General features: G+C 40.4%; 57 protein-coding genes (1 of these 57 running past the window's edge). 19 read left to right on the top strand and 38 right to left on the bottom strand.

Features of this window, described 5'->3' with window-relative positions:
* From JWP71_RS11170 to JWP71_RS11155, 4 genes are all read left to right on the top strand, one after another.
* A protein-coding gene (locus tag JWP71_RS11170; protein WP_299499797.1) for a DUF6588 family protein crosses the window boundary here: on the top strand, window positions 1-205 show its 3' portion. 857 nt of this gene lie to the left of the window's left edge; the window shows 205 of its 1062 coding nt (coding positions 858-1062); its start codon lies beyond the left edge, outside the window; its stop codon occupies window positions 203-205.
* 9 nt (window positions 206-214) lie between these two features.
* Window positions 215-1105, top strand: coding sequence for a pyridoxal-phosphate dependent enzyme (locus JWP71_RS11165; RefSeq protein ID WP_299499795.1), 891 nt, complete (start codon window positions 215-217; stop codon window positions 1103-1105).
* 199 nt (window positions 1106-1304) lie between these two features.
* Window positions 1305-2636, top strand: a complete 1332-nt coding sequence (lat, locus tag JWP71_RS11160) for an L-lysine 6-transaminase (protein ID WP_299499793.1) — start codon at window positions 1305-1307, stop codon at window positions 2634-2636.
* 213 nt (window positions 2637-2849) lie between these two features.
* On the top strand, window positions 2850-3293 hold the full coding sequence (locus tag JWP71_RS11155; protein WP_299499791.1) for a hypothetical protein: 444 nt from the start codon (window positions 2850-2852) through the stop codon (window positions 3291-3293).
* A gap of 36 nt (window positions 3294-3329) precedes the next feature.
* Here the strand turns inward: JWP71_RS11155 and bshB1 are convergent, their stop codons facing one another.
* Genes bshB1 through JWP71_RS11140 form a run of 3 tightly spaced genes read right to left on the bottom strand, consistent with a single transcriptional unit; the run spans window position 3330 to window position 5181 of the window.
* A complete protein-coding gene (gene bshB1 / locus JWP71_RS11150; RefSeq protein WP_299499789.1) occupies window positions 3330-4052 on the bottom strand; it encodes a bacillithiol biosynthesis deacetylase BshB1 in 723 nt (240 codons plus the stop codon).
* 11 nt (window positions 4053-4063) lie between these two features.
* On the bottom strand, window positions 4064-4564 hold the full coding sequence (locus tag JWP71_RS11145; protein WP_299499787.1) for a glutathione peroxidase: 501 nt from the start codon (window positions 4562-4564) through the stop codon (window positions 4064-4066).
* 2 nt (window positions 4565-4566) lie between these two features.
* The gene (locus JWP71_RS11140; protein ID WP_299499785.1) at window positions 4567-5181 is read right to left on the bottom strand and encodes a DUF4294 domain-containing protein; all 615 of its coding nucleotides are present in this window, start codon (window positions 5179-5181) and stop codon (window positions 4567-4569) included.
* 104 nt (window positions 5182-5285) lie between these two features.
* On the opposite strand from JWP71_RS11140, the gene JWP71_RS11135 reads away from it, so the two are divergent.
* The 4 genes from JWP71_RS11135 (at window position 5286) to JWP71_RS11120 (ending at window position 11020) form a co-directional block, all read left to right on the top strand.
* Window positions 5286-7508 (top strand): bifunctional (p)ppGpp synthetase/guanosine-3',5'-bis(diphosphate) 3'-pyrophosphohydrolase, encoded by a 2223-nt coding sequence (locus JWP71_RS11135; RefSeq protein WP_299499783.1) that lies wholly within the window; start codon window positions 5286-5288, stop codon window positions 7506-7508.
* Window positions 7509-7664: 156 nt separating this feature from the next.
* Entirely contained in the window at window positions 7665-8132 is a 468-nt protein-coding gene (locus JWP71_RS11130) for a transcriptional repressor (protein WP_299499781.1), read from the top strand.
* A 273-nt stretch (window positions 8133-8405) separates the two neighbouring features.
* Entirely contained in the window at window positions 8406-9683 is a 1278-nt protein-coding gene (locus JWP71_RS11125; RefSeq protein ID WP_299499779.1) for an adenylosuccinate synthase, read from the top strand.
* Window positions 9684-9751: 68 nt separating this feature from the next.
* Window positions 9752-11020, top strand: a complete 1269-nt coding sequence (locus JWP71_RS11120; RefSeq protein ID WP_299499777.1) for an anthranilate synthase component I family protein — start codon at window positions 9752-9754, stop codon at window positions 11018-11020.
* Between the two features lie 398 nt (window positions 11021-11418).
* Here JWP71_RS11120 and plsY read toward each other — a convergent pair whose 3' ends face one another.
* The 4 genes from plsY to JWP71_RS11100 all read right to left on the bottom strand — a co-directional run bounded on the left by plsY (window position 11419) and on the right by JWP71_RS11100 (window position 15384).
* Entirely contained in the window at window positions 11419-12066 is a 648-nt protein-coding gene (plsY, locus tag JWP71_RS11115) for a glycerol-3-phosphate 1-O-acyltransferase PlsY (RefSeq protein ID WP_299499774.1), read from the bottom strand.
* Between the two features lie 91 nt (window positions 12067-12157).
* The gene (gene nadC, locus JWP71_RS11110) at window positions 12158-13003 is read right to left on the bottom strand and encodes a carboxylating nicotinate-nucleotide diphosphorylase (RefSeq protein WP_299499773.1); all 846 of its coding nucleotides are present in this window, start codon (window positions 13001-13003) and stop codon (window positions 12158-12160) included.
* 332 nt (window positions 13004-13335) lie between these two features.
* Complete coding sequence (locus tag JWP71_RS11105; RefSeq protein WP_299499771.1) at window positions 13336-13980, bottom strand: SGNH/GDSL hydrolase family protein; 645 nt, start codon at window positions 13978-13980, stop codon at window positions 13336-13338.
* 369 nt (window positions 13981-14349) lie between these two features.
* Window positions 14350-15384: an alpha/beta fold hydrolase gene (locus JWP71_RS11100; protein ID WP_299499769.1), complete on the bottom strand. Its 1035-nt coding sequence runs from the start codon at window positions 15382-15384 to the stop codon at window positions 14350-14352.
* A 195-nt stretch (window positions 15385-15579) separates the two neighbouring features.
* On the opposite strand from JWP71_RS11100, the gene gpmI reads away from it, so the two are divergent.
* The gene (gpmI, locus tag JWP71_RS11095; RefSeq protein WP_299499767.1) at window positions 15580-17103 is read left to right on the top strand and encodes a 2,3-bisphosphoglycerate-independent phosphoglycerate mutase; all 1524 of its coding nucleotides are present in this window, start codon (window positions 15580-15582) and stop codon (window positions 17101-17103) included.
* A gap of 307 nt (window positions 17104-17410) precedes the next feature.
* A complete protein-coding gene (locus tag JWP71_RS11090) occupies window positions 17411-17815 on the top strand; it encodes a hypothetical protein (protein WP_299499765.1) in 405 nt (134 codons plus the stop codon).
* Here the strand turns inward: JWP71_RS11090 and JWP71_RS11085 are convergent.
* Window positions 17812-18450, bottom strand: a complete 639-nt coding sequence (locus JWP71_RS11085; RefSeq protein WP_299499763.1) for a hypothetical protein — start codon at window positions 18448-18450, stop codon at window positions 17812-17814. The genes JWP71_RS11090 and JWP71_RS11085 overlap by 4 nt on opposite strands.
* 362 nt (window positions 18451-18812) lie before the next feature.
* Here JWP71_RS11085 and lon point away from each other — a divergent pair, with 362 nt between their 5' ends.
* Together lon and JWP71_RS11075 are read left to right on the top strand one after the other, a co-directional pair.
* Window positions 18813-21290: an endopeptidase La gene (gene lon, locus JWP71_RS11080; protein ID WP_299499761.1), complete on the top strand. Its 2478-nt coding sequence runs from the start codon at window positions 18813-18815 to the stop codon at window positions 21288-21290.
* A gap of 47 nt (window positions 21291-21337) precedes the next feature.
* Window positions 21338-22297, top strand: a complete 960-nt coding sequence (locus JWP71_RS11075; protein ID WP_299499759.1) for a lipid A deacylase LpxR family protein — start codon at window positions 21338-21340, stop codon at window positions 22295-22297.
* On the opposite strand, the gene arfB is transcribed toward JWP71_RS11075, so the two are convergent.
* On the bottom strand, window positions 22298-22708 hold the full coding sequence (gene arfB / locus JWP71_RS11070; protein WP_299499757.1) for an alternative ribosome rescue aminoacyl-tRNA hydrolase ArfB: 411 nt from the start codon (window positions 22706-22708) through the stop codon (window positions 22298-22300).
* Window positions 22709-22930: 222 nt separating this feature from the next.
* On the opposite strand from arfB, the gene cmk reads away from it, so the two are divergent.
* Window positions 22931-23605: a (d)CMP kinase gene (gene cmk / locus JWP71_RS11065; RefSeq protein ID WP_299499755.1), complete on the top strand. Its 675-nt coding sequence runs from the start codon at window positions 22931-22933 to the stop codon at window positions 23603-23605.
* A gap of 93 nt (window positions 23606-23698) precedes the next feature.
* Here the strand turns inward: cmk and JWP71_RS11060 are convergent, their stop codons facing one another.
* Window positions 23699-24166: a dCMP deaminase family protein gene (locus tag JWP71_RS11060; protein ID WP_299499753.1), complete on the bottom strand. Its 468-nt coding sequence runs from the start codon at window positions 24164-24166 to the stop codon at window positions 23699-23701.
* A 92-nt stretch (window positions 24167-24258) separates the two neighbouring features.
* A complete protein-coding gene (locus JWP71_RS11055) occupies window positions 24259-25875 on the bottom strand; it encodes an MFS transporter (RefSeq protein WP_299499752.1) in 1617 nt (538 codons plus the stop codon).
* A 165-nt stretch (window positions 25876-26040) separates the two neighbouring features.
* On the opposite strand from JWP71_RS11055, the gene JWP71_RS11050 reads away from it, so the two are divergent.
* The gene (locus tag JWP71_RS11050; protein WP_299499750.1) at window positions 26041-26694 is read left to right on the top strand and encodes a LysE family transporter; all 654 of its coding nucleotides are present in this window, start codon (window positions 26041-26043) and stop codon (window positions 26692-26694) included.
* A 133-nt stretch (window positions 26695-26827) separates the two neighbouring features.
* On the opposite strand, the gene JWP71_RS11045 is transcribed toward JWP71_RS11050, so the two are convergent.
* The 26 genes from JWP71_RS11045 to JWP71_RS10920 form a co-directional block, all read right to left on the bottom strand.
* Window positions 26828-28735, bottom strand: a complete 1908-nt coding sequence (locus JWP71_RS11045; protein WP_299499748.1) for a class II glutamine amidotransferase — start codon at window positions 28733-28735, stop codon at window positions 26828-26830.
* Window positions 28736-28954: 219 nt separating this feature from the next.
* Complete coding sequence (locus JWP71_RS11040) at window positions 28955-30262, bottom strand: ammonium transporter (RefSeq protein WP_299499745.1); 1308 nt, start codon at window positions 30260-30262, stop codon at window positions 28955-28957.
* Between the two features lie 106 nt (window positions 30263-30368).
* Window positions 30369-31868, bottom strand: a complete 1500-nt coding sequence (locus JWP71_RS11035; protein WP_299499742.1) for an NADH-quinone oxidoreductase subunit N — start codon at window positions 31866-31868, stop codon at window positions 30369-30371.
* 1 nt (window position 31869) lies between these two features.
* Window positions 31870-33477 (bottom strand): NADH-quinone oxidoreductase subunit M, encoded by a 1608-nt coding sequence (locus tag JWP71_RS11030; RefSeq protein WP_299499740.1) that lies wholly within the window; start codon window positions 33475-33477, stop codon window positions 31870-31872.
* A gap of 153 nt (window positions 33478-33630) precedes the next feature.
* Window positions 33631-35688 (bottom strand): NADH-quinone oxidoreductase subunit L, encoded by a 2058-nt coding sequence (locus JWP71_RS11025; protein WP_299499737.1) that lies wholly within the window; start codon window positions 35686-35688, stop codon window positions 33631-33633.
* 10 nt (window positions 35689-35698) lie between these two features.
* Window positions 35699-36004 carry an NADH-quinone oxidoreductase subunit NuoK gene (gene nuoK / locus JWP71_RS11020; protein ID WP_299499734.1) on the bottom strand — a complete coding sequence of 102 codons (306 nt, stop codon included), beginning with the start codon at window positions 36002-36004 and terminating at the stop codon, window positions 35699-35701.
* Entirely contained in the window at window positions 36001-36552 is a 552-nt protein-coding gene (locus JWP71_RS11015) for an NADH-quinone oxidoreductase subunit J (protein WP_299499731.1), read from the bottom strand. Before JWP71_RS11015 ends, nuoK begins: the two co-directional genes overlap by 4 nt.
* Window positions 36549-37136: an NADH-quinone oxidoreductase subunit I gene (locus JWP71_RS11010; protein ID WP_299499730.1), complete on the bottom strand. Its 588-nt coding sequence runs from the start codon at window positions 37134-37136 to the stop codon at window positions 36549-36551. Before JWP71_RS11010 ends, JWP71_RS11015 begins: the two co-directional genes overlap by 4 nt.
* 126 nt (window positions 37137-37262) lie before the next feature.
* On the bottom strand, window positions 37263-38333 hold the full coding sequence (gene nuoH, locus JWP71_RS11005) for an NADH-quinone oxidoreductase subunit NuoH (protein WP_299499728.1): 1071 nt from the start codon (window positions 38331-38333) through the stop codon (window positions 37263-37265).
* Window positions 38334-38463: 130 nt separating this feature from the next.
* Complete coding sequence (gene murI / locus JWP71_RS11000; protein ID WP_299499726.1) at window positions 38464-39303, bottom strand: glutamate racemase; 840 nt, start codon at window positions 39301-39303, stop codon at window positions 38464-38466.
* A gap of 166 nt (window positions 39304-39469) precedes the next feature.
* Window positions 39470-39985, bottom strand: a complete 516-nt coding sequence (locus JWP71_RS10995; protein WP_299499724.1) for an OmpH family outer membrane protein — start codon at window positions 39983-39985, stop codon at window positions 39470-39472.
* 49 nt (window positions 39986-40034) lie between these two features.
* Window positions 40035-40565 (bottom strand): OmpH family outer membrane protein, encoded by a 531-nt coding sequence (locus JWP71_RS10990; RefSeq protein ID WP_299499721.1) that lies wholly within the window; start codon window positions 40563-40565, stop codon window positions 40035-40037.
* Window positions 40566-40578: 13 nt separating this feature from the next.
* Complete coding sequence (bamA, locus tag JWP71_RS10985) at window positions 40579-43131, bottom strand: outer membrane protein assembly factor BamA (RefSeq protein WP_299499720.1); 2553 nt, start codon at window positions 43129-43131, stop codon at window positions 40579-40581.
* A 63-nt stretch (window positions 43132-43194) separates the two neighbouring features.
* On the bottom strand, window positions 43195-43935 hold the full coding sequence (locus JWP71_RS10980) for an isoprenyl transferase (RefSeq protein ID WP_299499718.1): 741 nt from the start codon (window positions 43933-43935) through the stop codon (window positions 43195-43197).
* 281 nt (window positions 43936-44216) lie between these two features.
* Complete coding sequence (locus tag JWP71_RS10975) at window positions 44217-44999, bottom strand: DUF6089 family protein (RefSeq protein ID WP_299499716.1); 783 nt, start codon at window positions 44997-44999, stop codon at window positions 44217-44219.
* A gap of 10 nt (window positions 45000-45009) precedes the next feature.
* Window positions 45010-45891: an NAD kinase gene (locus JWP71_RS10970; protein ID WP_299499714.1), complete on the bottom strand. Its 882-nt coding sequence runs from the start codon at window positions 45889-45891 to the stop codon at window positions 45010-45012.
* Window positions 45892-46034: 143 nt separating this feature from the next.
* Window positions 46035-46697, bottom strand: a complete 663-nt coding sequence (locus tag JWP71_RS10965) for a CBS domain-containing protein (RefSeq protein ID WP_299499712.1) — start codon at window positions 46695-46697, stop codon at window positions 46035-46037.
* A 1-nt stretch (window position 46698) separates the two neighbouring features.
* Window positions 46699-47460 (bottom strand): alpha/beta hydrolase, encoded by a 762-nt coding sequence (locus JWP71_RS10960; RefSeq protein ID WP_299499710.1) that lies wholly within the window; start codon window positions 47458-47460, stop codon window positions 46699-46701.
* Window positions 47461-47532: 72 nt separating this feature from the next.
* A complete protein-coding gene (locus tag JWP71_RS10955) occupies window positions 47533-47982 on the bottom strand; it encodes a GatB/YqeY domain-containing protein (RefSeq protein WP_299499708.1) in 450 nt (149 codons plus the stop codon).
* 153 nt (window positions 47983-48135) lie between these two features.
* Window positions 48136-48894: an SDR family oxidoreductase gene (locus tag JWP71_RS10950; RefSeq protein WP_299499704.1), complete on the bottom strand. Its 759-nt coding sequence runs from the start codon at window positions 48892-48894 to the stop codon at window positions 48136-48138.
* 115 nt (window positions 48895-49009) lie between these two features.
* On the bottom strand, window positions 49010-49420 hold the full coding sequence (locus JWP71_RS10945; protein WP_299499702.1) for a putative toxin-antitoxin system toxin component, PIN family: 411 nt from the start codon (window positions 49418-49420) through the stop codon (window positions 49010-49012).
* Between the two features lie 3 nt (window positions 49421-49423).
* Window positions 49424-49636 (bottom strand): hypothetical protein, encoded by a 213-nt coding sequence (locus tag JWP71_RS10940; protein WP_299499699.1) that lies wholly within the window; start codon window positions 49634-49636, stop codon window positions 49424-49426.
* A gap of 94 nt (window positions 49637-49730) precedes the next feature.
* Window positions 49731-50465, bottom strand: coding sequence for an outer membrane beta-barrel protein (locus tag JWP71_RS10935; RefSeq protein ID WP_299499697.1), 735 nt, complete (start codon window positions 50463-50465; stop codon window positions 49731-49733).
* A 23-nt stretch (window positions 50466-50488) separates the two neighbouring features.
* Entirely contained in the window at window positions 50489-51220 is a 732-nt protein-coding gene (ubiE, locus tag JWP71_RS10930; protein WP_299499694.1) for a bifunctional demethylmenaquinone methyltransferase/2-methoxy-6-polyprenyl-1,4-benzoquinol methylase UbiE, read from the bottom strand.
* 273 nt (window positions 51221-51493) lie between these two features.
* The gene (locus JWP71_RS10925; protein ID WP_299499691.1) at window positions 51494-51979 is read right to left on the bottom strand and encodes a GNAT family N-acetyltransferase; all 486 of its coding nucleotides are present in this window, start codon (window positions 51977-51979) and stop codon (window positions 51494-51496) included.
* Between the two features lie 16 nt (window positions 51980-51995).
* Window positions 51996-52484, bottom strand: a complete 489-nt coding sequence (locus JWP71_RS10920; protein WP_299499688.1) for a VOC family protein — start codon at window positions 52482-52484, stop codon at window positions 51996-51998.
* Window positions 52485-52641: 157 nt separating this feature from the next.
* Between JWP71_RS10920 and yihA the strand changes: the two genes are divergently transcribed.
* Window positions 52642-53265, top strand: coding sequence for a ribosome biogenesis GTP-binding protein YihA/YsxC (gene yihA / locus JWP71_RS10915; protein ID WP_299499685.1), 624 nt, complete (start codon window positions 52642-52644; stop codon window positions 53263-53265).
* A 24-nt stretch (window positions 53266-53289) separates the two neighbouring features.
* Here yihA and JWP71_RS10910 read toward each other — a convergent pair whose 3' ends face one another.
* The gene (locus JWP71_RS10910; protein ID WP_299499683.1) at window positions 53290-53697 is read right to left on the bottom strand and encodes an RNA-binding S4 domain-containing protein; all 408 of its coding nucleotides are present in this window, start codon (window positions 53695-53697) and stop codon (window positions 53290-53292) included.
* A gap of 122 nt (window positions 53698-53819) precedes the next feature.
* On the opposite strand from JWP71_RS10910, the gene JWP71_RS10905 reads away from it, so the two are divergent.
* From JWP71_RS10905 to JWP71_RS10890, 4 genes are all read left to right on the top strand, one after another.
* Window positions 53820-54635: a 2,3,4,5-tetrahydropyridine-2,6-dicarboxylate N-succinyltransferase gene (locus JWP71_RS10905; RefSeq protein WP_299499680.1), complete on the top strand. Its 816-nt coding sequence runs from the start codon at window positions 53820-53822 to the stop codon at window positions 54633-54635.
* Between the two features lie 109 nt (window positions 54636-54744).
* On the top strand, window positions 54745-55728 hold the full coding sequence (locus JWP71_RS10900) for a glycosyltransferase family 9 protein (protein ID WP_299499678.1): 984 nt from the start codon (window positions 54745-54747) through the stop codon (window positions 55726-55728).
* Window positions 55721-56287, top strand: coding sequence for an L-threonylcarbamoyladenylate synthase (locus JWP71_RS10895; protein WP_299499676.1), 567 nt, complete (start codon window positions 55721-55723; stop codon window positions 56285-56287). Before JWP71_RS10900 ends, JWP71_RS10895 begins: the two co-directional genes overlap by 8 nt.
* A 269-nt stretch (window positions 56288-56556) precedes the next feature.
* Window positions 56557-57671, top strand: a 1115-nt coding sequence (locus JWP71_RS10890) for an HD domain-containing protein (protein WP_299499674.1), incomplete at its 3' end; no start/stop codon positions are given.

Below are 57671 nucleotides of genomic sequence, written 5' to 3'. Positions count from 1 at the left end.
TAGCGTGTTGGGCAATTATCCCGTTAGTTCATCTTCTGGCTATTATGCGACAATCACCGATCCGGTTCATATCAACGAATCCAGTGTAAATGGTTTACGCGCTGATATCGGGTTCCAGTTAAATTTAGCCATTTTCCGTATTTATGCTTCCTATAGCCCGGGCCAATATCAATCTGCTAACGCCGGTATCGGATTTGGTTTCTAAATTTGCTTAATGAATATCGATTTCGAGATCTTTAGCCCTGTTCATCAAATCCAAGATAAACTATTTGATGAACAGGGTTTAAAAGTCTTCATTAAGCGCGACGACCTGATCCACCCTGTCATATCGGGCAATAAGTGGCGCAAGTTAAAGTACCTGTTAAAACAGGCCCAAACCGAAAACAAAACACACCTGATAACATTCGGTGGCGCCTATTCCAATCATTTACTGGCGGTGGCAGCCGCAGCCGCACGGTTTGGTTTCAAGTCGACAGGCTTTGTACGCGGTGAACAGGTGAGTAATGACACCTTGTTTTTATGCCGGCTGCATGGCATGAATTTAATATTTACTGATCGTGAAAGTTATCGCGATAAATCCTCATTATTCGATAAACACTTCGCAGATGACCGTAAAGCTTTTTTTATCGACGAGGGTGGAGCATCTGTATTAGCAGCCAAAGGATGCAGCGAGTTGGTTGATGAATTAACTGATCCCTATAATCATATTTTTTGCGCTTGTGGTACCGGGACCACAGCGGCGGGTATTATCAATGGATTATCAGCAAACCATCTCCCGACCCGGTTTCACGGGATACCGGTGTTAAAAAATGGCGGTTTTTTAAGACAGGACGTCAATGCCTTTTTAACTGAACCGGCGGATTATCAACTGCACACTGAATATCATTTTGGCGGCTATGGAAAAGTGGATGAGCAGCTTATTGAATTTGTCAGGCAATTTGTGGCTTCAACAGGAATATTGATAGAACCGGTTTATACCGGCAAGATGCTCTACGCCCTGTATGATCTGGCTGGTAAAAAATATTTTGAATCCGGAAGCCGGATACTGGCTATCCACACCGGTGGAATATGGGGCTTGCTGGGGATGAAAGACAAGTTTATTTAATTGATTTGCTCCCTTTTCCAGTCGACAAACGTCTTTCCGGAAGAAAATTTGCGATCAAGTTCTTCAAAACTATTTTGAGCTTTGGTACAAAAAGTAACTTTAAACAATTTAAAGTTACTTTTTGTCCAATCGGTTCAAAAACTGCCTAAATTGTTGTTTTTGAGCACTTTTTCGTAAATTTGAGGAAACCGATTTACATATGTATAATCTATTAGTTTCCCCCGAAGATGTCCAGGCTTCATTAAAGAAGCACATCCTTGCCGATGGTTTCGACCTTACTTTTGATATGGAAAAAAGCAAGGGCGTTTATATTTATGATGCGAAATATAAACGCACCTATCTCGACTTTTTTACCTGCTTCGCTTCGGTTCCTTTAGGTTATAATCATCCCAAAATGATTAATGACGAAGCGTTCAAAAAGAATCTGATGCTGGCAGCATTAACCAACCCTTCCAACTCTGACATATATACCGCTCAGTACGCCCAGTTTGTTGAAACATTTGACAGGGTTGGCATTCCTGAATATCTGCCCCATGCCTTTTTTATTGCCGGAGGCTCTCTTGCTATTGAAAATGCGCTTAAAGTATCTATGGACTGGAAAGTACAGAAAAACTTTGCAAAAGGATATACCAAAGAAAAAGGATTTAAAATACTGCATTTTGAACATGCTTTTCACGGCCGGAGCGGTTATACGTTAAGCTTAACTAATACCCTGCCTGCTAAAACCAAGTGGTTCGCCAAGTTCGACTGGCCAAGGGTATCGCTCCCTCAGATCAATTTCCCTTATTCTGACAGCAATCATGAAGATTTGTTAAACAGGGAGGCTTTATCTATTGAACAAATCAAAAAAGCATTTGAAATCAACAAAGATGACATTTGTGCCATCATTATTGAACCGATACAATCCGAAGGCGGCGATAATCACGTCAGACAGGAATTTTTGGAACAATTAAGGCAGTTGGCTGACGAGAATGAAGCTATGCTTATCTATGACGAAGTGCAAACCGGCGTTGGGCTTTCGGGTAAATTCTGGTGCCATGAGCACTTTGGCCCGAACGCGCGTCCTGATATACTGGCTTTTGGAAAAAAGATGCAGGTATGCGGTATTTTAGCAGGCAAAAAGGTGGATGAAGTAGAAGATAATGTATTTAAAGTATCCTCGCGGATCAATTCGACATGGGGGGGCAGCCTGGTTGATATGGTGCGTTCATCCAAAATAATGGAAATTATTGATGAAGATAATCTGTGCGGGAATGCAGCCGTTGTAGGCGAATACCTGCAAAGTGAATTATCAAAAATTGCCGAACGGCAGTCTATTATAAGTAACGTCAGGGGCAAAGGTTTGCTTACCGCATTTGATTTTCCTGATAAAAACAGGCGCGATAATTTTATTAAGGAAGGAATGAACAGCAATGTCATGTTCCTTGGATGCGGAAATCAAACCATACGTTTCAGACCTGCGCTCATCATGGATAAAGACCATATTGATGAAGGCCTTGCTGTGCTCGAAAAAATATTAGGCATATTATAATACTTTTGTAATATTTTTGCTACAAAGCGTCTGTTTCTCAAAACAATAGGCGCTTTTTTCGTCTTATTGATACTATATTAGCCGATTTACGTTTATTAACTGTCCATATATTAATATATACTATTTTTTAACCAGAATAGGCAATATTTCTAATTATTATGGCGGTTAATTTTACATTTCATATATCCCCTAATCGGGTAGTTTATAACGATCATGAGCAAGCACATTGAAAAACTAAAAAAGCAGCTGTTAGAGATAGCCGAAGTTGTTAATTCATTCCGCTCTGAAGCTGTACAGGTAAAAATTATTGATCGTCTTTTAGATGCAATAATGGAATCAGAGAAAGGGGATACAGAGGGAACGGATGCGTTCAGTAAAAGAGGACGCAAACAAAAATCCGGGGAGGATGATGAAAACTTTTCGCCGGCTGGCCGCAAGAAGCCAGGAGCTACTAAAGTTCTGAATCAATTATTATCAACTGATTTCTTTAATGCAAGGCATTCCATCTCTGAAATAGCCGAGTATTGTAAAGAACATTACGATTCTGATTTTAAAACATCTGAATTATCAGGGATACTTTTAAAGCTTGCAAAGGAAAATAAGCTAAGAAGAGAAAGAAGTAACGATAATAACCGCTTTGAATATGTAAAGGCATAATTGCAGAGCGGTAAGGCATTACCGCTCTAGCGTCTTTTATTTAAGGTCGAACAGGTTATCCACCCCTAATATCTTTCTTGAAGTAAAGCCTTCAGCATACTTCACACGGATACTTTTGCCGAACTCCCTTGCCCTTGCTTCAATTATTTCGATAAAGTCGGGCGATGATATATAGGTTTCAGGCTCGTTTTGCCAGCTGGGATTAAAAAACTGGGAGCCAAAGGCACGGATGCTTTCTACCTTTTTATCCCAATAGTTGGTTACATCAACAAGAATATCGGGTTTAATATAATTATCCTGTATAAAGTGTAACACCAAATTAGGCCGCCATGCTTCCTGCACCTGGTTATTATAACGAGTTTCTATTTTCCGGAGCCCGGCCAAAAATGCCGAAGCCTCAACCAGGTCGCTCGCCCGGCCATGGTCCGGATGACGGTCATGGTAACCATTTGTAATAACGATTTCGGGCTTGAATCTGCGTATAGCCTCTATTACCTTTAACTGGTATTGTTTTGTATTTTCAAAAAAACCATCCGGCAGCGAAAGGTTATCTCTTACAGTGAGCCCCAGTAGCCCGGCTGATTCAGCAGCCTCCCGGCCACGAATTTCTGCGGACCCGCGTGTGCCCAGTTCACCCCTGGTCAGGTCAACAATACCCACCTTTTTACCTAAGGATATTTCTTTCAAAATAGTACCCGAACAGCCCAGTTCAGCATCGTCGGGATGAACCGGTAAAACCAATATATCTAATTTAAGCATATACAAACACACTATTTTTTTGGGGATAGCAAACGGGCGATCTTTTTCCGGATCTTTGAGGAAGTTGGCTTGGTGAACGGATAAAAGAAATCAGTAACCAAACCATTTTTACCGATTAAAAACTTATGGAAGTTCCACCTGGGGACAGATTTCAATATTCCGTTTTGTTTCTTATCGGCGAAAAACTGGTATAAGGCATGCGCGTAAGGCCCCCTTACCCTTATTTTTTCAAAAACCGGGTAATTGGTGCCATTATTCTCACAAAATTCTGCTATTTCCTTGCCTTCCAAAGGTTCCTGTCCGCCAAAATCATTTGATGGGAAAGCCAGTATTTCGAAATCTTTATCCTTAAATTCGTTCTTTAAGGTTGCCAATTCTTTAAGCTGTGGAGTAAAACTACATTGCGAGGCGGTATTTACTATCAAAAGGACCTTATCTTTATATTCAGATAAGCTTATTACTTCACCGTCTAATTGTTGTACATTAAACTGGTAGATGCTGTGATTGTCCATTATCAATTTTTGTAGGAATAGTATCCCGCCTGTTGAAGAATAGCCTCAATATCCCGTTCCTCATTAGGGTCATACGTTTCCTTTAAATTATGGCCAAAAAACCGGGCTACCGATTGAAACATAAAAGCTTTCAATCCGCCCTTTAATTCTTTCACCATTTCAAAGCTGGTAGTACCTGTTTGTCTGTCAATGAGTTTGATTAAAACCTCGCCCTGACTAATTGTCAGGTTTTCGATTTCCCGTTTAAACAGATCCTTTATTTGGGTTTCGCAGGTATCCACCATCAGTTTTTGTCTCTTTTTATCGGCTGTTGTAGCCAGGTTGCGCTGTAACTTTTCATACCTTTCGGCTGCAAACTTAGCATAGGGTAATACTTTATAAACATTGTACCTTAAACGGTTATAGGCATCGCGATCTGCTCTGCTTTTGAATATCCTTACATCCACTATCCTGATCTCGGAGGTGACGATCATTGGGACCAATTCACCGTCAATATTTGTAAGATACGTTTTGATGGTATCATTTTTGCCCATAACCAATGGACTGGCCTGTCGTTCCTGGGCTTTTACCACCCCAAGGCTACAGGAAAACAACAAGAGAAAACCAATAAATTTCATAATTTTACGTACTACAAAATTAACGTAATTTTTTTTGGATTTGAATAATAACCTGCAATTAACTTTTTTATTGCAAGTTAGTGATTTTATACGTGGATGTGAACATGAAAGATTTAGTGATCGATATAGAAGCTGAAAAGAATGAGATACTGAAAAGATATCGTGCTTTGCTGCGCGCCAGTAAATCCACCTTGCAAAAAGGTGATAAACGGATGATACGTAAAGCGTTTGACATGGCCCTTGAAAGCCATAAAGACATGCGCCGCAAATCTGGCGAACCTTATATCTACCATCCTATTGCTGTAGCACAAATTGCCGCCGAAGAGATCGGCCTGGGAACGACCTCAATTGTCTGCGCTTTATTGCACGATGTGGTGGAGGACACGGCTGTAACACTGGATGATATTGAAAGGGAATTTGGCAAGAAGGTTGCCAAAATTATTGACGGATTAACCAAAATTTCGGGTGTATTTGATACCAATAGCTCATTACAGGCCGAAAATTTCCGAAAAATGCTGCTTACCCTTGCCGATGATGTGAGGGTAATATTGATAAAACTTGCCGACCGCCTGCATAATATGCGAACGATGGAGTATATGCCGCGCGATAAGCAGCTTAAACTTTCATCCGAAACGGTTTATTTGTACGCCCCGCTGGCGCATCGCCTGGGCTTGTACGCTATAAAATCAGAACTGGAAGACCTGTCCATGAAGTACATGGAACGCGAAACCTACCAGTTCATCAAAAATAAGCTGAACGAGAAAAAAGCTGAACGGGAAAAATTTATCAGGGATTTTAGTGAACCGGTAAAAAAAGTACTGGAAGGACAGGGATTGCATTCCGATGTATTCGGCCGGCCAAAATCTATCCATTCGATCTGGAACAAGATGAAGAAAAAGGCCATCCCGTTTGAGGAGGTATACGACCTGTTTGCGATCAGGATCATTCTGGACAGCACGCCTGAAAATGAAAAAGCAGATTGCTGGAAGGCATATTCAATAGTTACCGACCTGTATCGCCCTAATCCGGATCGTCTGCGCGACTGGATATCCTCACCAAAGGCAAATGGATACGAATCATTGCATACGACAGTAATGGGGCCCCGCGGGCAGTGGGTTGAAGTGCAGATACGCACCAAAAGGATGAACGAGATCGCTGAAAAAGGCTTTGCTGCACACTGGAAATATAAAGAATCGTCAACCGACAGCGGGCTTGATCAATGGGTACAAAAAGTGCGTGACATGTTAAAGAACCCGGAATCAAACGCACTCGATTTCCTTGATGATTTTAAAATGAACTTGTTTTCGGACGAGATATTCATTTTCACACCAAAAGGCGCCCTTATTCAGTTACCGCTAAATGCGACAGCACTTGACTTTGCTTTTGAGATACATACCGATGTGGGTGCCAGTTGTATTGGCGCCAAAGTGAACCATAAGCTGGTGCCGCTAAGCTACAAACTGCAAAACGGCGACCAGGTAGAAATCATCACTTCCAGCAAGCAAACACCAAAGGAAGACTGGCTCAATATTGTGGTGACGGCCAAAGCTAAAGCCAAAATAAAATCGGCCCTGAAGGAAGAAAAACGGAAAATAGCTGATGATGGCAAGGAGATACTGGAACGTAAGATGAAATCCCTGAAGATCACTTACAATTCCGAAAACATACACAAGATCAGTTATTATTTTAAGCTGGCTTCCACGCAGGACCTCTTTTTTAATGTAGCACAGGGCACGATCGATATGAAGGACCTGAAGGAATACCTGGCTTCAGAGAAAGTAATTGAAAATAAACCGCAGGATAAAATAGAGACTGAACAGGTACAAAGCCTGTTGCGCAATATCAAAACCAAAGACAGCGACATGCTGCTGATCGGTGAGGACATGCAGAAAATTGACTATAAACTGGCCAATTGCTGCAACCCTATTCCCGGCGATGATGTTTTTGGTTTTATTACCGTTAGCGATGGTATAAAAATACACCGTACGAATTGTCCCAATGCAGCCAAACTGATGGCAAATTATGGCTACCGCATTGTCAAAGCAAGATGGACCAACCAGCAGGAACTGGCATTTTTAACCGGACTAAGAATCACAGGGATAGATGATGTAGGCCTGATCAATAAATTAACCACAGTTATTTCGAATGATTTTAAGGTGAATATGCGCTCGATCACAGTGGATAGCGACAATGGCATTTTTGAGGGTTCTATAATGGTATACGTAAACGATACGGAACATCTGGATAACCTGATCAAAAGATTAAAGATGGTGAAAGGGGTAACCTCCGTGAACCGTTTCGATTCGGCCATTGAGAAAGCGTCCTGAACAACCAGGGCAGTCAGGATGCAGGAATCAAGATACATGAGTGCCTTTTTGATTTCCTGTATGGCTTATCTTAGCTCCGGATTCTTGCATCCTGAGGCTTGATTGTTATCTGTTGATTCTATTTTATTATTAATAACTTTGACCCTTTAACAAAATATGATGCCACAGGAAACCATAGCCATGGTTAAAAAAATCTTCGAGGCTTATCTCGAAAATAAAAATCTCAGGAAAACCCCTGAACGTTTTGCTATACTGGAAGAAATTTATTCACGCAGTGACCATTTTGATGTGGAGTCACTGTACATCCATATGAAAAATAAAAAATACCGGGTAAGTCGTGCAACGGTATATAATACACTGGAACTATTGGTATCGTGCGACCTGGTGACTAAACACCAGTTTGGCAAGAACATGGCCCAGTTTGAAAAATCATATGGCTACAAACAGCACGACCATATTATCTGCATTGATTGCGGCAAAGTAGTTGAATTTTGTGATCCGCGCATACAGCAGATACAAAGTATGATGGGTGGCTTATTAAAATTCGAGATCAAACATCACTCCTTAAACCTCTATGGGAATTGTGAAAAACTTAAGGCAGGATTCTGTGAGAGAAAAGTATAAGGAAAATGGATAAACCGGTTGTAAGCACGCAGGCATTCGGGGACCTGGATATGAAAAGACCTGCTGGAAATTTATTCTTTTGAGAATCTTTTTCAATTTTTATCATGATAGATATACTTATGATGATACCTTTGCGGTGATAAGATCAGTAATTTATTTTACAGAGGCTGAAAATATGATTGCTCCCGAGTCCTTGGATGGTATGACTTGGGAAAAAGTAAAAAAAATCATCACAAAGGCATTTGACGATTATTATAGAAATATTAGAAATTAATGGCTGTTGACGTATTATTAGGCCTCCAATGGGGCGATGAAGGTAAAGGTAAAATTGTTGATGTTTTAAGCGCAGGTTATGACCTGATTGCCCGTTTCCAGGGAGGCCCGAATGCCGGCCACACATTGGAGTTTGATGGTAAAAAGTTTGTTTTAAACACTATCCCCTCAGGTATATTTTTTGATAACACACTAAATCTTATTGGCAATGGTGTGGTTATTGACCCTATCACCTTAAAAAGAGAAATTGATAAATTAAAAGATGCCGGGCATGATCTTTTAACTAAAAAGAATTTACTCATCGCCAAAAAGGCGCATCTTATATTACCTACTCACCAGTTATTAGACGCCGCTTCCGAAAAAGGAATGGGAGAAGGTAAGATCGGTTCAACCTTAAAAGGTATAGGGCCAACTTATATGGATAAAACCGGGCGCAACGGTTTGCGTATAGGCGATATTACCCTGCCTGATTTTAAAGAACGCTATAAAAAGCTGGTTGCCAAGCATGCCTCTATGCTACAGGCGCTATATGGCGAAGTTGCTGATTTCTCTGAACGCGAACAGGCATTTTTTGAAGCAATTGAATTAATAAAGAAATTCCCGTTGGTTGACTCTGAACATTTTGTTAACGATTACTTAAAAAGGGGCAAAAAGATATTAGCAGAGGGCGCGCAGGGCGCTATGTTGGATATTGATTTTGGTTCATATCCTTTTGTTACTTCATCAAACACTACTGCAGCAGGTGCTTGTACAGGCTTAGGCATCGCCCCTAATACTATTGGCGATGTGATAGGCATATTTAAAGCTTATTGCACCCGCGTTGGCGGCGGCCCCTTCCCTACTGAATTAGATAATGAAGTTGGTGAAGAGTTACGTAAAATAGGCCACGAATTTGGCGCTACCACCGGAAGGGCACGCCGTACCGGCTGGATAGACCTGCCGGCTTTAAAATATGCCATTATGCTTAACGGCGTTACCCAAATGGTAATGACCAAAGCTGATGTATTAAGCGGATTTGATAAAATTTACGCTTGTACCCATTACAATTATCTTGGCGAAAAAATAGATTATATGCCTTATGATATTTGCTCTGTTGATGCCATACCTGTTTTAAAAGAAATTGATGGCTGGAACGAGGACCTGACAGGCATTACCGAATTATCAGAAATACCTGCAAAATTGCAATCGTATATAGATTATTTGGAGAAAGAATTAGGCGTGCCTATCAAATATTTATCAGTAGGGCCCGATAGAAAGCAAACCTTAGTGTTGCATTAACAGGCAATGGCTAATAAATAACATAAAGGCTCCACTAATCCGGAGCCTTTTGCTTTAACTTTGTATTTGTGATTAAACAGGTAACCGATCTGCGTTTATTTAAACAAAAGGCCCTGCAATGGGCCGCTGCTTTTGATGCGGCTTGCTATCTCGATTCTAATAACTTTAATGACCCCTATTCAAAATTTGACACGTTAATTGCCGCCGGTGTTAAAGACTACATAGTTGCAAATATCGGGTCGGCTTTTAAACAGTTAGAAAACTTTCGCGCAAAGAACCCGGGCTGGTTAACAGGCTTTTTTAGTTATGATTTGAAGAACGAGGTGGAGAATTTATCATCTTCAAACCCGGATCATCTTACTTTTCCTGATCTGTGTTTTTTCGCTCCGCAGTATTTGATATTGATTAACGGCGAACAGGTGGAAATAACTGCCGATAATCCGCAGGCCATTTTTGAATCCATTGAACAACAAATACCCATCACTTCACCAGCGAATAACATTGACCTTCAATCGAGGTTTAGTAAAGAGGATTATATAGCCACTGTTAACAAAATTAAGGGCCACATCAGCCGGGGCGATATCTACGTAACCAACTTTTGCCAGGAGTTTTTTGCTGCCGGTGCACAAATAGATCCTCTAGCTACTTTTTTACAGCTTAACCTCGTCTCGCCGACACCGTTTGGTACTTTTTTTAAATGGCATGACAAGTATATTCTTTGCGCCTCGCCCGAGCGCTTTTTAGCTAAACGGGGCAGCAAACTTATATCGCAACCCATTAAGGGCACCGCCAAACGAGGTAATACAAAGCAGGAAGACGAGGCCATCAAACAACAACTGCGCAATCACGCCAAAGAGCTACAGGAAAATGTGATGATAGTTGACTTGGTGCGTAATGACCTTACCCATTCGGCCAAACCCGGTACGGTAAAAACCGAAGAGCTATTTGGCATCTATACCTTTAACCAGGTGCACCAAATGATATCAACGGTTGTATGTGAATTACAGGACGGAATTACCGCCGTAGAAGCCATACGCAATACCTTCCCTATGGGAAGCATGACCGGCGCGCCCAAGATCAATTCGATGCGGCTGATGGAACAGTATGAGCGCAGCAAGCGTGGGGTATACTCAGGTGCTATAGGTTACTTTAGCCCCGATAATGATTTTGATTTTAATGTAGTGATTAGGACGTTATTATATAATTCGGCAGAGAAATACCTGTCCTTCCATGTGGGCAGCGCCATAACCTACCATGCCGATGCCGAAAATGAGTATGAGGAATGCCTGCTTAAAGCCAAGGCTATTTTAGAGGTTTTAGGGCAGCTGCCTGCTTAGTTTTGTTACACCAAAATGTGTAACAAAATGTAACAAGTGTAACAAGATTTCGACTTAACCTATTGAAAATAAACAAAATACGAAAAAGTGATGTAACAAAATGTAACAACTTATTCGTCAGTATTTTTATGCGTAATTTTTAATTATATTTCTGATTATCAATAAATTACAAAAAAGAATATTTAGCAGTGGTGTAACAAAATGAAACAACATTTCTGTTTCTTTTTAGCTTAAATAGTATAAATCAATAAAATTGTCATTTCGATGGAGCCGGGGCGGTTGTGTGTTGGGGGTGAAAGAGAAATCTTATACGCTTTGTACGGCAATATCGTATGGTGTATAAGATTTCTCACTCGTACCTTGTATCGAAATGACATAGAGCTTATCCCAAACTCACGTTAGCTTGCTTTTTTCTTGAAGAAATTAACCTTTGATTCTTTCCCTTTTAAAAGGCGCTCAATATTTTTTTGATGGGTTACTAATATCAACAGGCACATACACATGCCGTATATAATAACCGATTTAATATAAGTGGGGAAAATAAAAGTTACACCAATGGGGTAAGTAAAGCCTGCTATGATAGAGCCTAACGATACATACCGGGTAATTAGTAATACCACAATAAATACCGATACACACAATAAAGCCGCGGGTAAATTAACAGCCAGTATCATACCAAATAAGGTTGCAATACCCTTACCCCCCCTAAACCCGGCAAATACCGGGAACAAGTGGCCCATTACGGCGGCTATGCCCAGGGCAAGCTGATAATTATAGAAAGGTACTGAATGATAAGGACCGGTAACACCAACTCCTATAACAAAGGCAAGGTTTGTGGCTGTCCATCCTTTTAAAATATCCAGCAGCATAACAGGTATGCCGGCCTTTTTGCCAAGCACCCTAAAGGTATTGGTGGCCCCGGCGTTACCGCTGCCGTACTCGCGTACGTCAATATTAAAAAATGCCTGCCCTATCCATACCGCGGTGGGGATAGAGCCAAACATGTAGGCCAATATGAGCGCAGCAATAGAATAAGGGGTGATCATATCAACGCAATATTAAAAATTGGTAATTGTACTAACAAGTTTAATTATATTTAAAAGCAAAACATTTATACTAACAGAATAATTAGCAGGATTATTTAATAGCTTTTAAGCTCAGGTCCATACAGGTAACAGAGTGTGTTATAGCACCTACGGATACATAATCAACCCCACAGTTGGCAAATTCGCGCACGTTATCAATATTTATGCCGCCTGATGCTTCGGTAATGTACCGGCCCTCGATAATATTTACCGCTTGTTTAAGATCGCTGTAATTAAAATTATCCAGCAATATACGGTCTACACCACCGGTTCGCAAAACCTCTTCCAGCTCTTCAAGGTTACGTACCTCAATTTCTATAATCAGTTTTTTGTTGTGCACGTTGATGTATTGATGCGCGTTCTCAATAGCCCTGGCAATCCCGCCCGAATAATCCACATGATTATCTTTAATCAGCATCATATCATACAAGCCAAAGCGATGGTTAGTACCTCCGCCAATGCGTACGGCCCATTTTTCTAAATAACGCATACCGGGTGTGGTTTTGCGGGTATCTAAAACCTGGGTATTGGTGCCTTTTAACAGGTCTACAATATGGTCGGTAGCGGTAGCAATGCCAGACATGCGCTGCATGCAATTCAGCACCAATCGCTCGGCGGTTAAAATACTTATGGCGCTGCCCTCAACTTCAAATACAATATCTTTTGGTTTAACTTCGGTGCCATCTGTAATAAATACGTTTAGCTTAAGGTCCTCATCAACGCAGTGAAAAATATATTTGGCCAGCTCAACGCCGGCAATTATACCAGGGTCTTTAACCAACAGTTTGGCTTTGCCAATGGTGCCAACTGGTATGGTGGCTAATGATGTATGGTCGCCATCGCCAACATCTTCTTTTAGGGCATTATCTATAAATGGGCGTACAAGTTCTTTGTCCAAATCAAGTATATTTTAGAAGATCAAAAGTAATAACATTTTTTGGATGTGATAGTTTGCGGATGTCTGAATAACAGATTAAGGGTGTTAGAAAGATTATTTATCATTCTGAACGTAGAATGACTGCTTTTATACTTATCGATTTAATAAGATCCTTCACTATGTTCAGGATGACAAAAAGGTGTTTTTAGAATCTTTCGAATACTCCTAATGTTAAAGGTAAATATCGATATAAACTGGTCAACGCACAATTTGTTGGTGATAACAGGAGACTATATACCCGTTAGACCATGATAAGATATTATCGGTTTTATTTTATTTTTATAACCATTTCTTTAATTCTTCACCGCTATTACATTTAAAACCTCTTTGGCAATTTTAATTGATCCCGCAGCATTTGGATGGATGCCATCAGTTTGCCATAGCGTTAGGTCTGTAGGATCAGGGAGAAGGGTGTCCGTCCTTATTAAATAATCAAATTGGGATAAATCTGCTATTATAAGTTTGTTTACCTTGACATTGGTAGTATCTCTTATAAGCATAGTTGAACGGGGCAAACAAAATGCAACTACTTTAAAGCCATCTCCCCGTGCCTGTTTCCATTCGGTTTTTAAGTCACTATATATTTGTGCCGGCGAATGACCGAAATAAGCATCATTTGTACCCGCCAATAAGAAAAAGAAATAGTTTTGATTTGGGTTAGGGGCATGGGGGTGTACTTGGGTTGCATACTCACCATCCATCATTTGAACGGTCTCTGCTGTGGTAGCCACATTTACCTGTGGCGTAAGAAATGCGGATTTACTAAGTTTAACTATTTGCGCAGGCCAATTAAATCTGTACCCCTGTACCGTATCTGTCATGCTATCACCCTCATATAGATATTGACCAATTGGTTTTTGGCCTAAATCAATAAGTGGGGGTTTTTTACATGAATATATTGCTGCTATAAACAATCCAAATAGTACTAATTTCTTCACGTGATTTAGGTCAATAAAAAAAGCCACTTGTTAGGCGGCTTAAATGTATAAATAAATACAGTTACTTTTTAGGCTTTGGTTTCGTCTTTTCTTTTTCTACCTTATCACCCTTTTTCATGTTAGTCCGGGTTTGCAATCCTCGGTTAACTTAATGCCTTAAGCGGATTACAAATCCGCAACTATTCAAGTCCGGGATTATAAATTCGGACTAACACAAATCTTTCGAATACTCCTACCGTTAAGGGTAAATATCGATATAACCCTGTTAGTCCGGATTTATAATCCCGGACTAACTTTTCAGGGGATTTGCAATCCCCGTATTCAAACCCTTAATCAATGTTATTTCCAGTAAAGCAATAATTACTCCCCTTATTGCAGTATTTCAATCACGCTATTTCTAATAGTAGCATTACCAAAATTTCCGGCCAGGTGCCCTGCATCGCTGTCTATCAGTACCAGTTTGGCATCGGGCAGCAGCTTTGAAAATTCAATGGCCGGGGTAGGGTTAACCATGTGATCTTGCTTAGATGAAATGATGATCATTTTGGCCTTAATGTGCGCTGCGGCTTCTTTCATTGAGCCATTATAGGGTTTACTAATATCGTGCGTTATTATAGCTGTAATTTGGTACCAGGTATCGTTCCAGTCGGGGTGCCCGCTGCCTTTCACACCATTAAACCATTTGGTAAAATCATCGTGCGATTTGGTTCTTACCCTTTCGGACGGTGATGTTAAAAATAGCTCCCACAGTAAATTGGCATTGCTTATTTTAGGGTTAACCTTGTAATCACCATGATTATATTCGGTATCTGTTTCAACAATATTCTTAAATGTGCTGTAAAGCATCAGGTCGAAACTGGTAGGTTGCGGACTGCCAACTATAGGCACCAAAGCATCCATAAAATCAGGATAACTCACCGCCCACTGGAAGGTTTGTATACCACCCATAGAAATGCCCGTAATGGCTTTAACATGGCTGACACCAAATTTTTGTGTAAGTAGCTGATGCTGGCTCTCTACCATGTCGGCAATATTAAAAACCGGGAACTGCATTCCATGCTGTTTTATGCTGTTTGATGGTGATGAGGATATGCCATTACCCAAAGCATCAACAATTATTAAACAATAGCGTGTAGTGTCAATTGCTTTCCAGGTATCCCCTCCGGCGTTATTGCTTGATGTGCCGCCAAACCAGGTTAGCAACAGTACAACATTACTTTTGGTACTGTTTAACTGGCCATACATGCGGTAACCAACCTTACAATCGGTAATAACACTGCCCGATTGTAGTTTCAGGTCGCCAATTGAAGCTATTTGCTGCCTGTCGGGGCGGCGTGTGTTTTGAGCCTGTGATATTGTAACGCCTGTAAATAAAAGCGCGATAGCAAAAAGGAAATTTTTCATGAAAAATAAATACTGTATGGTACGGATAATTGATTGGATAAATCTATATAAAAGAATAAGTTCATGCAAGCGTGGGTTTATTAAATTCAAATCGGCGATTACTCACCCCGACCAGCGAAGCGTAGTCGGGGTGAGTAACCGCGCGTTCTAACAAATTAATTATAATCTATCCCCCATCACCTTTATATTTGCACTGTGGAAAACAACAAGAAACTTGCATTAATAATTTTAGATGGCTGGGGTTACGGCCGTAACGATCAGTCGAACGCTATATTGGCGGCTCATACGCCATTTTTTGATTCGCTGATAGCAAACTATCCAAACTCAAAGCTGGAAGCATCAGGCATGGCCGTTGGTTTGCCGGATGGGCAAATGGGCAACTCGGAAGTAGGGCACATGAATTTGGGTGCCGGCCGTACCGTTTACCAGGAGCTTGGCCGCATTAACAAAGCGGTTGATGATAATGAGCTGATAACCAACCCGGTTTTAAAAGACGCGTTTGATTATGCTAAACAAAATAATAAAGATGTACATTTCATTGGTTTAGTATCTGATGGCGGCGTACACTCGCATATAAAACACTTAAAAGGATTATGTGACGCGGCAGTTACCTCCGGACTAAGTAATGTTTTTGTTCATGCTTTTTTAGATGGACGGGATACCGACCCAAAATCGGGTTTAGGTTTTATTACTGATTTGGAGGACCATATTGCCAACACTCCTGTTAAGCTGGCATCGGCTATCGGTCGGTATTATGCTATGGATCGCGACAACCGTTGGGAGCGTGTTAAACAAGCCTATGACGTAATGGTACACGGTACCGGCCAACCAACTAACAATATACAACAGGTTATTAAAGAGGCATACTTAAAGGATGTTACCGACGAGTTTATGCAGCCTATTGTTAAAACCAATAGCGCGGGGCAACCGCTTGCGGTTATAAAAGAGGGCGACGTAGTGATATGCTTTAATTTCCGTACTGATCGTGGTCGCGAAATTACCGTAGCGCTTACACAAAAGGCTTTCCCGGAATATAACCTGCAGCCGCTTAATCTGTATTATGTTACCATGACCACTTACGACGAAACATTTAAAAATGTTAAAGTTGTATTTACTAAAGAGGATCTTACAAAAACTTTGGGCGAGATTTTGCAGGATGCCGGCAAGAACCAGATCCGTATTGCCGAAACAGAAAAATACCCTCACGTTACCTTCTTCTTTTCGGGCGGACGCGAGAAAGAATTTATAAACGAAAAACGCCTGATGGTGCCATCGCCAAAAGTTGCAACCTATGATCTGCAGCCTGAAATGAGCGCCGAAGGTATACGCGATGCCATCATCCCCGAACTAAAAAGCGGCTGGCCCGATTTTATTGTACTAAACTTTGCCAACACCGATATGGTGGGGCATACAGGAGTTTTCAGCGCGGTTGTTAAAGCTGCCGAAACGGCCGACAGATGCTGTAAAGATGTGGTAGAAGCAGGCTTAGCCAATGGCTACTCCTTCATTATTTTAGCCGATCATGGCAACGCCGATTACATGATAAATAACGACGGAACGCCAAACACCGCGCATACCACCAACCTGGTACCTTGCATTGTTATTGATAAAGATGTTAAAGCGGTTAAAGATGGCAAGTTGGGTGATATTGCACCAACAGTACTTCATATTTTAGGTATTACAATTCCTGAAGAAATGGGTGGGAATGTATTGGTGTAGGAATCTTATAAAGCAAATTAAAGAAACCCTCTTTACGGTTTGCCGAAGAGAGGGTGGTCGGGCGAAGCAAAGACCGGGTGAGTGGATTAATAATGCACCAATAGCGTTATTGCATTGGCGAACGTTTACTCACCCAGACATCGCTATGCTTGTCGACCCTCTCTTCCGCAAGCGGGAAAGAGGGTTAAAAATTCTCTTTTATTTATTTGCAATATCTTTTACATATCTTCTCCCATCATGCAAACCAGATACGGAAAAAAGCGATGTTAAATTTTTCAATATAAAGGGTTACTTTCATGCTGATAGTTTGCGCCTTACTAAGCTAAATCATCTTACCAACAAAACCGTTACTCACAACGGTATTACCGAAACAAAGAAGGTACACATCAGCAACTGGGGACTTGAGTTAAGCTCATTCAGCGAATCAGACATTAACAAACCTGCGTGGCGGGATAGTTACAATATTCAAACCAACGGCGCCTCCATCATTTACCGTGCAAAGACTATCGATCTTAAAACGCAGTTGATAGTTATTAATAAACAGGCCGATAAAGTTAAATGGATATTGATCTATAACCGTACTGAAAACATACTGTATCAAACCAACGAAAAACTAAGCTATTTCCCTGATTCACTTTATATCATACAAAAATATCAGAAAGTACGTTTGCTGGGGGCCAATACGTATACGATAAAAGGCACCTTAAATTAATGGTGACCAACAGCCGTGGCCAATTTTTCTTTTGACAAGTCTATCAGCGAAGAAATATTAGATATATCACTGCGGTTTCCATCACTATCCAAAACCTTTTGCAGATCGGCAATAGATGCTTTCAAGGCGTCGATGCCTCTTCTTCTATCGTAAAATCGAGAGTTTGTTTGTAGTTTAAACGCGGCGTAGTCTTTATAAACAAGACCGCGATTTTGATAAAAAACCGTCAGTTTTGTATCGGCAGGATTAATGGATATGGCTTTGGTAAAATCTATAATCGCGCCCAATAAATATTTTTCCTTTTCGGCCGGCACCTGGCTATCCGTGCCTAAGTGATATTGCGCCCTCGCCCTGTAGTAATAAGCGTGAGCATCGGCAGGGGTAATAGCTATTTCTTTGGTAAAGGCGGTTATAGATTTAAGATAATTGTCGCTATGATAATAAGAATAACCTAACATCCATAAGGCGTTAGCATTGGTAGAGTCTATCATACATCCTTTTTCCAGCTGCGTTACCGCCGCTTTAAAATTTCCGTCAATATAAGCCTGTTTTCCTAATCTAACATAGGCATTTTGTGATGCTGCATGTTCAACAGAAGAGATAATCAGGAAAGATACTAAGACCGGTAACCTCATTAAAAACTTATTTTGTTAACAAATAGTACTTAGTTAACTCCTTTAATTATAAATTATTATGCATACCCGCCTATATATTAAAAAAAAGTCCCTCAATAAATTATGCAGGGCAAGGGTATGACTTTTTTTCATCTTTATCAATTTATTTAAAAAGATTTAATAAAAAGCAGGTAAATTTGTAAATAGCATGTAATCAAACTGATACAATGCTAAAGTAACTGTTGTGTCTGAATTACCTTATCTTGGCATAGCTCTTGAAATAGAGTATGCATTTAATAGTAACCGCTATTTTACCCGTGTTAATGCCCGCTTAATTTTTATAAGCTGACAACATGACGTTTTTTTATTGATATATAAAGTATTTGATGAGTTTTGACCCCTTTGATTTTAAAAATGTTTTGCCAGTGATAAATGAAGATTCTGAATTTTTCCCTCTGATGTCCTCAGAGGATGAGGAAGAAATGAATAACGAGCAGGTACCTGAGTTTTTACCTATACTGCCGTTGCGTAATACTGTGCTTTTTCCGGGCGTGGTTATTCCCATTACGGTTGGCAGAGACAAGTCCATCAAATTAATACGTGATGCCAATAAAGGTAGCCGCATGATAGGTGTAGTATCACAAAAAGATGTAGCTATTGAAGACCCAAGCTTTAGTCAGTTAAATACAATAGGCACTGTAGCTTTAATTATAAAAATGCTGCAAATGCCTGATGGTAATACAACCGTTATACTACAGGGTAAAAAACGCTTTTACTTAAAAGAAGAAGTACAAAGCGAGCCTTATATAAAAGCTACTATTGAGCCTTTTAAGGAGGTAAAAAGATCAAAAGAAGATAAAGAGTTTAAGGCCATGATATCCTCTATTAAGGATATGGCTATGAATATCATACAGCTTTCGCCAAATATCCCAAGCGAGGCCGGTATAGCTATCCGTAATATTGAAAGCACTTCGTTTTTGATGAATTTCATATCATCAAACATGAATGCCGATATGATGGCCAAACAAAAGCTGCTGGAAGTAACCAATCGCCGCGATATGGCTAACCTGGTTTTGGAGCATTTAACCATGGAGCTGCAATTACTTGAATTAAAGAACCAGATACAAACCCGGGTGCGTGTTGACCTTGATAAACAGCAGCGGGATTACTTTTTAAATCAGCAAATTAAAACTATACAGGAAGAATTGGGCGGAACATCGCCCGACCTGGAAATTGACAACCTGCGCCAGCGCGGCGCCAAAAAGAAATGGAACGTTGAGGTTAAAACGCATTTTGATAAAGAGGTTGAAAAGCTGGTACGCACCAACCCTGCCGCTGCTGATTATTCTGTACAAATAAACTACCTCGAGCTATTGCTTGACCTGCCCTGGAACGAATTTACTAAAGATAACTTCGACCTTAAACGCGCCCAAAAGGTGTTGGATAAGGACCACTTCGGTTTAGATAAGGTGAAGCACCGTATTATTGAATATTTGGCTGTATTAAAGCTAAAACACAACATGAAAGCGCCTATACTTTGTTTGGTTGGCCCTCCGGGAGTTGGTAAAACATCGTTGGGTAAATCAATTGCCAAAGCTTTAGGACGCAAATATGTGCGTATGGCTTTAGGCGGCATACGTGATGAGGCCGAGATTCGCGGCCACCGTAAAACCTATATTGGCGCTATGCCCGGGCGTATTATACAATCTGTTAAAAAAGCAGGTGCGGCTAATCCGGTATTTATTTTGGATGAAATAGATAAGGTGGGCAATGATTTCAGGGGCGACCCATCATCGGCTTTATTGGAAGTGTTGGATCCCGAACAAAACAGTACCTTTTATGACCATTATGTAGAGATGGATTTCGACCTTTCTAACGTAATGTTCATCGCGACAGCCAACTCATTAAGCAACATACAGCCGGCCTTGCTTGACCGCATGGAGATCATCGAAGTGAACGGTTATACCATCGAGGAAAAAGTTGAGATATCCAAACAGCACCTATTGCCAAAACAACGCGATGCACACGGCCTGAAATTAAAAGATATCACTATAAAACCTGATGTGATAGAGAAACTGATAGAAGATTATACCCGCGAGTCGGGCGTGCGTGGATTGGAGAAAAAGATAGGCTCGGTAGTGCGCGGTATTGCAAAAAAAATAGCACTGGAAGAGACCTACAACGCTATAGTAAGCAAAAAGGATGTTGAAACCATATTAGGTGCACCCATATTTGACAAGGACCTATACGAAGGCAACGACGTAGCCGGAGTAGTAACCGGCCTTGCCTGGACATCGGTAGGCGGCGACATATTGTTTATTGAAGCCAGCCTAAGCCCAGGTAAAGGGCATTTAACTTTAACAGGTAGTTTAGGTGATGTAATGAAAGAATCGGCAACTATAGCGTTAGCCTACTTACGCGCGCACGCCGGCTATTTCAATATCCACCCGAAACTGTTTGAACAGTGGGACGTGCATGTACACGTTCCGGCAGGTGCTACACCTAAGGATGGCCCATCGGCAGGTATTACCATGTTAACCGCGTTAACTTCTGCATTTACACAGCGCAAAGTTAAACCACATTTAGCTATGACAGGCGAAATTACTTTGCGGGGCCGTGTATTACCGGTAGGTGGTTTAAAAGAAAAAATACTGGCTGCCAAACGCGCCAATATTAAAGAGATCATTCTATGCAAATCAAATAAAAAAGATATTTTGGAGATAAAGGAAAGCTATATCAGAGATTTGCAGTTTCATTATGTAACCAGTATGCGCGAAGTTATTAACCTGGCGCTGTTGGATGAAAAAGTTAATGAGCCGCTTGACTTAACAGTTAAAACAGATATTAAAGCAAATAATTAATTAAAATATTTTTTCCATTTATTATATCACATAGCGGCTACTAACGAATGAACCGAAAATTATTTTTAGTACTGCTTTTTGTCATTACAACAACCTGCGCCTTCGCGCAAACACAACGTAATGAGTTTGGCATCCAAACGGATAATGATTCGTACCTGGCACGTGGCGGTGATAATTATTATACCGATGGCATATTTTTGTACTACCGCCATGCTTTAAAAGTTAAAGATAATGATAGCACCCATCTTCAGAATAAAATATTCGGGTTGGAGATGGGCCAAAAAATATTTAACCCCCAAACCGGCATGATACTCGCTGCTAAGTATGTAGACCGGCCATTTGCCGGTTACCTCTATGTAGGCTCTACCCTAAATTTACTTTATAAAAACGAAAGCAACCTAAAGTTAGGCGCGCAATTAGGCGTTGTTGGCCCGGCATCGGGCGGGCAAACTGCGCAAGAGTTTGTTCACAATGCTTTTGGTTTTTATCATATAAGTGGTTGGCAGTATCAAATAAAAAACGACTTAGAACTCAATCTCTCTGCCGAATATAATAAATTGGTAGCAAGGGGCGCATTGGTGGATATGTCTGTAAGTGCCTATGGCAATTTAGGTACCGGTTTTACGGGTGCAGGCGTGGGTCCGTTGTTTAGGTTTGGTAATTTTAATCAATTATTTAATTCGGCCAGCACACAAAGCACCGCTATTGCAGCCAAGCGTATTACCCCATTACATCGGCACGAATTTTTCTTTTATTATAAGCCCCAGCTTAACTATGTAGGTTATGATGCAACCGTGCAGGGTGGTTTATTTGAAAAACATAACCAACCGGGTAGCGAAGAGGTAGTAGGCGTACCAGAGCCGCTAATGTTTAGTAATGAATTAGGTTTAACTTATACCACCGATCGTTGGGTGTTGGATTTTTCGGCCATATTTCATTCGCGCGATACAAAACTGATGATTTATACCCATCAATGGGGTTCGATGACTGCTATCTACCGTTTTTAATTAGATCTCGAAATTTCTTTTCCGGCCTTCTTTCTTAACCGACTGTATTTTTTTATTATCCAGGCGCTCGGCTTTCGCTTTTTTGCTGGGTTTGGTAGACTTGCGTATTTTGGGTACCTGTAATGAGCGGATTAATAAACCCACCAATCGCTCCAAAGCTTTTTCTTTGTTTAGATATTGGCTGCGTTCTTCATCACAAATTACCTGCACATAGCCATCTTTGTTAAAACGGGATTGTAGTTTTTGGTTAAGCAACTGTTTCTCCTCCTCACTAAACAAAGCCGAATCATTAACAGAAAACAACAGCTCTACTTTGCTTGATACCTTATTTACGTTTTGCCCGCCCTTACCCCCACTGCGTGATGTTTTGTAAAAGGTTTCTTTTTGTAATTCGGTCTTAGAAAAATTCATGGTCAAAGTTAGTTATTAGTTAATTAAGTTGGATTGAGTGAATGGTTTGAGTTTGGCTAAAGCCTTATTAAATGGCTTTTCTATCCGTTGGCTGAGGAACAGATAAGGGCTAAAGCCCGCGCTGCCTATTTATTCAATCTGTTGCTAATAGTTGTGTATTTGTCAACAAAATCAACTACTCACCTAATCAACCACTCACAATTTTTTATAACTTTGTTATACATGAGCAGTAATATTGTAGTAGCTATTGATGGTTATTCATCGTGCGGAAAAAGCACTTTAGCTAAGGCCCTGGCAAAAAAACTTCATTTTATCTATGTAGACAGCGGGGCAATGTACCGCGCTGTGGCATTGTACTTTTTACGCAATAATATTGATATGAGCGATCATGTTCAAATTGCCGAAGCTTTAAAAAACATTCACCTCAACTTTCACTCGCGCGATTATCAGACACACATTACGCTAAATGACGAGGAAGTATCAGAAGAAATCCGTCAGATGCCTGTGTCAGACAAGGTAAGTGCCGTGGCTGCAATCCACGAAGTACGTGCAGAAATGGTGTGCCAACAGCAGCGCATGGGCAAATCAAAAAATATTGTGATGGATGGCCGCGATATTGGCACTGTAGTTTTCCCGCATGCACAGATAAAACTATTTATGACAGCCGACCCTAAAATACGTGCAGAAAGGCGGTATAAAGAGCTTTTGCCAACCAACCCTACCATCACCCTTGAAGAAGTATTTGAAAACCTTGCCCACCGTGATTATGCCGATACTACCCGCAAAGAAAGTCCCCTAACACGCGCGGATGATGCTATTATATTAGATAATACAGATTTGACACCTGTTGAACAATTGCAATTTGCGCTGGATAGGGTTGAGCCGTTACTTGTCTGAAAACTATTTATTGATTTTTAGGATTTAAAAGATTGCGGGCCGCCTTAGACAAGCGAAACTTACTATATACACGATACAATCATTATAATCGTATTAATCTATCGAATCGTGTTCGGACAGCCTCACCGTAGGCACCCCAAACTTATTTAAAAAATCAACCCCTTCATCGCTGGCTATGCCTTTGTATTGGGCGTATGATTTATTAAAAAAAACTTGTTTAATACCGGCAGAGAATATTAACCGTGCACAGGCTATACACGGAGACAATGTTGTATACAACGTAGCACCTTCCAGCTTGGCACCGCTTTTAACGGCGTATAGTATGGCGTTCTCTTCGGCATGCAAAGCAAGCGAGCAACTGCCCTTCGAGTCGCGCGCACAACCAACATCCGGCCACTCTTCATCACAGTTATGCGTGCCTGCAGGCGGGCCGTTATAGCCTATGGATATAATACGCGTATCGCGTGTTAAAACCGCACCAACATGAGCCTTTACGCAATGCGAGCGCAGAGCCAGGTCGGTAGCCAGTTTCATAAAGATGGTATCGAAAGATGGTTTCATAGTTGTCATTCGTCATTGTGTCATTAGTCATTAGTAACAGTAAATTATAAAAATCTAACAATTACTAATGACCAGTGACTAATGACTAAAAATTAGTGCCCGCCGCTTTTTTCAAGTTGCACATGGTCTATGTTGATGCCTTGCTTGATTAGCTCGACACGCACTTTCCACGCGAAGAATACAATGTAGGCAAAGCCAATAACCGGAACGAGGTATGATTGATGTATACCAATAGTATCGGCCATAAAGCCTTGTACCGGCGGTATAATTGAACCACCTAATATCATCATAATTAAAAATGCCGAACCTTGCCCTGTATACTTACCTAAACCTGTGATAGATAAAGAGAAGATTGACGGCCACATAATAGAGCAGCATAAACCACCGCTAATAAAAGAGAATACGGCTACCATACCGGTTGAAAATAAACCTATCAGCATAAATATTACGCCCAGTATACCAAAAGTAACCAGGGTGCGCACCGGTTTTTGCTGGCCGATGAAAAATGCTACAACCAATATTGAAATACTTATTGAATAAACAAACAGCGTACTAACATCGGCTACTGTTGACCGGTTTACCAGTAATACTATACCAAATGCCACAAAAGGAACTACAACAGTTAAAATATTTTTTGTCATTTTTGACAAGTTGAACGCACCTATAGCACCTGTAAACCTACCTATCATTAAGCTACCCCAATAAAGCGAAATATAAGGTGCTATTTCTGAATCTTTAAAACCACCAAACAACGGAGTTTTAAGTAAAGCGCCCATATTACTTTGTATAGTAACCTCTGTACCTACGTAAGTAAATATGGCTATCATACCTAAAATTAACTGCGGATATTGCATAGCGCCCCAGCCTTCGCTTTTTTTCTGTGCCGATAATAGCGAACTTATTAAGGTTAAAATGATAAGTGCTAATGCCGAATAAATGAAAACTGATTTTGGTATACCTGTCATGCTCACCAAAGGATCAGCAGCCAGGATAATTAAAAATCCAATACACATAATAATAATTGGCAGCCCCGGTCTTTTACTGTTCTCGAATTTCTCGTCGCTGGTAACTACCGGTAATTTTGATAGCCAGAAAAATAATGCTACGGCTAATAACAAGCCTGCAAATATGTAATACAAATTATCAATAGATGATATTTTAACATCGGCAGGCGCGATATGGCTGCTTGCCGACCCAAATAGCACAATACTGATAACAGCAGGGCCCAATAAGGCGCCAATATTATTTATACTGCCTGCAAAATTTAAACGGTTAGAGCCGGTTTCTGACGGGCCCAACGCAACCACAAACGGATTTGCCGAGGTTTGTTGTAAGGAGAAACCAACGGTAATAACAAATATGGCCGACAAAACAAGCGCGTACGAACCAGCGGCAACAGCAGGTATCATTAACAACGCACCACATGCTGATACAACCAAGCCCATGATTATACCATTTTTGTAGCCCAATTTATTTAAAATATCGGTCTTGCTTATCTGCGAAGCAAAGTACAATATTAATGAGCCGATAAAATATCCGCCATAAAAAGTAAAATCAATTAACTGCGACTCGAACTGGGTTAAATGAAAGTGAGTTTTGCAAAAAGGTATAAATATACCGTTTGAAGCGGCTAAAAAGCCCCAGAAAAAAAATACGGTAACCAGCGTATATAGTGCCGAACCATAATTTTTTGTTTGTTTTTGTTCCATTTTTATTTTAGGTTGATGAATTTGGTTTTAAAGTACTAACATAATCCATTTTTTATAATTTTCATTATACTATTTAAATTAATAGAGACACAACATTAAGTTTCTTTATTTAAGAGATAAAAATCGCATATTCGCATTCTTTAAAACTGACTCAAGGCTATATTAATGATAGAAGCTGTTATTTCGGGCATAGGAATTGGGATTGTGCTAACGTTTTTAACAGGCCCTGTATTTTTTGCTTTAATTAAAACCAGCATAGAAAGGGGCTTCCACGCGGGCGTTTTCCTGGCGTTGGGTGTGGTAAGTAGTGACGTTGTATTTGTAGGTACCATACTTTTTGGTTCGCAATTATTTGAGGTATCAGCCCAAACAAAAACCATTGCCGGCGTTGTAGGCAGTATTATATTATTTGTAGTGGGCATCCGCTATATTTTCAAGAAGGCCAAAGTAAATTACACTAATGTAGCCCCTACCGGCCTTAAACGCACCGGGTATTTTTTAAAGGGATTTTTGCTGTGCATTTTTAATCCTGCTATTTTATTCCATTGGATAACTGTTATTGGTACCGCAAGTACCATTTACCATAATGGCGTGCACCACCGCGCATTTAAAATTGCCATTATGTTTTTAACTATATTAATTGTGCAATTTGGGCTGGATACCACCAAAGCATTTTATGCTAACAAACTGCGCGACAAGATATCCGAAAAGTTTGTACATCGCCTTAACGAAGTGGCCGGGATAGCTTTAATTATTGCATCATTAATATTGGTGGATAAGCTGGTTACGCATTACGTTTTTGCAGCGCCTGCGGGGTAGGGAGGTAAAAGGTAAAAGGTGAAAGGGGAAAGGTTTTTCTGGGAATAATACAAATAACAAAAGGCGAAATGTTAAACACCTTTCGCCTTTTACCTTTATTCCTTTTACCTCTAAGAATCCTTTTACCTCAATATTACATATAAGCCCGTTGGTTCTTACCTTCCATCCAGTTAACGAAAGCGCGGTTAACTACTTTATTACCGCCCGGGGTAGGGTAATCTCCGGAGAAATACCAATCGCCGGTATGGTCAGGGCAAGCTTTATGCAGGTTATCTAAAGTTTGATAGATCACTTCAACCTCGCAGTTTATCTCTTTTGGTGTAATGATCTTTGCTATACGGTCTGAGATCTGCTGATCTGTAAAAGGCTCATAAATAGCTTTTACGTAGTTTACCACCTCTTCTTTAGGCAAGGCGGCACTATCATTGCATTTTTTATAAACGTCGGCTATAACAGCTTCTTTTCCTTGTTCTTTTAGCAAGCTGATGGCTGCTTCAAAAGCAACAAACTCGCCCATACGCGACATATCAATGCCATAACAATCAGGATATCGAATTTGCGGGGCCGATGAAACCACTACAATTTTTTTAGGACCCAAACGATCCAGAATTTTCAATATACTTTGCTTAAGCGTTGTACCCCTAACAATAGAATCATCCAGTACAACAAGCGTATCTGCGCCATTTTTTATAAGGCCATAAGTAGTATCATATACATGCGCTACCATTTCGCTGCGGTCGGCGTCCTGGGTTATAAAGGTGCGCAGCTTAACATCCTTAATGGCTATTTTTTCAACACGTGGCGCAAGACATAATACCTCGGTTAACTCTTCTTCGCTTATTTTATCCTCGCGGTTAAGCAGTCTGTCGCGCTGGTATTTTTTAATGTACTTATGTACCCCTTCTACCATGCCATAAAAGGCAACTTCGGCAGTGTTTGGTATGTAAGAGAATACGGTATTTTTTATATCATTATCAACCGCGTTTAATATTTGCGGGCAAAGCAGCCTGCCTAATTGTTTACGCTCGCGATAGATAGACGCGTCGCTCCCCCTCGAAAAATAGATACGCTCAAAAGAGCATGCTTTCTTTTCCAACGGCTCGCTAAACATATCCTCGGTTATCTTGCCATTCTTTTTTACAATTAAAGCATGGCCGGGGCGTATTTCTTTAATATCATCAATAGGGATATTAAAAGCAGTTTGTATAGCAGGACGCTCTGAAGCAGCCACTACAATTTCATCGTTATAATAATAATAAGCAGGGCGTATACCAACCGGGTCGCGCATTACAAACGCGTCACCGTGGCCCAACATACCAGCAATGGTATAACCACCATCCCAGTTCCTGGCAGATTTACGCAGAATTTTAGCTACATCCATATCATTGGCTATCAGCTTGCTTATCTCTACGTTATCGTCTAATCCCTCACGTTTGTATTGGTCAAATAGGCCCTGGTTCTCGGTATCAATAAAATGACCCATTTTTTCAAGCACTGTAATGGTATCGGCTTTTTCTTTTGGATGCTGGCCCAGGTCATATAGCTGTTGTAACAGCTCATCAACATTGGTCATGTTAAAGTTACCTGCAATAACCAGGTTACGTGTCATCCAGTTGTTTTGCCTTAAAAACGGGTGGCAGCTTTCAATACTGTTTTTGCCATGCGTACCATAACGTAAATGACCCAATAAAACTTCGCCGGTAAAACTAACGTTTTCTTTGAGCCATTCTGCATCAGCCATTCTTTCGGGCGTCTCCTTCTGTATGTCAGCAAATTTTTTCTGAATATATTCAAATATATCAGCCACCGCATTTGATGCCATGGATCGGTGCCTGCTTATGTATCGCTTACCCGGGGCAATATCCAATTTAATAGTAGCAACTCCAGCGCCATCCTGGCCCCGGTTGTGTTGTTTTTCCATTAAAAGATAAAGCTTGTTTAAGCCATACAGCGCAGTGCCGTATTTTTTCTGATAAAAAGATAGTGGCTTTAAAAGACGGATAAATGCCACACCGCATTCATGTTTAATCTGATCGCTCATGATTGATGATGAGCCGGCAAAGTTATAATTTTATTATAAAGTATAACTAAATGAATTGTCATTAATTCGTATTAAAAATTAATAATATCATAACCTATCCATTACATAAGCAAGCTAAAGATTTGACAACTTTTAAAAAGTTGTCAAATGTAATAAGTTAAAAAAGGCCGGCAAATTAGCCGGCCCTCAACTTTGGTTTATAAATTGGAAAAGTTGATTTTATAATCTTTCGCCGTGCTGGCTAATATCCAGACCAATTACCTCGTCTTCTTTCGAAACACGTAACGGTGATATCATATCGGTAATTTTAAGCAGCAGCAGTGAGCCAAAAAAAGCATAGATAGAAACTATGACCAAGGCAAATAACTGTACAAAAAACAAGTGATGCTCTCCGAAAAACAAGCCATTTCCGGTAGTATTGGCCGGATTGACGTTTTTATTGGCAAACACACCGGTAAGCAACATACCCACCATACCGCCAACACCGTGACAAGGAAATACGTCCAGCGTATCATCTATTGAAGTGCGGGTGCGCCACTCTACAACCAAATTACTTATTATGGCCGAAATAATACCTATTGCCAATGAATGCGGGATAGATACATAACCAGCCGCAGGTGTAATAGCAACTAACCCAACTACAGCACCTATACAAGTACCCATGGCTGACGGTTTACGACCCTTTAACATATCAAAAAATATCCAGGTTAAGCCGGCTGCTGCCGATGCGCTTGTACTGGTAGCTAAAGCTGTAACCGCTAATTGGTTTGCCCCAAATGCCGAGCCCGCGTTGAACCCAAACCAACCGAACCACAAAAGCCCCGTGCCTATTAACACATAGGTAATGCGGGCGGGCGCATGGCTGGGTTCGTTTCGCTTTTTTAAATATAGTGCCGATGCCAAAGCCGCCCATCCTGCCGACATATGCACTACCGTGCCCCCTGCAAAATCAAGCACACCTAATTTGGCCAATAAGCCATCGGGGTGCCAGGTACAATGTGCCAACGGCGAGAAAATAAATATGCTGAATAGGCATAAAAATATAATGTACGAGTTAAAGCGAATACGCTCTGCAAAAGCTCCTGTTATTAATGCCGGGGTTATAATAGCGAATTTTAACTGGTACATGGCAAATAATAGCAGAGGGATAGTTGGCGCCAGTTTCCAGGTCGAATCGCCAAGCATACCCTTCATCATAAAGTAAGTTGCGGGGTTGCCTATTATACCATGAAAACTATCGCCGAAGGCAAGGCTAAAACCAAATATGCCCCACATTACGGTGATGATAACCATACAAACCACACTTTGCAGCATAGTTGATATTACGTTTTTCTTATTTACCATACCGCCATAAAAAAACGCAAGGCCGGGGGTCATAATTAAAACCAGGGCTGTCGACATGAGCATCCAGGCAATATCGCCAGTGTTAAAATGTGATGTGCCCGTGTTTTTAAACTCGACGGAAGGGAAAATAAAGGTTAATACTAAAATGCAAAGGATAATAAAAAAAGGAAAATAGCGCTTCATGGAATTGTTTAAGAATAATTTAAAAAACGCCTGAAATTATGATTTAAATCATAATAAAATGAAATAAACGTTAATTTTTTATTAAAAAGATATACAACGATTCCTTTTATAAGAATTTGATGAGCCAATTAGGGAAAATACCTAACAATACCAGTATTATGGATATAATTACGGCAAAAACTAAGATATAAGCAGACTGCGCTATTGGTTCTGCGGTATTTTCTGTCCGTTTCAAAAATAAATTAAGCGGAATTTTAATGTAGTAAAATAAAGATACCACCGTAGTAAGCGCCCCGGTTATGGTTAATAACAGCAACCAGATATTATGATTTGCCTGGTAAACACTATAAACCGCAGAGAACACTAATAATTTCCCCGTAAAGCCGGCGGTTACCGGTAACCCGGTTAATGATATAAGTATAATTATAAAACATATAGATGCTGCAGGATATTTAAGGCCCAGGCCCTTGTAAGTATTTACATCTTCTGATCCGGTAATTTTTGTGAAATAGGTTACCAGCATCAGCGCGCCAATATTAGCTATAACATACACTGCCAGGTAATAAGCCAGGGCCGTAATACCTTGTGATGTAAAGGTAACTATCGCCATTAAAGCAAAACCTGTATGGCCTATGCTGGAGTAAGCCAGCATGCGCTTAACGTTGTTTTGCATTACAGCGGCAAAGTTGCCCGCTATCATGGTAATAATGCCGATAACCGACAGGTATAACCCAAAATCAAATGCTTTCCATTGCGGAGAGATTAAGAATGGTGTTAAAAAATTAAGCACCAATCCAAACGCGGCAATTTTTGGCACAGTAGACAGGAACGCGGTAATTGGCGTTGGCGCGCCTTCGTATACATCGGGTACCCAAAAATGCAGGGGTACAAATGATAATTTAAAGCCTATGCCAACCAATACTAATATCAACGCGAAAGTTGTGCCTGCTGCATTAACCTGTATAAGTCCTGCTACAAAGTTAGGGTCGAACAAACTCAACGTACCGGTAAAGCCGTAAAGTAATGATATACCATATAACATAATAGCCGATGCCGCCGCGCCGAATAGTACATATTTTAACCCGGCCTCGGTGCTAAAAGCATTTTCTGAACGATAAGCCACCAACAGATATGATGCTATGGATACCATCTCGATAGCCAAATAAACCGATAGCAGGTTTACCGCCATCGTCATTAAATGAAGGCCAAGTATCGCGGCTATACTTATAGAATAAAGGTCGGAAAGTTTTTTTGTATGCGATGCCAAAGGCTCGTCCCACGCGAAGTACAGTAACAACAAGAAAGCCGAGCTGTCAATAATGAGCCTAAAAATTAAAGATATATGATTCTGCAGCAACATATCGCTAAACAGAAATATATTATGGTCTCCAATTAGGTGCAGTTGTAAAATATCTTTAGATATTACCAATATAACACCCCCGCATGCTACAATGCGGCATAATTTTTCAGAGTTACGGCCAAACAGCAAGTCGGTAATTAATACTACAATAAACAACAAGGACAAGCATATTTCGGGACCGAAATAGTGCATATCGCCCAGTATCTGGGTTAATTGTCCTTGTATATAGGGTAGCAGATCGTGCATATTATTTATTTACATGTAAAAACTGCACCAGCGCCAATACCGAATCATTAATCTTATCAAAAACCAACGATGGCATTATGCCTAAAACTAACACTATTATCGCCAAAGGCAACAGGGTAATTATTTCACGAACATTCAGGTCGGCTAAAGCTGTTTTCCAAACCTCTCCTCCTTTTAATGATACCGACCCAAAGAACATGCGTTGCAGTGTCCATAAAAAATAGCAGGCACTTAGCAGTATACCAACTGCGCCGCAAACCGCCATCCAATAAGGTAGTAAGCCGTTAACCGATGCCGATTTAAAAGCACCTGTTAATGAGAATGCCTCGGCAATAAATGCAGAAAACCCCGGCAGGCCCAATGAAGCAAAGAAGGCTATCATTATAAATATGGTATATTTTGGCATCAGGGTACCCAATCCGCGAAAATGGCTGATATCCCTGTCATGCACCCTGTTATAAACTACCCCTGCCAGGAAGAACAGCATAGTTGATAAAAATCCATGGCTCACCATTTGTATTACCGCCCCGCTTAATCCCTCGGCAGTTTGCGAGGCTATGCCCAGCAATACAAACCCCATTTGCGATACAGACGAATAAGCGATAACCCGCTTCAGATCGCGCTGAGCCAACGCGTTTAACGCGCCATATATTATAGAGATAACACCCAGCAAGCCCAGCCAAAATGCACCGGATACGGCTACGTCGGGGAATATGCCTAAACATATCCTTATAATTCCGTAACCGCCTATTTTAAGCAAGATAGCCGCTAAAATGATAGATACCGGGGTAGGTGCCTCTACGTGCGCGTCGGGCAGCCAGGTATGCAATGGCACAACCGGAACCTTAATGGCAAAGGCGATAAATAGTATAATGAAGCCAAGCGTGCGTGCCTGTACACCAAATAAGGTATAATGGCTTAATGTTGAAAATATTGAATCATGCCCGTAATTAGCCGGGTTCATCATCTGCACCATATTAAAAGTATGGTTGCCGGTAGCCGGATCAATAACCGACAAGTACAAGCCTATCATCACCAGTAACATAAATACTGAACCGAACAGGGTATATAGGAAGAATTTTATAGCGGCGTACTCGCGCCGTGCCCCTCCCCACATACCTATCAGGAAGTATAATGGCAGTAGCATTAATTCGTAAAAAATATAGAACAGGAAAAAATCCAGCGAGCAAAATACGCCGAGTACTGCCATATCCAATATCAGGAAAAGCACGAAGAACCCTTTGAGGTTACTCTTAATTTCCCAGGATGCCAGCGCAGCAATAACCAATACCAATGATGTCATTACCAGCAGGGTGATGGATATACCGTCTATCCCCACAAAATAATCCATTTGCATATGGCCCATGCTGCCCAGGTTAAGGTTTATCCAGGGTAGTTTTTGAACAAATTGAAACTGACTCTCGGTAGCTATACCGCCAAAAGCCGCGCCCGTTTTAAAGTTGAGGTATAACCACACGCTCATACACAACTGCACCAATGTAGCCAGCAGTGTAATGTATTTAAAACTACCGCGCCAGTTGGAAGGCATCAATGCGATGATGAGTCCGAATAGCAGGGGGATAAATATGAGTATGGTTAGTAAGTTCATTCTTTGGTGAGATTTGAGATTTGAGACATGAGATATGAGATCCTGAATTGGCGTTTTGAAATTTCAGACATATCCAGATTAGCCGCTCTACACGATAACGATGTGGCAATTAATCTCAAATCTAATGTTTCAAATCTCATATCTAAATCACATCTAAATAGATAAATAAATAAGCAGGGCCAGTACAATTGCCAGCATGCTAAACAAATAATATTGAATTTTACCGCCTTGAAACCGGCGCACAAAATTACCGGTTAATTGCACGATAAAGGTAAGCAGGCGCGATATTCCGTCGATAACATTATAATCAAACCAGGCAGCTATTTTTGATATGGCTATGGTAATGGCTGACAGCAGGTGGATAAAACCGTCAATAACCTTACGATCAAACCATGACAGGGCCCTGCTTAAAGCCATTACCGCACGTACTACCACTTTATTGTATACTTTATCAATATACCATTCGTGGTACGACACATGGAACAATAAGCCGGTTTGCGGGAACACCAGCATTTTGCGCCCAGTGTAAACCGCCCATGCCCAATAGATCAAAAACAAGCTTAATATATTTACACCTACCGGTACAATAGTATGGTAAGGGTTTACCCGATCTATGTGGATAGAACTAAAACCGGTAAACACCCAGGCACGCTCATACAACACCGGGTTAAGCGAAAACAGTGGGAACAAACAAGCCACACCCAACAGCATTAACGGCACACGGTATTTCCACCCGCCATCGCTGATATGGTATTTTATATGTGGATGGAATTGCTCCAATTTAAACTCGCCAAAAAACACTTTTACTATCAGCCTCGCTACATAAAAAGCGGTTAGCCAGGTGGTGATGATAGCACCTATAGGTACTAATCTAAACCCGATGCTTTTACTGTCTGACCAATCAACAGCTTGTACTAAAATACCATCCTTTGATAAATAACCCGATGTAAGCGGCAAGCCTATCAGCGCCAGGCCGCCAATAACAGCGGCAATAAATGTAAACGGCAGTTTCTTGCGCAAGCCGCCCATGTATAAAATATTTTGCGGATCGATGTCCAGATCGTTATCTTCTTTGATGTGCTGCATTTGGTGGATAACAATACCCGCTACCAAAAACAACAAACATTTAAAAAACGCGTGCGTAACCAAATGAAACAGCGACGAAGCATAAGCCCCAATCCCCATAGCCATTACCATAAAGCCTAATTGCGATATGGTAGAATAAGCCAAAATGCGTTTCAAATCGTTTTGCGTTAGCGCGATGGTGGCGGCCATAAAAGCGGTAAAGCAGCCTATTATGGCTAATATATCCAGCTCTGTTGTGTTAAATATGGGATAGACCCTGCCTAATAAAAATACGCCCGCAGCTACCATTGTTGCCGCGTGAATTAACGCCGATACCGAAGTTGGCCCTTCCATAGCATCGGGCAGCCAGGTATGCAGCGGGAACTGTGCCGATTTGGCCGCAACCCCTAAGAATATACCACCGCAGGCTACATATTGCCAAATTGCAGGCAAACTACCAACCGGCGATACCCATAAACCATTGGTAATGGTTGATTGGCTAACTAGGCCGCCATCGCCAAAAAGTTGAGCGATATCAAAGGTGTGATACTGGGCAAACAAGATAATGATGGCAGTTAATAAACCCACATCACCAATACGGTTCATTAGGAAAGCTTTTTTATTGGCCTGCACCGCTTTTTCGCGGATGAACCAAAAACCTATCAATAAATAAGATGAAAAGCCTACCAGCTCCCAGAAAGCATAAAACAGCGCCATACTATCAATAACTACCAGCGCCAGCATGCTGAAACAAAAAAAGCTGAGGTAGATGAAGTAACGATCGTAATTATCGTCGTTTTTCATGTAGGCAATGGAGTATATATGCACGGGCAACGCAATTACCGTAACCAGCAACAATAGTATTGCCGACAGGTTATTCAACAAAATTCCGGCATATAACTGCGTAGCACCAATAGTGAACCAAAGCTGCTGCACATGCGCGGGGTGGCCGTTCCATGTTTTAGTAAAAATGGAAATGGATAAAACACAGCTTGCCAAAATAGCTATGGTAGCTATCCAGCCCGAAACCTTATTACGCTTACCGGGCAAACAGCAATTTACTATACAGGCAAACAGCGGCAATAATACTGCTGCTATTGCAAAGTAAATGGTTGATAGGTCCTGGTATGGTATGAGTGTTTTCAAATAGTTTAGCTCAATCTTTCAAGTTATTAATCCTTGCCGGATCAATGGTCCTGTATTTTTTATAAACGTTTAATATTATCGCTAAAGCTACCGCTGTTGTTGCCGCTGCAAGTATAATAGCAAACAGGGCAAAAATTTGCCCGCCGTTATTAATCTTATCAAACTTACCAAATGCTACCAGGTTTAAAATGGCGGCATTTAGCATTAGTTCAATGCCTATTAATATTTGTATAGCGTTATGTTTTGATACGATCATGTATAAACCTATACAAAACAGGGCTGCGCTCACTATTAAAAAATCGGTTAAAGTTATCATACCGCGCCACGCTCCTTTCTGGATAAATGGGCCGCACCTACCAAAGCCATCATCAACAGTATAGATATAGCTTCAAACGGTAATAAATATCTTGTCATTAAATTAATGCCGATGTTGTTTATCATTTCCTCGTTTGGCTTGATATCTGTATTTGTGCTGATGACCTGTTTTATCCAGCCTATATTACCGGCGTCAATTTTAGTTATCACATTCACCATCACCATAAAAAACAGCACTGCCAATAGTATTGCAGGCAATTTGTTCAAGCTGATGAATTTGCTTTTTTGCTGCTGTAATACATTCAGCGTTTCTTTGCCCGACAGCATAAAAGCGAACAATATCAGCACTAAAATCCCACCTACATAAATTACTATTTGGGTTATAGCTACAAAATCTGCCAGTGCCAAAACGTATAATCCTGCCAGCGCGAACAGCGTTATAAAAAACATAAAAATAGAGCGCACCAGGTTTTTTGTTGATGCCACAAATAACGCCGATCCCACCACTATAAAAGCCATCACATAAAAAAGCACCTGTGCTAAACTCATGCGCCGTCCCCCTTTTTATTCATGGCAGCCAATTTTGCTGCCTGCCTTTCGGCTATTTGATTTTCCAGTAGTTGCTTTTTTTCGGCAGCAACTTCGGGTGTCATATCAGAAAATTCGTAGTTAAGATCTTTTAATTCAAACACCGTCTTGTCATACTGATTGGTCATTACAATGCATTCGGTAGGGCAAACTATGGTACACAAGCCGCAGTACATACACTTGGCCATATCAATATCAAACTTGGCGGCATAAATACGTTTAGGCGAACCGTCTGATGTGTTCCCAATCAATTCAGTAGCTTTTATGGAATCGATGGTGATACAATCAACCGGGCAAATTTTAGCACAGAGATCGCATACAATACAGTCATCTATTTCTACATCCAGCTGGTAACGGCCAACCTCGGGCACCGGAAGTGACTGGTGCGGGTACTGGATAGTATTTGTACCCTCCATCCTTTTAAAATAATTATCATCAGTAACAGATATCACCTCCCGTTTCGCGTTTGAGGCAAAGAGGTGCCTTACGGTAAGGGATAGCCCTTTCCAGGTAGTTTTAAATCCGTTTATTGTTTTATTGATCACTGATTTTTATTATTTGATTTCACTGATTTTACCTGTATTGTTATTTTATTTTGATTTCACCGATTATTAATCTTTAATCTTCAATAACCAATCTTTATTCCTAATCTCCAATAACTAATCACTAACCTACATCAACCATATCCGCCATATACCTGATACCAGCATGCATATAAATGCCAATGGTGTTAATACTTTCCAGCATAAGTTCATTAATTGGTCTACGCGTAGTCTTGGTATGGTCCACCTAATCCACATTTGTATACCCACCAGCGTTAATGTTTTGGTGGCTATCCAAAATATGCCCCATGCTTTGTTTGTTGTCCAGTCGGCTAAATGCATGGCCCCCATGTTGGGCAGGGGCGTGTTCCATGCCCCTAAAAAAAGGATAACGCCCACCATCGATACGAGGAACATCATAGAGTATTCGGCTAAAAACACCAACCCGAAACGCAACCCGGTAAACTCTGTATGAAAGCCAGATACCAGCTCTGATTCTGCTTCGGGTATATCAAACGGCGCGCGGTTACTCTCGGCTAATGAGGCTATAAAATAGATCACAAAAGCAATGATCAAATGCGGCGCCCTGAATATGTTCCATGATAACAATCCTCCTGTTTTGGTTACATCCCAAAAACCTAAAAATTTTATTTTTTCGGCAGATAAGGTACCTTGCTGCATGGCTATATCCTGTAGGTTAAGTGTTTGCGCTATCATCACTACAGATATCAAGGCAAATCCGGCAGGTATCTCATAAGATATAATTTGCGCGGCCGACCGCATGGCACCCAATATAGAATATTTATTATTCGATCCCCAACCGGCCATTAATATGCCCAGCGTTTCGATAGATATAATGGCGAAAATATAGTAAAGCCCCAGGTTTATTTTTGACGGGATTAAACCCGGTGCCCATGGCAAAGCGGCAAAACCCATATACACGGCTATAAATATAATAGCCGGCGCCATCATAAATAATATTTTGTCGGCGGCTGTAGGGATTATCATTTCTTTTTGCAGCAGCTTTAGTATATCTGCAAGTGTTTGCAGCAGGCCAAATTTACCAGTTTCGGTAGGGCCCAGCCTATCTTGGATAAATGCGGAAACCTTGCGTTCGCCATACACTGCAAAAAGCGCAAATAAAGCCGAGAAGGCAAACAGCCCAATACTTACAAGAACATATGTAATATAAAAACTCAACCCCGTTTATTTTAGCTGCAAACTTAATAAATGGTTGTTAAATTATGGCAGATAGCGGGTATTAAGTTGGTTGACCTGGCAGAAAATGAAATAAGCGTTACCTAAACTCGGTGTTTCATGGGTTTGAGGCTTAACAGCCAAACTCCGTAACCGATACAAATTCTGACGTTACCGGTGCCGAGAAGAACCGTGAAGCATGCTGGTCAAAATCGGCGGTATCATCTGTAGTAGTATAAAATTTGCGGGTACCTGCTTTGCTTAATTTCTGCTCCAGCCCGGGGTGGCGATGCAGGTAATCAACCAGACTTTTGGCTACTATATCGCCTTGCGCTATCACCTTAATATTGGCGGGTAAATGCGCTTTTATTTTGTCCATCAGCAAAGGGTAATGGGTGCAGGCCAGGAGCAGCGTATCAATATTGGCAGATTGTGCCATTATTTGGTCAAGGTATTCCTTAATAAAATAATCTGATCCGGGTTTTTCGTATTCACCGCTTTCTACTAAGGGCACCCAAAGCGGGCAGGCTTGCTGGTATACTTTAAGATCGGGAAAAAATTTTTGTATCTCTATTAAATAAGATTCAGATTTCACGGTGCCTATAGTACCCAATACGCCAATTTCTTTTGTGGCAGAGTAATTGCCAATTACCTCGGCAGTGGGACGGATGACACCCAGTATCCTTTTAGCGGGATCCAAACCCTTCATATCTAACTGCTGAATATTGCGCAGCGCCTTAGCCGACGCGGTGTTACAGGCCAGTATAATTAACGGGCAGCCTTGCTTAAACAGCCATTGCACACACTCCCAGGTATATTGGTGGATGGTATTGAATGAGCGATTACCGTATGGCGCGCGACTATTATCGCCTAAATAAATATAATCATAGCCGGGCAACTGTTCGGCTATCGACCGAAAAACGGTAAGACCGCCTATTCCCGAATCAAAAATACCTATTGGCTGGTTGGACATTGTTAATGATTAGAGATTGGTTAATTAGAGATTAGGAATAAAGATTGGTTATTGAAGATTAAAAAGTAAAGAATCAGTGAAATCCCCTAATCAAAAAAATCAACGATCAAAAATAAAAAAAGCGCCCCATATACCGGGGCGCTTTGTAAATGTATTTATTAAAATATTATTTCAATCCTAATTTAGCTTTAACAGCCGGCATTAAATCATCAGCATCCGGTGATACCAATAGATCTGTTTGAGTTGAGTTTAATACATAAGCATAACCTTTTTCTTTAGCTACGGCAGTTACTGCTGCGCGTACTTTATCAATTAAAGGCTTACTTAATTCATTAGTTTTAGCGTCTACCTGTTGTTGCGCATTTGATTGCTGCTCCTGGAATCTTTTGCCCAGATCGGTTAATTCAGCTTGTTTTAATGATTTAACAGCATCTGTCATTGTTGCTTGTTTAGACTGGTAGTCGTTAAGCTTATTTTGATATTCAGTATTAAGCGTACCCAATTGATCAGACCATGTTTTTTGGTATGCGGCAAGCTGAGTTTTTACTGTAGCAAGCTCTGGCAGTAAACCTACAACCTGATCAAATGCAATATGCCCAATTTTTGTTTGTGCTTTGGCAAAGTTGCCCATAAGTAATATCATGCATCCTGCAATCAAAGCAACTTTAAATAGTTTTTTCATTGTTTTTGTTCTGTGTTTAATAATTAGTGCGATTATATGTATAATAAATTTATTTAGCAAATACTCCCGGCTTTAATCCCAGGCGTGTAATAACATCAGCGCTTTTATCATAACGCGGATTAGCATACATCATAATTAATTCGCTGTTTTTGTCAAATATTATATCCAGGCTTTCGGCTTCGGCAACTGCTTGTACGGCTTTTGCCACTTTATCCTGTATAGGTTTCATTATCGAGCTGCTTTTTTGCTCCAGTTCTCCATCAGGGCCAAATTTTTGGCGTTGAAAATCCTTAGCTATCTTTTCTTTATCAACTATTTCTGCTTCGCGACGCTTTTTCATATCAGGGGCCATTAAAACCTGATCTGCCTGGTATGTTTTATATAAGCGGTCAATTTCCTGAAAACGGCCATCAACCTCTTTCTGCCATTGATCTGATAACGCACCTAATTGTTTTTGAGCAGATGCGTAATCGGGCATGTGTTTTAAAATATAATCAGAATCAACATAACCAAACCGCTGCGCAAACGAAGTAGTGATTGCTAAGAACGTAAAAGCCAGTGTGAAAATTATCTTTTTCATAATTTTTTCTTAATTAATTAAACCCACCACTTAAGCTTTGTGAGATCGAGAAACTGAACTGGCCCTTATTAGCCGACGGTATCCCCGGTATAGCATCAAAGCCATAACCATAATCTAAACCAAGTAAGCCAAAAATAGGTAAAAATACTCTGGCACCCACACCTGCTGATCTTCTTACGTTATAAGGATTAAATTGCGAGAATTGATTCCAAACGTTTCCACCTTCGGCAAAGGCCAGCATAAATATAGTAGCCGATGCACTGGTAATAACGGGGTGGCGAAGCTCAATTGTATATTTGTTATATATCGCACTGCCCGGATTGGTAGTAGTGTTATAATTTGTTCCTACCGGTACAATAGAAAAATTCTGATACCCTCTTAAACCAATTATATCACTACCCTGTAAAAACTGGTAGCTTTGCATACCGTCGCCACCCAGTTTAAATCTTTCAAACGGCGATCCCGGTACTTCAGAATTATATTCTCCCAAAAATCCAAACCTAACCTGTGTCATTAACACAAATTTACCTGCAAGATGTGTAAACCATTGGGCATCAAATTTCACCTTATAATATTCTACAAAATGGTAAAGCTGTTCCTGCGTAGGCGGCAGCTTGTAATTAATGTTGTTAAATAATGAATATGGTGGCGTGCCTTGCAGCGTAAATTTAATATTTGAACCTCCTGTAGGAAACACGGGCGACCCATCCAGCGAGTTGCGGGTAAGCTCTTGTGTTAGCTTAATATTATATGATGTTCCGTTAGAGAACAGATAGCCGGGGTAATTATCCAGATTATAATGATCAAAGTTTAATGAATAATTTAACTGGAAATGGTTATCGGGCCATTTTAAGTGTTTACCTAAAGTAACACCAACACCATTAATGCGCAGGTAATTATAATTAGGATCTGTTTTTGCATAATAATCGCCGGTTGAACTTAACTGTGTATAGGCAGAAAAAGCAAAATATATAGGTTTTTTGCCACCTAACCATGGTTCAGAAAAAGTGAACGAATAATTTTGATAAGAGTGACCGCTTGATTGCCCTCTTAAGCTTAACTTTTCGCCGTCGCCTTTTGGTAATGGCTTGTAATCTTTAAGATGAAAAATATTTTTTATAGAGAAATTATTAAAGGTAAGGCCAAGTGTTCCTACCAACTGTCCGCCACCGTAACCGCCGGAAAGCTCAACCTGATCTGATGGTTTCTCTACAACATTATAGATCAAATCAACAGTACCATCCTGCGAGTTTATATTAACCGGCTTAGGATCGGTTTTCTGATCATCAAAATTTCCTAACTGGCCAATTATACGGGTACTTTCTACCAGCAACGCTTTATTAAATTTCTGTCCCGGCAGCGTTTGCAATTCGCGCAAAACCACTTTGTCGTTGGTTACATCATTACCTTTAACAGTAACACGATTTATGGTATACTGCGGGCCTTCAAATATTCTTATATCCAGATCAACCGTATCATTATGTATGCGGGTTTGTACCGGATCAGCATTATAAGTTAAATAGCCATCGTTTAAATAAAGTGACGAAACATCATCGCTATTTTGGCCGCCGCCGCTCAATCTTTTATTTAGTGTTTCTTCACTAAAAACATCGCCTTTGCTAATACGTAATACTCTATTCAATATATCATTATTGTATTTAGCGTTGCCAGACCATTTAATGCTGCCAAAATAATATTTAGGCCCTTCGTAAACTTTAATTTTAACATCTACCGTTTCAAAGTCATGTTTGGTCACCGTATCGCTTATTAATGAAGCATCACGGTATCCTTTAGCCTGCATTTTTTCAATTAGGTTCTGTTTATCCTCTATATACTTATCATCTTTGAATTTTTTCGATCCAAATATGTTATAAAACTTGCGGGTTCGGGTTTTTGACAGGAACCCCTTTAAACTGGATTGCGAGAACGCCTTATTACCCTCAAATGTAACCGAGTTTATCATTACTTTTCTGCCTTTATTAACAGCAACATCAAGTATTAAACTATTCGCGTCACCCGGATCTGGTCTTTGTCTTATGTTTACCGTAGTATTTAAAAACCCTTTCTCATTAAAATGTTTCTTTATTATTGAGGTGGTTGTATTTAATAAATTGGCATTTACAATTTTACCGGTTTTATCAGCCAGCTTTTTATTTATATCCTCAATTTCTCCTTTACGTATGCCTGTTATGTGCAAACGTGATAAACGAGGCAACTCTTTTATAGCTATTTCCAGGTATACTGTATCTAAATTAATTTTAGTGATATTTAATTGTATATCATCAAATAAATTTTCCTTATACAGGTTTTTTATAACGGCGGCGTTAGCTTCGCCGGGTAAAGTGATCTTATCGCCTTTAACCAACTTAGATATTTGCAGCAACACATCTTTATCCAGATGTTGTGTGCCTGTAATAGTAATGCCCCCAATAATATACTCTTTAGGATTTAGATAGCTCAAAGTATCAGCAGATTTCCTGGTTAACATTGCAGGGTTTGGTCGAACCTGAGCTATGGCGCCAGCACTTATTACAGAGAAAAGAATAGCAAACAGAAATTTATTCATTCGGATATTTTAGTGGGCTAAAAATAATTTATACAGTTGTTAAAAAGTGTTAAAAGAAAAAATTTAGTTGACTTGCTCGCTTGTCATACCAAATCTGCGTTCGCGTTTTTGATAATCCAGTATGGCTTCATACAAATCTTCCTTACGAAAATCCGGCCATAACTTTGGTGTAAAATACAATTCGGCATAGGCAATTTGCCAAAGCAAATAATTACTTATGCGGAATTCTCCGCTTGTCCTGATCAATAATTCCGGATCAGGCATATCGCCGGTGTACAAGTTATTTTCAAAAAGTTCTTCGTCAATATCATTTATATTAATATCGCCACTTTGCACTTTAATGGCTATGTTTTTTGCAGCTTGTACAATTTCGCGCCGCGAGCTATAGCTTAATGCCAGCGTAAGCACAAGGCCGGTATTGCCTGATGTTGTTTTAATAGCGCTATTAAGCTCATCAAAACATCTTTTTGGTAGCATACTTAGATCGCCAATGGCGTTTAAACGCACATTTTTTTCCATAAAGTTTTTTATCTCTTTATGTATGGTGTTCACCATTAATTCCATAATGGCCATAACTTCAAGCTTTGGGCGATTCCAGTTTTCAGAAGAAAAAGTGTATAGGGTAAGATATTTAATACTCAGGTCTACCGCACCTTCAACCACGTCCCTTACAGAAAGCACACCGCTATGATGACCAAATACTCTCAATTTGCCTTTATCTTTAGCCCACCTGCCATTACCATCCATTATAATGGCTATGTGCTGCGGTAACTTTAACAAATCAATCTTATCCTTATAACTCATTTCCTTTTACCCATCAATAAGCCTTAATAAGCTTATAAGCGTACTTTTTTATCAAAAACTATTAGTTAATAACACGCCCGATAATTATGCTTTTGGTAAATAATGCCCAATTTTTCAGGTGACAAAGGTAAAACTTCCTTTGTATTTTTTTAGTATGCTGATGAAAAGAAAGTTTGCGCCTAAAATTGGCGGTTTTGATTTTTCATTTGCTATTGCTTTGTCGTTCTTTTACTTATCACAAAACTGCCACGTTAGTAATGAAATAAACTAACGAGCCTTGCTTAAAAATAACATTTTGGGGTAATAAAAGTATATGATATAGAAAAGCCTACAAATAGGTAGGTATCATGCGGTCTTAAATCGCCGCGTTGTGTACCGGCATATCCGGTATAAATACCTGTTTTTTCTCCGGACCGATCAGACAGAGCCTTTGCCACCCCGGATAGGTTGCTTTTATCAGCATATAACCCACTTACATCATCCAAATAATCTGTAAAAGTAACGCGGTAACCCAAATCAGCTATTAAACTTAACCTGCCTGCAACATTATACTTAATACCAACGCCAAAAGGCGCAACTATGGTGGAGTTTGGATAGGGTGTGCTTTGCCCTTCGGTGGTTAAGGGCCGCAGATCATATGTTTTACCCTGGTAATTAGCCTGCGGATTATAACCTGTATAGCCTATACCTGCATAAATAAAGGGTGTATATATATCATGACTAACCGATGGTATGTATTTCATAAAATTAAATTCGCCGGTTAAGCTTATCTCATTTAGCCGTGTAGTAAAGCTAAGGTTACGATCACGTTGCTGCTGATTGCCTGAGGTGCTATCGGCAGCGCTGATTTTGCCATAAGTATATCCGGCCTTTATTGACACATAGCCATTAATGTTGCGCTTTATAAAGCCGCCTGCCGCTATGCCTGAAATTTTAAGCGGGTTATTCGGGTTCAGATCGCCCATATAGCCTGAGCCGCCCGCAAACCCACCCACTTCCCAGGATTGTGCCCGTGCGTTATAGCAAAATAATATCAAAAATATAATTGCTAAATATTTAGCCATCCATCAAAATTTAATAATTGCGTGCATCAAGGCCCCACAATAATTTGTTTCTTAACGTGGATAAATAGCTTTCATTACTTAACCGCACCAGATTTAATTCAAAATCAGCCTTATGTACCTCGAATTTTATAGGTTTATCAATTACAACTGTTCTTGAATCGCAGGATAGTAAATAATTAGAGCTGCGGAATTCTACTTCGAAAGATAACTTACAAGTATCGGGCAATACAATTGGCCGTACGTTTAAGTTATGAGGAGAAACCGGTGTAACCACTATGCTATTTGATTCCGGAAAAATAATTGGTCCGCCGCAACTTAATGAATAAGCTGTTGAGCCCGTTGCAGTTGCTATAATGATACCATCGCCCCAGTACGAATTTAAAAATTCGCCATCTAAAAACATGTGGGTAGTTATCATTGCCGAATCATCCCGCTTATGAATAGTGATATCATTTAAGGCAAAATTATCCTTGCCCAGAATATTAAGTTCAGAATCAACACTTAATAATCCCCGGCTATCAAGCGTAAACTGATTGTTTACAACCGCGTATATGGCTGCGGCAATGTCGCTTTTATTTACACTTGCCAAAAAGCCCAACCTGCCAAAATTAATACCTATTACCGGAACGCCCGAATCGCTTATAACGCTTACCATATCCAGCAAGGTACCATCGCCGCCAAGTGTGATAAACACATCAATAAAGCCTTTTATTTGTTCGCCCTCATTAAGCACATGATAGGCTACTGTGTTTATTTTACCTGATAAATAGTTATTTAGCTGGTGATGAACATAAATATCTACACCATGTTGCGACAAATTATCAAATACGTGTTGTATAAAGGGAAGTACCGCCTGGTCATTAAATTGTCTGCCGTATACTGCTATTCTCATGGGTTAGTTTATAGTCCATGGACCATAGTCGATGGTCAATAGTTTTTTGTGTTATGATAAAATAGTCTATAGACCATAGTCGATGGTCTATAGTTTTTTGTATTATAATAAATGCTATGGTCTATGGTCTATTGACTATGAACCTATAAATTTAAGTAATTCATTAATGAATCATACCTATCCATTGCTCCGTTATTATTGTTGCTATGGTTAAAGGTGGCTTTTACGTTGTACTCATAACGCAAAAAGGTTGCAATTATATTAGAGATATCCTGCTTGTTTACTTTTAGTGTAACCTCCATCCGGGTTGAATCAGGAAAGGTACGAACATACGAACTCAATATCTGCGCATTGTCAGACTCAACAATTTGCGCCATGTGCGCCAGCGAGTTATTTTTATTATCGATATCCAACATAATTATACCACCGGGCTGTGAAACCGATGTTATAGTTGCAAAATATTCATTCATGGCATTAATGGATATAAGGCCAAGGTAGTTCTTTTTGATATCAAGCACGGGTACAACGGTTAACTGCTGCTCATAAAACAGGCGGATAACATCATATATATGCTGGTCTTCGCGCACGTATGGGTTAACCAATGATAGTGCCAGGGCCCCAATTGGTGTTTGGGCATCAACCTCGGGTAAAATATCGTTTTCTGATAGCAGCCCCAAAAACTGTTCTTCGTTTACAATTGGCAGATGGCGCACGCGAAACTCAACCATGCGGTCCAACACTTTCTGCACGCTATCAGAAGTATGTACCGGTGGTATGGCATTAGCTATCAGTTCAACTGCAAACATATTATGTTTTTATTTTGTCTAAAAACCCTTTTAACAACCGGTTAAATTCGTGCGGATGTTCCATCATTGGTGCATGCCCGCATTTATCAATCCAGTGTAATTCAGAGTCGGGCAGCAACTGATGAAACTCATCAGCAACTTCCGGCGGTGTAATTTTATCGTTTTTACCCCATATTAATGATACCGGGACACGTATTTTATTCAGGTCCTTTTTCATGTTATGGCGTATGGCCGATTTTGCCATAGCTAATAACCTTATTACACTATGGCGGTCATTAACTAATTTATAAACTTCGTCAATTAATTCGGGCGAAGCAATTTTAGGGTCATAAAATGTGTATTCTACCTTTTCTTTTACAAACTCAATACTTTCGCGGCGCGGAAAAGATCCGCCAAAAGCATTTTCGTATAAACCCGAACTTCCGGTTAATACTAAAGCTTTTACCTTTTCGGCATGTGCAAGTACATATATTAAACCAACATGCCCGCCTAACGAGTTACCCAGTAAAACAACATTTTCTAACTTTTTAAACTTTATAAATTTATGTACATGTTTTGATAAAGTTTTTACCCCCGTAGTTATTACAGGCAAATCATATACCGGCAGCATAGGTAAAATTACCCTGTACTTTTTGCTAAATTCTTCAATAACCACTTCCCAGTTACTTAATCCGCCCATTAAACCGTGCAGCAACAACAGCACTTCGCCCTCGCCCTCATCGATGTAACTAAAACCACGTTCCTCTTTAAGCACGAAACCCATATATAAATTTGTAATGTTTAAGTTTTAAAAATAGTTTATTGCGGCTTACCTGCAACAATTATATCAAATAAATTATCCTAACAATTGTTTTACAACCTCTGATATTGTTTTGCCATCTGCCTGCCCGGCAAGTTCTTTATTAGCCATACCCATTACACGGCCCATATCCTGTATTGATGTAGCACCAATCCTGGCTATTACCTCTTGTATAAAACCTTCAATTTCAAACCTGCTCATTTGTTGCGGCAAATAGGGTTCAATAACCTCCATTTCGGCAATTTCTATCTGGTAAAGATCATCACGATTTTGGGCTTTATAAATATCTGCAGATTCTTTGCGCTGTTTTACCAATTTCTGCAACACCTTAATCTCCGCTTCAGGGGTTAACTCTTCTGCTGCTCCTTTTTCTGTTTTTGCAACCAGCAATGCAGATTTTATTGCACGCAGCCCGCGTAAACGGTCTGCCTGCTTGGCCAGCATAGCCAATTTTATATCCTGATCTATTAGTGTTATTAATGACATCTTTTTTAATTAGTGAATTATGGAATGAGTGATTGAGTGAATGATTTTATTTGCAAATCTGTACTTATCATTTTTATCCCGGATTAGTAAAAAGCTTAGTTCTTTGATTTATTCATTTACACATATGCATATCCGCACATTTACATATCCTCATTACTTTCTAAAAATTACTGTAGCGCTAGCCTGCGCGGTTGGCATAATGGTTAGCTCATTAATGTTAACATGCGCCGGGCGGGTTACCACAAACCATATACTTTCGGCAATATCCGCGGCTACCAATGGCTCAAAACCGTCATAAACCTTTTTTGCGCGCTCCTTATCGCCATGAAACCTAACTTCCGAAAACTCAGTTTCGGCAGCTCCGGGATGCACCGCGGTAACTTTAATACCGTGCGATACCAGGTCAATACGCATGCCTTTGTTCAACGCGTCAACCGCGTGTTTGGTTGCACAATATACATTACCATTAGGGTAAACTTCTTTACCGGCTATTGATCCTATATTTACAATATGGCCCGTGCCATTAGTTATCATCCAGTTTGATACTACTTTGCTAACATATAGCAGGCCTTTAACGTTGGTATCTATCATGGTGTCCCAATCATCCAGGCTGCCATTTTGTATAGGGTCAAGCCCCTGGCTAAGGCCGGCATTATTTATCAGCACGTTAACCTTTTTCCATTTTTCAGGCAAATTATTCAGGTTAGTAATTACCTGCTCGCGGTCGCGCACATCAAACGCGCAAACTGCTACCTCTGTATTATACTTTTTATTAAGATGCGCTGCCAGTTTCTCCAACCTGTCAAGCCGCCTGCCGGTAAGTATCAGGTTATAATTTTCGCGTGCAAACAAATTGGCACAGGCCTCGCCAATTCCTGCTGTGGCCCCGGTAATTAATGCAATTTTAGCCATAAACATAATATAAAATCTACTGCGAAATTATACTTTTTCGTTGGGAATTAGAGGTTTTTCTGTATTAAAAGAAAGTAAATAGGTTAAGTCTTTATATCAGGGTGCACCTGCCGGGTCAGGCAGATTGAAGAATTTTTAAAAACTGGTCTATCGTGATTGTGGTAACTGAAGGAAAAGGAATATCTTTCAGTATATCAAAATGCTTATCCTCCGTAACAATATATGTAGCCTGTCCGGCAATAGCACAATCACAATATTTATTATCATCAGGATCCATTATTATCAATTTCCATTGATAATGAGTGCGCATATAAAATACATTTGGCAATTCATTTAGTAACGTAATAAATGTTTGCGCTGTTGTAATGCTATATTTTCTCTGTACTATTTCCTCGTATTCCAACAAAATATCTCCGGTTACAGCCAGGTTGAATTTACCACTAATCAAAGATTGATAAATAAAGTGATACGGTGACGCGGATGTAAGACACATAACAAAAATATTGCAGTCTATTACAACAGTCATTTGTTAAGCTGTTTTCCGAAAATGTTCCTGTTTCCATTTTTCAAAAATGGCAGAAGTATAACCTTTTTCATGAAATGCATTATCGGCTTCTAAGGTTACTTTATTAGCCAGATATGCAATAAGTAATGACCTGATCTCCTGAAGCTCTTCTTCCGGCTGATCATTCCTAAACAATTTCAGAATCTCCAATTGAGTATTATTGAGTGCAACTGGCATATAATGTTTTTATCAAATATAAACAAAATTAAACAATTCCTATTCCACTGAGCCCGTATATTCAGTTTCTCAATTTAATTAAGTTGGTTCACCTCTACTCAAAATACAGCGTAAACATCAGTGTATGCAATAATAATTTACTTATCGGGTTAGCAAACGCGCTATTTTCATGCAGCAATACATCTCCGAATGAGTTTGATAACTTTATCTCGGGCGATAGCTTAAAAAACTCGAAATAAATATCACATCCTATGCCCACCTCGTACGAGGCAAAACCACTCGCGTTTCTAACCACCTTATCCAGTTGTGCTACGTTAGCATTAGGGTTTGATTTTGAACCAATGTTTTGCGAATATTTTACGCCACCCGTAATGTAGGCCCTAAAATCGCCTAAACGGTCTGACTTTAGTTTTAATGATATGGGTACATCTATCATGGTAGACTGCACCGCCTTGGTTGTATTTAACGAAGATGTATTATATACATAAGTAATGCTACGGTCGGCAAAAATCAATGATGGGGCTATCCTGGCTTCCAAATGATCGGTAATACTATAGCGCGAAAGGAAGCCAACCGCAAACCCCTGCGCGTTGGGCGAATTGATACTTCTTAAAGAGTCGGTTACTTTAGTGCCTTCGTTATCAATAAAAGGCTTGCGCCAGTCTGGATTTTTATCAATTTTATAATAACTGCTTATATAACTAAAAGTAAAGCCAAAGCTTTGGTCCTCTTGGTCGGCACCGCCGCCCCATGCCGGTACAGATTGCGCAAACAGGCAATTACAGCAAAAAAAGAATAATACAATTAGCTGGTATCGCAGTTTATTCATTTAACGCCTGTATATGCAGTTTATCATTTAACGCCTGTATATATTGAACAGATACCAAACGCTAAAGGCCTGCATTTGGTATGTTTAAAGCCCACCCTATCCATTAAGGCAATAAAGTCTTTCCCATCCGGAAAAGCAGCTACCGACTCGGGCAAATAAGAGTAAGCTCTTGAATCTTTAGAAAAAAGCTTGCCAATACCGGGGGTTATATAATTAAAGTAAAACTTATATAACTGTTTTACCGGGAAAACTTTGGGTTTAGAAAACTCAAGCACCACGGCTTTACCCCCCGGTTTTAAAACACGGTTAATATCGGCAAGGCCCAATTCTAAATTTTCAAAATTACGCACACCGTAAGCAACGGTTACCGCGTCAAACCCATCGGCTTCAAAAGGCAGTTTTTCAGAGTCGCCCAGTTTAACTTCAAATTTATCGCCTAAATTACGCTTAGCTATTTTTTGTTTGGCGATGTCAAGCATCCCCTGCGAAATATCAACGCCAATAATTTTTTCGGGTTTTAGTATGGATAAGGCCTCGAAAGCAAAATCGCCGGTACCGGTAGCTACATCCAGTATCAGTTTAGGCTGATCTTTCTTTAACTCATTGATAGCCTTTTTTCGCCAGATAATATCAATACCCAACGACATGAAATGGTTCAGGAAATCATATGTTTTTGATATATTGTTAAACATATCGGCCACCTGCTCTTTCTTGGTGCCCTGGTTATTGTGGTACGGGGTGATGGTTTTGCTCATATTGTAAGGGCAAAGATAATTTATTTGTATGAACCATTGATTAAGTTGATAGTTTGATTAAGGCAAACGGATTAAAATAAAAACCACCACCCCAACCCTCTTTACCGCTTGCGGACGAGAGGGTGATCGAGTGACTTAGCGATGATCGGGTGAGTACTAATAAAGCGACATTAACGCCAATGCACGGCGGCGATTCTCTCTTCGCTGCGCGGAAAGAGGGCTAAGAAAATTAACGTGTTTGCCCTTATAGTTTGACTGCGCTATAAGTGGTCACTACAACTCCTTCACCAACCAAATGGTACAGGCAAAATGCCCGGAGTTACCCAACGGCTGATCTATTCTTATACAACCCATTCCCTCATACATACTTACCGCTTTAGCAAATTGAGGAAAAGATTCCAGGTACAAGTGGGTATACCCTAATCCTGTAGCTGCCTCAAAACATTTTTCCATCAGTATTTTACCAATGCCTTTGCCGCGGGTAGCTGCTGATAAGTAAAGCTTCACTAATTCGGCATAACCATTGGGCAAACCTTCTGTAGGGAAAACTCCGCAACCGCCTAATAATACACCATTCTCTTCGGCTACAAAATAGCAACTGCCGGGTGTATCGTTAAATAATTCAAATAAATGATCGGTTTGATCGTCTGAATAAACCGAGCCCTCCTTAGGCGCGTCAAATTCTTCAAAAACGTCGCGGATAATACGGGCCAGTTCAACATTATCTTTAAATTGAACTGGTCTTAAAAAAGCTGTCATAATTTGACAAAGATAATTATTTGGCCAACGCCAATAATCCTTCAATATCCAACCTGCGGGTATACATGGTTAAATCGCCATTTTCATCTTTCGGCCATTCCTCGCGGGGACGATCCCAGTATAGTTCAACACCGTTGCGGTCCGGGTCATCCAAATAAATAGCTTCTGACACGCCGTGGTCCGACGCGCCGGTTATTTCATATTTGGCATCTATCAATCGTTGCAAAATTACGGCAAGGTCCTTGCGTTCATGGTATAATATAGCGATATGGAACAATCCGGGCGCATACTCGGGCGCTGGCGGCGCGCCCTTGCTTTGCCAGGTATTTAGTCCGATATGATGATGGTAGCCCCCGGCTGATATAAATGCCGCCTGCTCGCCATACATAACCATTTTCTCGAAACCCAGCAATCCGCAGTAAAAATCTAATGATTTTTGTATATCGCTCACCTTTAAATGCACATGCCCTATGCGGGTTTGCGCGGGTATTTTATAATCGCTCATTTACGAAATTAGTAATTAGAGATTAGTTAATTGGAGATTAGGCTGGTTAAAATTATAATAGAACTGTCAAAAGAGACGGGTCACTTAACATTATGTTTCTTTAATCTTTAATAACCAATCTCTAATCAACTAATCTCTAATCACTATCTTTGCCCCCATGATCATAAAATCAGCCGAATTTATTTGCAGCAACACCCAAATTTCAAAGCTTCCGCCACCGGTAAAGCCCGAGTATGCTTTTATTGGCCGCTCTAATGTGGGTAAATCTTCGTTAATAAATATGCTGGTGGCTAAAAAAGGATTGGCTAAAACATCGCAAACACCAGGTAAAACCCAGCTGATAAACCATTTTTTGGTAAACGATAACTGGTATATTGTGGATCTGCCCGGCTATGGTTATGCACGCGCGTCAAAAACCAAAAAAGCCGACTGGAACAAGTTTATACAACAATATTTAGATAAGCGCGAAAGTCTGCAATGCGTAATGGTACTGATAGACAGCCGCCTCGAACCACAAAAAATAGACCTGGAATTTTGTAACTGGCTGGGCGAAAAGGGCCTGTCGTTTGTGTTGGTATTTACTAAGGCCGATAAACAATCGGGCGTAAAAACAGATCAAAATGTTGCGAAATTTAAAAAAGCATTAGGAGAAACATTTGAAGAAATACCACAATACTTTATCACATCCGCCGAGCTGCACAGCGGCCGCGATGAAATATTAGGGTTTGTTGGAGGGATAAATCAGACGTTTGAGGTGCCTGAATTTAAAGCCTTTGATTAACAAAAACAACAAAGCGCTGTATGATTACTCTTCCTTTTTCTTTATAAAAAACCCATCCTGCAAATCATCTATCTCGCGCCTGTCCCTTTTGGTGGGGCGACCCGTGCCCCTGTCGCGTTTTAATACCGGGGCGTGAAACATAGATTTAAATGCCGGTGTTTGCTCAACCGGGGTAATATCTTCATAATAGCCAACGGCGGTTTTTGCATCTGTACGGCTTTCTAACAAACCGGTTACCCTGATAATTTTACGATCAGGGCCCTTTGATACCTGGTAGGTTTCGCCCAGCTTAACCTCGTGCGATGGTTTGATGTTGTTACCCTCCAGCTTTACGCGCCCCGCCTTGCAGGCATCAGATGCCAGCGTACGCGTTTTAAACAGGCGTATGGACCACAGGTATTTATCTATTCGAAGTTTTTCTTTTTCGGGCATGGTAATCTTCAGCAAAAATAAAAATGATTTCTCAAATAGCATCAGTATTTACATCCACATTATCCTTATACAAACAAATCTCCCTAAAATTCCTTTAATTTGTCGAAAGTTTAAATTTATCAATGCAAGACCTACAAAAATTAATTGAACAGGCCTGGGAAGACAGGAACCTGTTAGCTTATAACGAATATACTGATGCCATTGAAACCGTTGTTGAACGACTTGACAAAGGCGAAATACGCGTTGCCGAACTAATTGGCACCCGCTGGCACACTAACGACTGGATAAAGAAAGCGGTAATATTATATTTCCCTATCCGTACCATGGAAGAGATAAAGGTTGGGCCTTTTGTATTTCATGATAAAATGAAATTAAAAACCGACTATAAGGCAACCGGCGTACGTGTTGTGCCTCATGCTGTGGCACGTTATGGCGCATACATAGCAAAGGGAGTTATTCTGATGCCAAGCTATGTAAACATAGGCGCTTATGTTGATGAAGGCACTATGGTTGATACTTGGGCAACTGTAGGTTCATGCGCGCAAATTGGCAAGCATGTTCACCTGAGTGGTGGCGTAGGTATTGGCGGTGTTTTAGAACCCGTACAAGCTGCTCCGGTTATTATAGAAGATAATTGCTTTTTAGGCTCAAGAGCCATAGTGGTAGAAGGTGTGCATTTAGAAACTGAAGTAGTTTTAGGTGCAAACGTAGTTTTAACCGCATCTACCAAAATAATTGACGTTACAGGCAGCAGCCCGGTTGAGTATAAGGGCCGCGTACCGGCACGTTCGGTTGTTATTCCGGGTTCATACACTAAAAAATTCCCTGCCGGTGATTTCCAGGTTCCTTGTGCTTTAATTATTGGCAAACGCAAAGAATCAACCGATAAAAAGACATCGTTAAATGATGCCTTGAGGGAAAACAATGTGGCTGTTTAGAATTTAGAGATTAGAGGTTAAATATTAGAGATTAGTTAAGCATAGTTTGCAGCACTTACTTCTAATGCATTGCATCTAATCTCTAATCTTTAATCTCTAATCTCTGATAATGAAGATATTAATAAGGCTGCCCAACTGGCTTGGCGATGTAGTTATGAGTACGGCTTTCATCACCACGGTTAAGCAGCTTTATCCCTCTGCGCAAATTGATGTTATTATTAAAAAAGAGCTTAGCTCCATTGCATCACTAATACCAGGGTTAACCCAAATTCACATCTTTTCAAAACAGGAATATAAGGGGCTTGGCGGTGTTTATCGTTTTGGCAAAACCCTGCGTACCGAAAACTACGACCTGTTCTTTACTCTGCCCGATTCGCTTTCATCAGCCGTAATGGGCAAAGCTACTGGGGCCAAACAGCGTGTTGGCTTCAGTAAAGAAGGCGGTTTCTTTTTGCTGACCAAAGTTTGCAAAAGGCCATTAAGCGCGCACCGGGTTGATGAATACCTTGCCATATTAGAGCAGTTTACCGGAAAACCAATTACACACAAACAAGTAAAACTGCATACTGGTGTAGCACAACCTAATAATTTGGTGCTGGTAAACTTTAACTCGGAAGCGGAATCACGAAGGATGCCTTTGGATAAAGGAAAAGCTTTGCTGAATTTATTAACCAACACTTTTGCGGATAAAAACTTTGGGTTGATAGGCTCGCCAAAGGACGCGGTTTTTATAGAGCAGATTTTGGATGGCGCCGCAAACGTTGACAGGGTAGCAAACTATACCGGCAAAACAACGCTGGCCACGTTAAGTAATTTAATGGCTGGCGCAAAAGTTTTGCTGACTACAGATTCGGGTCCGGCGCATTTAGGTAATAGTTTGGGCATACCTGTTATAGCGTTATTTGGCGCAGGTAATGAATATAATACAGCGCCTTACAACAAAGAAAAATTAACCGTACTACGAGCGGGGCAGTTAAATTGCGAACCCTGTGTACGCAATGAATGTAAACTGTATGGCATACCCAAGTGTATGGAACTATTAGATGAACAAAGAATTATTAACGCGTTGAGCTTATATTTAAACCATGCTTAGAGACGAAGTAGCTAAAGCTTTTAAAGTTGTGCAGGATGGCGGTATTATCCTTTACCCTACTGATACCATTTGGGGTATAGGCTGCGATGCTGCAAATACCGAAGCCGTACAAAAAATATATCGCCTTAAACAACGCGACGAAGCTAAAAGCATGATTATTTTGCTGGATACGGATAATAAGCTGGCAAGCTACGTGCTGGAGGTACCCGAACTGGCTTATAGCCTTATAGAGTACGCCGAAAACCCGCTAACACTAATAATTCCCGGTGCGCGGAATATCTCGCCTGCTTTAATAGCGGGCGATGGCAGCATAGGTATCAGGGTATCAAATCATCCTTTTTGCCAGGGATTAATACAACGATTGCGGAAGCCATTAGTATCTACATCAGCCAATATCAGCGGCAAGCCATCGCCCCAATACTTTTCGCAGATAGACCAGGAGATAATTGATGGTGTTGATTATGTGGTTGATGTGGACCAGCACAGTATGGAAATAAAAAATCCATCAACTATTATGAAGCTGTCGCCTAACGGGCAATTCGAGTTTATACGCCGTTAAATAACACGGTGGCGATGATTGTTTCATTTTGTTTCATCACCGCTAAAATCATCGATTTGTAATTGTTTGATTATCAATTAAAAACATCAACACCACGTGTAATTTTACTGACGAATAAGTTGTTACATTTTGTTTCATCACTTTTTAGCAACAACCTCATAAACAATACTTTAAGTCAAAATCTTGTTTCACTTGTTTCATTTTGTTTCACCCCACGGTGAAACAAGCGGCATATTTCTGTAATTTTGCCCGTCCTTAAAGGATACATAATGAAGGCACATTTAAAACATCACGTATTTACCGTTATATCGCAGCTTGCAGGCCAGCAAAACTTGCCTGTATATGCCATTGGCGGTTTTGTGCGCGATATCTTTTTAGAGCGACCATCAAAAGATATAGACATAGTAATTATTGGCAACGGCATTGTCTTTGCCGAAGCTGTAGCTGCAAAATTAAAAGTAAAGCTGGCCGTGTTTAAAAACTTCGGCACGGCCTCGTTAAAATATCAGGACCTTGAGGTTGAATTTGTTGGCGCGCGTAAAGAATCCTACCGTTTAAATTCGCGCAAGCCAATTGTAGAGAACGGCACTTTAGAAGACGACCAGAAACGCCGCGATTTTACCATCAATGCTTTAGCTATTTCCTTGCATCCGGATGCGTTTGGACAGCTAACAGATCCCTTTAACGGAATAAAGGATCTGGAAGCAAAACTTATCCGTACACCGCTCGACCCTATCGAGACTTTCTCTGATGATCCATTAAGGATGATGCGGGCCATCAGGTTTGCATCGCAGTTGAATTTTAAAATTGATACTATCGCTGTAGATGCGATAAAAAATAATGTTGATCGTATTAGCATTGTATCACAAGAACGCGTTACCGACGAACTGAATAAGATCATATTATCGCCAAAACCGTCTATCGGTTTTAATTATTTGTTTGATACCGGACTGTTGCATAAAATATTCCCGCAGATGGTAGCACTTTATGGTGTTGATTATATTGATGGTAAAGGACATAAAGACAATTTTTACCATACCTTGCAGGTATTGGATAATATTTGCGAAACGACTGATGACCTTTGGCTACGCTGGGCCGCAATACTGCATGACATTGCCAAACCTGCCACCAAACGCTTTGAAGCCGGCCATGGCTGGACGTTTCATGGCCATGAGGACCGGGGCGCACGCATGGTGCCTAAAATATTTGCCCAGCTAAAACTGCCGCTGAATGAAAAAATGAAACTGGTGCAAAAACTGGTTCAGTTGCATTTGCGGCCAATAGTATTGTCGCAATCTATTGTAACAGACTCGGCAGTGCGCAGGTTATTATTTGAGGCCGGCGATGATATTGAAGAACTAATGCTGTTGTGTAAAGCAGACAT

The sequence above is a fragment of the Mucilaginibacter sp. genome (assembly GCF_028287845.1).
Lineage (GTDB): Bacteria > Bacteroidota > Bacteroidia > Sphingobacteriales > Sphingobacteriaceae > Mucilaginibacter.
This window is presented reverse-complemented; position numbering and strand designations above follow the sequence as displayed.

What these genes read in the sequence shown, in the direction of transcription:
- JWP71_RS10920 (WP_299499688.1), bottom strand. Translation starts at nt 52,484, where the DNA reads ATGAGCGATTATAAAATACCCGCGCAAACCCGCATAGGGCATGTGCAT.
- JWP71_RS11035 (WP_299499742.1), bottom strand. Translation starts at nt 31,868, where the DNA reads ATGCACGATCTGCTACCCTATATACAAGGACAATTAACCCAGATACTG.
- JWP71_RS10895 (WP_299499676.1), top strand. Translation starts at nt 55,721, where the DNA reads ATGCTTAGAGACGAAGTAGCTAAAGCTTTTAAAGTTGTGCAGGATGGC.
- JWP71_RS11085 (WP_299499763.1), bottom strand. Translation starts at nt 18,450, where the DNA reads ATGAGGTTACCGGTCTTAGTATCTTTCCTGATTATCTCTTCTGTTGAA.
- JWP71_RS11130 (WP_299499781.1), top strand. Translation starts at nt 7,665, where the DNA reads ATGATGCCACAGGAAACCATAGCCATGGTTAAAAAAATCTTCGAGGCT.
- JWP71_RS10995 (WP_299499724.1), bottom strand. Translation starts at nt 39,985, where the DNA reads ATGAAAAAACTATTTAAAGTTGCTTTGATTGCAGGATGCATGATATTA.
- JWP71_RS10945 (WP_299499702.1), bottom strand. Translation starts at nt 49,420, where the DNA reads ATGACTGTTGTAATAGACTGCAATATTTTTGTTATGTGTCTTACATCC.
- JWP71_RS11135 (WP_299499783.1), top strand. Translation starts at nt 5,286, where the DNA reads ATGAAAGATTTAGTGATCGATATAGAAGCTGAAAAGAATGAGATACTG.
- JWP71_RS11055 (WP_299499752.1), bottom strand. Translation starts at nt 25,875, where the DNA reads ATGGAACAAAAACAAACAAAAAATTATGGTTCGGCACTATATACGCTG.
- JWP71_RS10905 (WP_299499680.1), top strand. Translation starts at nt 53,820, where the DNA reads ATGCAAGACCTACAAAAATTAATTGAACAGGCCTGGGAAGACAGGAAC.
- lat (WP_299499793.1), top strand. Translation starts at nt 1,305, where the DNA reads ATGTATAATCTATTAGTTTCCCCCGAAGATGTCCAGGCTTCATTAAAG.
- JWP71_RS10950 (WP_299499704.1), bottom strand. Translation starts at nt 48,894, where the DNA reads ATGGCTAAAATTGCATTAATTACCGGGGCCACAGCAGGAATTGGCGAG.
- JWP71_RS11040 (WP_299499745.1), bottom strand. Translation starts at nt 30,262, where the DNA reads ATGAAGCGCTATTTTCCTTTTTTTATTATCCTTTGCATTTTAGTATTA.
- murI (WP_299499726.1), bottom strand. Translation starts at nt 39,303, where the DNA reads ATGTCCAACCAGCCAATAGGTATTTTTGATTCGGGAATAGGCGGTCTT.
- bamA (WP_299499720.1), bottom strand. Translation starts at nt 43,131, where the DNA reads ATGAATAAATTTCTGTTTGCTATTCTTTTCTCTGTAATAAGTGCTGGC.
- JWP71_RS11030 (WP_299499740.1), bottom strand. Translation starts at nt 33,477, where the DNA reads ATGAACTTACTAACCATACTCATATTTATCCCCCTGCTATTCGGACTC.
- JWP71_RS11100 (WP_299499769.1), bottom strand. Translation starts at nt 15,384, where the DNA reads ATGAAAAATTTCCTTTTTGCTATCGCGCTTTTATTTACAGGCGTTACA.
- JWP71_RS11050 (WP_299499750.1), top strand. Translation starts at nt 26,041, where the DNA reads ATGATAGAAGCTGTTATTTCGGGCATAGGAATTGGGATTGTGCTAACG.
- plsY (WP_299499774.1), bottom strand. Translation starts at nt 12,066, where the DNA reads ATGATCACCCCTTATTCTATTGCTGCGCTCATATTGGCCTACATGTTT.
- JWP71_RS10925 (WP_299499691.1), bottom strand. Translation starts at nt 51,979, where the DNA reads ATGACAGCTTTTTTAAGACCAGTTCAATTTAAAGATAATGTTGAACTG.
- JWP71_RS10980 (WP_299499718.1), bottom strand. Translation starts at nt 43,935, where the DNA reads ATGAGTTATAAGGATAAGATTGATTTGTTAAAGTTACCGCAGCACATA.
- JWP71_RS10965 (WP_299499712.1), bottom strand. Translation starts at nt 46,697, where the DNA reads ATGTTTGCAGTTGAACTGATAGCTAATGCCATACCACCGGTACATACT.
- JWP71_RS10975 (WP_299499716.1), bottom strand. Translation starts at nt 44,999, where the DNA reads ATGGCTAAATATTTAGCAATTATATTTTTGATATTATTTTGCTATAAC.
- JWP71_RS11165 (WP_299499795.1), top strand. Translation starts at nt 215, where the DNA reads ATGAATATCGATTTCGAGATCTTTAGCCCTGTTCATCAAATCCAAGAT.
- ubiE (WP_299499694.1), bottom strand. Translation starts at nt 51,220, where the DNA reads ATGAGCAAAACCATCACCCCGTACCACAATAACCAGGGCACCAAGAAA.
- JWP71_RS10935 (WP_299499697.1), bottom strand. Translation starts at nt 50,465, where the DNA reads ATGAATAAACTGCGATACCAGCTAATTGTATTATTCTTTTTTTGCTGT.
- JWP71_RS11045 (WP_299499748.1), bottom strand. Translation starts at nt 28,735, where the DNA reads ATGAGCGATCAGATTAAACATGAATGCGGTGTGGCATTTATCCGTCTT.
- cmk (WP_299499755.1), top strand. Translation starts at nt 22,931, where the DNA reads ATGAGCAGTAATATTGTAGTAGCTATTGATGGTTATTCATCGTGCGGA.
- bshB1 (WP_299499789.1), bottom strand. Translation starts at nt 4,052, where the DNA reads ATGCTTAAATTAGATATATTGGTTTTACCGGTTCATCCCGACGATGCT.
- JWP71_RS10910 (WP_299499683.1), bottom strand. Translation starts at nt 53,697, where the DNA reads ATGCCCGAAAAAGAAAAACTTCGAATAGATAAATACCTGTGGTCCATA.
- JWP71_RS10940 (WP_299499699.1), bottom strand. Translation starts at nt 49,636, where the DNA reads ATGCCAGTTGCACTCAATAATACTCAATTGGAGATTCTGAAATTGTTT.
- JWP71_RS11075 (WP_299499759.1), top strand. Translation starts at nt 21,338, where the DNA reads ATGAACCGAAAATTATTTTTAGTACTGCTTTTTGTCATTACAACAACC.
- JWP71_RS10900 (WP_299499678.1), top strand. Translation starts at nt 54,745, where the DNA reads ATGAAGATATTAATAAGGCTGCCCAACTGGCTTGGCGATGTAGTTATG.
- arfB (WP_299499757.1), bottom strand. Translation starts at nt 22,708, where the DNA reads ATGAATTTTTCTAAGACCGAATTACAAAAAGAAACCTTTTACAAAACA.
- JWP71_RS11015 (WP_299499731.1), bottom strand. Translation starts at nt 36,552, where the DNA reads ATGAGTTTAGCACAGGTGCTTTTTTATGTGATGGCTTTTATAGTGGTG.
- yihA (WP_299499685.1), top strand. Translation starts at nt 52,642, where the DNA reads ATGATCATAAAATCAGCCGAATTTATTTGCAGCAACACCCAAATTTCA.
- nuoK (WP_299499734.1), bottom strand. Translation starts at nt 36,004, where the DNA reads ATGATAACTTTAACCGATTTTTTAATAGTGAGCGCAGCCCTGTTTTGT.
- JWP71_RS10955 (WP_299499708.1), bottom strand. Translation starts at nt 47,982, where the DNA reads ATGTCATTAATAACACTAATAGATCAGGATATAAAATTGGCTATGCTG.
- JWP71_RS11140 (WP_299499785.1), bottom strand. Translation starts at nt 5,181, where the DNA reads ATGAAATTTATTGGTTTTCTCTTGTTGTTTTCCTGTAGCCTTGGGGTG.
- JWP71_RS11145 (WP_299499787.1), bottom strand. Translation starts at nt 4,564, where the DNA reads ATGGACAATCACAGCATCTACCAGTTTAATGTACAACAATTAGACGGT.
- JWP71_RS11155 (WP_299499791.1), top strand. Translation starts at nt 2,850, where the DNA reads ATGAGCAAGCACATTGAAAAACTAAAAAAGCAGCTGTTAGAGATAGCC.
- JWP71_RS11125 (WP_299499779.1), top strand. Translation starts at nt 8,406, where the DNA reads ATGGCTGTTGACGTATTATTAGGCCTCCAATGGGGCGATGAAGGTAAA.
- JWP71_RS10960 (WP_299499710.1), bottom strand. Translation starts at nt 47,460, where the DNA reads ATGGGTTTCGTGCTTAAAGAGGAACGTGGTTTTAGTTACATCGATGAG.
- JWP71_RS10990 (WP_299499721.1), bottom strand. Translation starts at nt 40,565, where the DNA reads ATGAAAAAGATAATTTTCACACTGGCTTTTACGTTCTTAGCAATCACT.
- JWP71_RS11060 (WP_299499753.1), bottom strand. Translation starts at nt 24,166, where the DNA reads ATGAAACCATCTTTCGATACCATCTTTATGAAACTGGCTACCGACCTG.
- JWP71_RS10970 (WP_299499714.1), bottom strand. Translation starts at nt 45,891, where the DNA reads ATGAGAATAGCAGTATACGGCAGACAATTTAATGACCAGGCGGTACTT.